The 57,671-nt window shown below is 60.3% G+C and carries 50 protein-coding genes, 1 tRNA gene and 2 pseudogenes (1 of these 53 running past the window's edge); 30 read left to right on the top strand and 23 right to left on the bottom strand.

Annotated features, from left to right (window positions below):
- From ruvB to AC07W4_RS06375, 11 genes are all read left to right on the top strand, one after another.
- Window positions 1-968, top strand: partial view of a Holliday junction branch migration DNA helicase RuvB gene (gene ruvB / locus AC07W4_RS06425; protein ID WP_008015800.1) — the 3' portion only. It extends 94 nt beyond the left edge of the window; 968 of the gene's 1,062 nt are visible here — the last part of the coding sequence; its start codon lies beyond the left edge, outside the window; the stop codon is at window positions 966-968.
- Between the two features lie 127 nt (window positions 969-1,095).
- Entirely contained in the window at window positions 1,096-1,563 is a 468-nt protein-coding gene (ybgC, locus tag AC07W4_RS06420) for a tol-pal system-associated acyl-CoA thioesterase (RefSeq protein WP_008052449.1), read from the top strand.
- Window positions 1,553-2,248, top strand: coding sequence for a protein TolQ (tolQ, locus tag AC07W4_RS06415; RefSeq protein ID WP_007977321.1), 696 nt, complete (start codon window positions 1,553-1,555; stop codon window positions 2,246-2,248). Before ybgC ends, tolQ begins: the two co-directional genes overlap by 11 nt.
- A gap of 23 nt (window positions 2,249-2,271) precedes the next feature.
- On the top strand, window positions 2,272-2,724 hold the full coding sequence (tolR, locus tag AC07W4_RS06410) for a protein TolR (protein ID WP_162130673.1): 453 nt from the start codon (window positions 2,272-2,274) through the stop codon (window positions 2,722-2,724).
- Complete coding sequence (tolA, locus tag AC07W4_RS06405; protein WP_495031880.1) at window positions 2,724-3,803, top strand: cell envelope integrity protein TolA; 1,080 nt, start codon at window positions 2,724-2,726, stop codon at window positions 3,801-3,803. Before tolR ends, tolA begins: the two co-directional genes overlap by 1 nt.
- Window positions 3,804-3,820: 17 nt before the next feature.
- The gene (tolB, locus tag AC07W4_RS06400) at window positions 3,821-5,101 is read left to right on the top strand and encodes a Tol-Pal system beta propeller repeat protein TolB (RefSeq protein ID WP_167362903.1); all 1,281 of its coding nucleotides are present in this window, start codon (window positions 3,821-3,823) and stop codon (window positions 5,099-5,101) included.
- Between the two features lie 52 nt (window positions 5,102-5,153).
- Entirely contained in the window at window positions 5,154-5,651 is a 498-nt protein-coding gene (gene pal, locus AC07W4_RS06395; RefSeq protein WP_003178634.1) for a peptidoglycan-associated lipoprotein Pal, read from the top strand.
- Window positions 5,652-5,657: 6 nt separating this feature from the next.
- Window positions 5,658-6,497: a tol-pal system protein YbgF gene (gene ybgF, locus AC07W4_RS06390; protein ID WP_495031879.1), complete on the top strand. Its 840-nt coding sequence runs from the start codon at window positions 5,658-5,660 to the stop codon at window positions 6,495-6,497.
- A gap of 166 nt (window positions 6,498-6,663) precedes the next feature.
- Complete coding sequence (queE, locus tag AC07W4_RS06385) at window positions 6,664-7,311, top strand: 7-carboxy-7-deazaguanine synthase QueE (protein ID WP_008047363.1); 648 nt, start codon at window positions 6,664-6,666, stop codon at window positions 7,309-7,311.
- A gap of 1 nt (window position 7,312) precedes the next feature.
- Window positions 7,313-8,005 carry a 7-cyano-7-deazaguanine synthase QueC gene (gene queC / locus AC07W4_RS06380; RefSeq protein ID WP_495031878.1) on the top strand — a complete coding sequence of 231 codons (693 nt, stop codon included), beginning with the start codon at window positions 7,313-7,315 and terminating at the stop codon, window positions 8,003-8,005.
- Between the two features lie 63 nt (window positions 8,006-8,068).
- A tRNA-Lys gene (locus AC07W4_RS06375) sits at window positions 8,069-8,144 on the top strand.
- 149 nt (window positions 8,145-8,293) lie between these two features.
- On the opposite strand, the gene idi is transcribed toward AC07W4_RS06375, so the two are convergent.
- The 3 genes from idi to AC07W4_RS06360 all read right to left on the bottom strand — a co-directional run bounded on the left by idi (window position 8,294) and on the right by AC07W4_RS06360 (window position 11,940).
- Window positions 8,294-8,836 (bottom strand): isopentenyl-diphosphate Delta-isomerase, encoded by a 543-nt coding sequence (gene idi / locus AC07W4_RS06370; protein ID WP_495031877.1) that lies wholly within the window; start codon window positions 8,834-8,836, stop codon window positions 8,294-8,296.
- A 75-nt stretch (window positions 8,837-8,911) separates the two neighbouring features.
- Window positions 8,912-9,718 (bottom strand): class I SAM-dependent methyltransferase, encoded by an 807-nt coding sequence (locus tag AC07W4_RS06365; protein ID WP_495031876.1) that lies wholly within the window; start codon window positions 9,716-9,718, stop codon window positions 8,912-8,914.
- Window positions 9,715-11,940: a cytochrome P450 gene (locus AC07W4_RS06360; RefSeq protein ID WP_495031875.1), complete on the bottom strand. Its 2,226-nt coding sequence runs from the start codon at window positions 11,938-11,940 to the stop codon at window positions 9,715-9,717. The genes AC07W4_RS06365 and AC07W4_RS06360 overlap by 4 nt, the downstream gene beginning before the upstream one ends.
- A 774-nt stretch (window positions 11,941-12,714) precedes the next feature.
- Between AC07W4_RS06360 and nadA the strand changes: the two genes are divergently transcribed.
- Entirely contained in the window at window positions 12,715-13,773 is a 1,059-nt protein-coding gene (gene nadA, locus AC07W4_RS06355; RefSeq protein WP_095942772.1) for a quinolinate synthase NadA, read from the top strand.
- Between the two features lie 150 nt (window positions 13,774-13,923).
- On the opposite strand, the gene AC07W4_RS06350 is transcribed toward nadA, so the two are convergent.
- The 7 genes from AC07W4_RS06350 to gcsR all read right to left on the bottom strand — a co-directional run bounded on the left by AC07W4_RS06350 (window position 13,924) and on the right by gcsR (window position 23,071).
- Window positions 13,924-14,412, bottom strand: coding sequence for an RDD family protein (locus AC07W4_RS06350; protein ID WP_008047369.1), 489 nt, complete (start codon window positions 14,410-14,412; stop codon window positions 13,924-13,926).
- Between the two features lie 94 nt (window positions 14,413-14,506).
- Window positions 14,507-14,719: a cold-shock protein gene (locus tag AC07W4_RS06345; RefSeq protein ID WP_007977299.1), complete on the bottom strand. Its 213-nt coding sequence runs from the start codon at window positions 14,717-14,719 to the stop codon at window positions 14,507-14,509.
- Window positions 14,720-15,122: 403 nt separating this feature from the next.
- Window positions 15,123-16,247, bottom strand: coding sequence for a glycine cleavage system aminomethyltransferase GcvT (gene gcvT, locus AC07W4_RS06340; RefSeq protein WP_495031874.1), 1,125 nt, complete (start codon window positions 16,245-16,247; stop codon window positions 15,123-15,125).
- Window positions 16,248-16,283: 36 nt separating this feature from the next.
- On the bottom strand, window positions 16,284-17,660 hold the full coding sequence (locus AC07W4_RS06335) for an L-serine ammonia-lyase (RefSeq protein ID WP_495031873.1): 1,377 nt from the start codon (window positions 17,658-17,660) through the stop codon (window positions 16,284-16,286).
- 206 nt (window positions 17,661-17,866) lie between these two features.
- Complete coding sequence (gene gcvP, locus AC07W4_RS06330; protein WP_495031872.1) at window positions 17,867-20,734, bottom strand: aminomethyl-transferring glycine dehydrogenase; 2,868 nt, start codon at window positions 20,732-20,734, stop codon at window positions 17,867-17,869.
- A gap of 11 nt (window positions 20,735-20,745) precedes the next feature.
- Window positions 20,746-21,129, bottom strand: a complete 384-nt coding sequence (gene gcvH, locus AC07W4_RS06325; RefSeq protein WP_007982298.1) for a glycine cleavage system protein GcvH — start codon at window positions 21,127-21,129, stop codon at window positions 20,746-20,748.
- Between the two features lie 433 nt (window positions 21,130-21,562).
- On the bottom strand, window positions 21,563-23,071 hold the full coding sequence (gcsR, locus tag AC07W4_RS06320; RefSeq protein WP_495031871.1) for a transcriptional regulator GcsR: 1,509 nt from the start codon (window positions 23,069-23,071) through the stop codon (window positions 21,563-21,565).
- A gap of 101 nt (window positions 23,072-23,172) precedes the next feature.
- Between gcsR and AC07W4_RS06315 the strand changes: the two are divergent.
- A pseudogene (locus AC07W4_RS06315) lies at window positions 23,173-23,262 on the top strand (metal ABC transporter ATP-binding protein); the annotation flags it as partial.
- A gap of 10 nt (window positions 23,263-23,272) precedes the next feature.
- On the opposite strand, the gene AC07W4_RS06310 reads toward AC07W4_RS06315, so the two are convergent.
- The 5 genes from AC07W4_RS06310 to arcD (AC07W4_RS06290) all read right to left on the bottom strand — a co-directional run bounded on the left by AC07W4_RS06310 (window position 23,273) and on the right by arcD (AC07W4_RS06290) (window position 28,577).
- Window positions 23,273-23,635, bottom strand: a complete 363-nt coding sequence (locus AC07W4_RS06310) for a DUF5064 family protein (RefSeq protein ID WP_495031870.1) — start codon at window positions 23,633-23,635, stop codon at window positions 23,273-23,275.
- A gap of 12 nt (window positions 23,636-23,647) precedes the next feature.
- A complete protein-coding gene (gene arcC, locus AC07W4_RS06305) occupies window positions 23,648-24,577 on the bottom strand; it encodes a carbamate kinase (RefSeq protein ID WP_495031869.1) in 930 nt (309 codons plus the stop codon).
- Between the two features lie 190 nt (window positions 24,578-24,767).
- Complete coding sequence (locus tag AC07W4_RS06300) at window positions 24,768-25,778, bottom strand: ornithine carbamoyltransferase (protein ID WP_007974406.1); 1,011 nt, start codon at window positions 25,776-25,778, stop codon at window positions 24,768-24,770.
- A gap of 81 nt (window positions 25,779-25,859) precedes the next feature.
- On the bottom strand, window positions 25,860-27,116 hold the full coding sequence (gene arcA / locus AC07W4_RS06295) for an arginine deiminase (protein ID WP_429365670.1): 1,257 nt from the start codon (window positions 27,114-27,116) through the stop codon (window positions 25,860-25,862).
- Window positions 27,117-27,149: 33 nt separating this feature from the next.
- Window positions 27,150-28,577, bottom strand: a complete 1,428-nt coding sequence (arcD, locus tag AC07W4_RS06290) for an arginine-ornithine antiporter (RefSeq protein WP_495031868.1) — start codon at window positions 28,575-28,577, stop codon at window positions 27,150-27,152.
- Between the two features lie 443 nt (window positions 28,578-29,020).
- Here arcD (AC07W4_RS06290) and arcD (AC07W4_RS06285) point away from each other — a divergent pair, with 443 nt between their 5' ends.
- Both arcD (AC07W4_RS06285) and AC07W4_RS06280 read left to right on the top strand, forming a co-directional pair.
- Window positions 29,021-30,448 carry an arginine-ornithine antiporter gene (gene arcD / locus AC07W4_RS06285; RefSeq protein ID WP_008047384.1) on the top strand — a complete coding sequence of 476 codons (1,428 nt, stop codon included), beginning with the start codon at window positions 29,021-29,023 and terminating at the stop codon, window positions 30,446-30,448.
- Window positions 30,445-31,308, top strand: a complete 864-nt coding sequence (locus AC07W4_RS06280) for a DNA-3-methyladenine glycosylase family protein (RefSeq protein WP_495031867.1) — start codon at window positions 30,445-30,447, stop codon at window positions 31,306-31,308. Before arcD (AC07W4_RS06285) ends, AC07W4_RS06280 begins: the two co-directional genes overlap by 4 nt.
- A 129-nt stretch (window positions 31,309-31,437) precedes the next feature.
- On the opposite strand, the gene AC07W4_RS06275 is transcribed toward AC07W4_RS06280, so the two are convergent.
- The 5 genes and pseudogenes from AC07W4_RS06275 to gap all read right to left on the bottom strand — a co-directional run bounded on the left by AC07W4_RS06275 (window position 31,438) and on the right by gap (window position 37,042).
- A complete protein-coding gene (locus AC07W4_RS06275) occupies window positions 31,438-32,787 on the bottom strand; it encodes a CoA transferase (protein ID WP_495031866.1) in 1,350 nt (449 codons plus the stop codon).
- 171 nt (window positions 32,788-32,958) lie between these two features.
- Window positions 32,959-33,714, bottom strand: coding sequence for a methyl-accepting chemotaxis protein (locus AC07W4_RS06270; RefSeq protein WP_495031958.1), 756 nt, complete (start codon window positions 33,712-33,714; stop codon window positions 32,959-32,961).
- 102 nt (window positions 33,715-33,816) lie between these two features.
- Window positions 33,817-34,833 (bottom strand): annotated as a pseudogene (locus AC07W4_RS06265) (methyl-accepting chemotaxis protein); the annotation flags it as partial.
- 601 nt (window positions 34,834-35,434) lie between these two features.
- The gene (locus AC07W4_RS06260; protein WP_008047403.1) at window positions 35,435-35,899 is read right to left on the bottom strand and encodes a methylglyoxal synthase; all 465 of its coding nucleotides are present in this window, start codon (window positions 35,897-35,899) and stop codon (window positions 35,435-35,437) included.
- Window positions 35,900-36,040: 141 nt separating this feature from the next.
- Window positions 36,041-37,042 carry a type I glyceraldehyde-3-phosphate dehydrogenase gene (gap, locus tag AC07W4_RS06255; RefSeq protein WP_007974423.1) on the bottom strand — a complete coding sequence of 334 codons (1,002 nt, stop codon included), beginning with the start codon at window positions 37,040-37,042 and terminating at the stop codon, window positions 36,041-36,043.
- 220 nt (window positions 37,043-37,262) lie between these two features.
- Here gap and edd point away from each other — a divergent pair, with 220 nt between their 5' ends.
- From edd to AC07W4_RS06200, 11 genes are all read left to right on the top strand, one after another.
- Entirely contained in the window at window positions 37,263-39,089 is a 1,827-nt protein-coding gene (gene edd / locus AC07W4_RS06250; protein ID WP_495031865.1) for a phosphogluconate dehydratase, read from the top strand.
- Complete coding sequence (locus AC07W4_RS06245) at window positions 39,086-40,045, top strand: glucokinase (RefSeq protein WP_495031864.1); 960 nt, start codon at window positions 39,086-39,088, stop codon at window positions 40,043-40,045. The genes edd and AC07W4_RS06245 overlap by 4 nt, the downstream gene beginning before the upstream one ends.
- 176 nt (window positions 40,046-40,221) lie before the next feature.
- A complete protein-coding gene (locus AC07W4_RS06240) occupies window positions 40,222-40,953 on the top strand; it encodes a response regulator (protein ID WP_495031863.1) in 732 nt (243 codons plus the stop codon).
- A gap of 31 nt (window positions 40,954-40,984) precedes the next feature.
- Complete coding sequence (locus tag AC07W4_RS06235; RefSeq protein WP_198530255.1) at window positions 40,985-42,412, top strand: ATP-binding protein; 1,428 nt, start codon at window positions 40,985-40,987, stop codon at window positions 42,410-42,412.
- A 236-nt stretch (window positions 42,413-42,648) separates the two neighbouring features.
- Window positions 42,649-43,908: a D-mannose isomerase gene (locus AC07W4_RS06230; protein WP_495031862.1), complete on the top strand. Its 1,260-nt coding sequence runs from the start codon at window positions 42,649-42,651 to the stop codon at window positions 43,906-43,908.
- 117 nt (window positions 43,909-44,025) lie between these two features.
- Window positions 44,026-45,324 (top strand): ABC transporter substrate-binding protein, encoded by a 1,299-nt coding sequence (locus AC07W4_RS06225; RefSeq protein WP_495031861.1) that lies wholly within the window; start codon window positions 44,026-44,028, stop codon window positions 45,322-45,324.
- Window positions 45,325-45,455: 131 nt separating this feature from the next.
- Entirely contained in the window at window positions 45,456-46,364 is a 909-nt protein-coding gene (locus AC07W4_RS06220; RefSeq protein ID WP_007974433.1) for a carbohydrate ABC transporter permease, read from the top strand.
- Window positions 46,357-47,202, top strand: coding sequence for a carbohydrate ABC transporter permease (locus AC07W4_RS06215; protein WP_218427135.1), 846 nt, complete (start codon window positions 46,357-46,359; stop codon window positions 47,200-47,202). Before AC07W4_RS06220 ends, AC07W4_RS06215 begins: the two co-directional genes overlap by 8 nt.
- 4 nt (window positions 47,203-47,206) lie before the next feature.
- Window positions 47,207-48,367, top strand: a complete 1,161-nt coding sequence (locus tag AC07W4_RS06210; RefSeq protein ID WP_495031860.1) for an ABC transporter ATP-binding protein — start codon at window positions 47,207-47,209, stop codon at window positions 48,365-48,367.
- Between the two features lie 191 nt (window positions 48,368-48,558).
- Window positions 48,559-49,905 carry a carbohydrate porin gene (locus tag AC07W4_RS06205; protein ID WP_495031859.1) on the top strand — a complete coding sequence of 449 codons (1,347 nt, stop codon included), beginning with the start codon at window positions 48,559-48,561 and terminating at the stop codon, window positions 49,903-49,905.
- Between the two features lie 113 nt (window positions 49,906-50,018).
- Window positions 50,019-50,873, top strand: a complete 855-nt coding sequence (locus tag AC07W4_RS06200; protein WP_495031858.1) for a D-hexose-6-phosphate mutarotase — start codon at window positions 50,019-50,021, stop codon at window positions 50,871-50,873.
- Window positions 50,874-51,021: 148 nt separating this feature from the next.
- Here AC07W4_RS06200 and AC07W4_RS06195 read toward each other — a convergent pair whose 3' ends face one another.
- On the bottom strand, window positions 51,022-51,882 hold the full coding sequence (locus AC07W4_RS06195) for a MurR/RpiR family transcriptional regulator (protein WP_170948639.1): 861 nt from the start codon (window positions 51,880-51,882) through the stop codon (window positions 51,022-51,024).
- A 228-nt stretch (window positions 51,883-52,110) separates the two neighbouring features.
- Here AC07W4_RS06195 and zwf point away from each other — a divergent pair, with 228 nt between their 5' ends.
- The 4 genes from zwf (at window position 52,111) to AC07W4_RS06175 (ending at window position 55,991) form a co-directional block, all read left to right on the top strand.
- Window positions 52,111-53,580: a glucose-6-phosphate dehydrogenase gene (gene zwf, locus AC07W4_RS06190; RefSeq protein WP_495031857.1), complete on the top strand. Its 1,470-nt coding sequence runs from the start codon at window positions 52,111-52,113 to the stop codon at window positions 53,578-53,580.
- Window positions 53,567-54,280, top strand: coding sequence for a 6-phosphogluconolactonase (gene pgl / locus AC07W4_RS06185; protein WP_495031856.1), 714 nt, complete (start codon window positions 53,567-53,569; stop codon window positions 54,278-54,280). The genes zwf and pgl overlap by 14 nt, the downstream gene beginning before the upstream one ends.
- Window positions 54,281-54,297: 17 nt before the next feature.
- Window positions 54,298-54,963, top strand: a complete 666-nt coding sequence (locus AC07W4_RS06180; protein ID WP_008050561.1) for a bifunctional 4-hydroxy-2-oxoglutarate aldolase/2-dehydro-3-deoxy-phosphogluconate aldolase — start codon at window positions 54,298-54,300, stop codon at window positions 54,961-54,963.
- 302 nt (window positions 54,964-55,265) lie between these two features.
- Window positions 55,266-55,991, top strand: a complete 726-nt coding sequence (locus tag AC07W4_RS06175; RefSeq protein WP_495031855.1) for an intradiol ring-cleavage dioxygenase — start codon at window positions 55,266-55,268, stop codon at window positions 55,989-55,991.
- A gap of 2 nt (window positions 55,992-55,993) precedes the next feature.
- Here the strand turns inward: AC07W4_RS06175 and AC07W4_RS06170 are convergent, their stop codons facing one another.
- On the bottom strand, window positions 55,994-57,175 hold the full coding sequence (locus tag AC07W4_RS06170; RefSeq protein ID WP_495031854.1) for an aminotransferase class V-fold PLP-dependent enzyme: 1,182 nt from the start codon (window positions 57,173-57,175) through the stop codon (window positions 55,994-55,996).
- A 19-nt stretch (window positions 57,176-57,194) separates the two neighbouring features.
- Window positions 57,195-57,431 carry a DUF3820 family protein gene (locus AC07W4_RS06165; RefSeq protein WP_003227425.1) on the bottom strand — a complete coding sequence of 79 codons (237 nt, stop codon included), beginning with the start codon at window positions 57,429-57,431 and terminating at the stop codon, window positions 57,195-57,197.
- Between the last annotated feature and the right edge of the window lie 240 nt (window positions 57,432-57,671).

Below are 57,671 nucleotides of genomic sequence, written 5' to 3'. Positions count from 1 at the left end.
AATACATTGGCCAGCCGACCGTTCGCGAACAGATGGAGTTGTTCATTCAGGCCGCTCGCGGTCGAAATGAATCCCTGGATCACACGCTGATCTTCGGGCCGCCAGGCTTGGGCAAGACCACTCTCGCCAACATCATCGCCCAGGAAATGGGCGTGTCGATAAAGAGCACCTCGGGGCCGGTGCTGGAGCGCCCAGGCGACCTGGCCGCGCTGTTGACCAACCTTGAGCCTCACGATGTGCTGTTTATCGACGAAATCCATCGCCTGTCGCCCATCGTTGAAGAGGTGCTGTACCCGGCCATGGAGGATTTCCAGCTCGATATCATGATCGGCGAAGGCCCGGCCGCACGTTCGATCAAGCTGGATCTGCCGCCGTTCACCCTGGTCGGCGCAACGACGCGGGCGGGGATGCTCACCAACCCGTTGCGTGACCGTTTCGGCATCGTTCAGCGTCTTGAGTTCTACAATAACGCCGACTTGTCGACGATCGTCAGTCGTTCGGCGAGCATCCTCGGTTTGCCGCTGGACCCGGAAGGCGCCTTCGAAATCGCCCGCCGTGCCCGTGGTACGCCGCGGATCGCCAACAGGCTGCTGCGCCGGGTGCGCGACTTTGCCGAAGTTCGCGCCAAGGGGCATATCACCAAGCCGATTGCCGACCTGGCGTTGAACCTGCTGGATGTCGATGAGCGTGGCTTCGATCACCAGGACCGGCGTCTGTTGTTGACCATGATCGAGAAGTTCGACGGCGGGCCGGTCGGGGTCGACAGTCTGGCCGCCGCCATCAGCGAAGAGCGTCACACCATCGAAGACGTGCTCGAGCCTTACCTGATCCAGCAGGGTTACATCATGCGCACGCCTCGGGGGCGGGTGGTGACGCGGCATGCCTACCTGCATTTCGGTTTAAACATTCCGTCACGATTGGGCGAAATGCCCGTGGTAGACGAGTTTCTCGATGCCGCTGACGATTAATTAACATTGCGTGCTGATTTTTTCGGGCAATGTAGGGTCCCAAGACCGTACTTTCACGTGAAAGCCGCAGAACAATGAAAAACAGTTGCCATGCCGGATTGGCAACCTGAGGAGTAAGCACTAGAGTATGCGCGCGCAAAACGGGCTTGAGCCTTTCGCACATCGCTGTCGCGTTTATTACGAGGACACCGATGCGGGGGGCATCGTGTATTACGTTAATTACCTCAAGTTTATGGAACGGGCTCGAACCGAGCGGCTACGAGATCTGGGCTTTGCCCAATCCACGCTTGCCGGTGAGGACCTGTTGTTCGTCGTGCATTCCAGCGAAGCGCGCTACCACGCGCCGGCGCGACTGGATGACGAACTGCTGGTAAGCGCCGAGGTAATCGAATTGAACCGTGCCAGCCTGCGCTTCAAACAGCAGGTCAGGCGGGCAACGGATAATGTGCTGCTCTGCGAAGGGCAGTTTCTGGTGGCCTGTGTGCGCACTGAAAGTTTGAAACCCCGGGCCATTCCCGAAGCTCTACGAGCGGCCTTTGCCGACGTGAGCGGCGCGGGTACACACTCAAAGCAGGAGATAAAGCGTGGAAGCTAACGTCGTCGACCATTCCTCCATGTGGAGCCTGGTCAGCAATGCCAGTATCGTGGTGCAACTGGTAATGCTGACCCTGGTAGCCGCATCGGTGACCTCGTGGATCATGATCTTTCAGCGCAGTAATCTGCTGCGCGCCGGTCGACGTGCCCTGGAGAGCTTTGAAGAGCGCTTCTGGTCGGGTATCGACCTGTCCAAGCTGTACCGTCAGGCCGGCAGCAACCCGGACCCTGATTCGGGCGTCGAGCAAATCTTCCGTGCCGGTTTCAAGGAGTTCTCCCGTCTGCGCCAGCAGTCAGGCGTTGATCCGGAAGCGGTGATGGAAGGCGTGGCCCGTGCCATGCGCGTCGCCATTTCCCGCGAAGAAGAAAAGCTCGAGCAGAGCCTGCCTTTCCTGGCCACCGTTGGTTCCGTCAGCCCGTACATCGGTCTGTTCGGTACCGTCTGGGGGATCATGAATTCCTTCCGTGGCCTGGCCACCGCCCAGCAAGCGACCCTGGCCACAGTGGCCCCGGGTATCGCCGAAGCACTGATCGCCACCGCGATCGGTCTGTTCGCTGCCATTCCAGCCGTTATCGCTTACAACCGTTTTGCTGCTCGCAGCGAAACCCTGCTGGGCCGCTACTACACCTTCGCCGACGAGTTCCAGGCGATCCTGCACCGCAAAGTGCACACCAGCGAAGAATAAGCAGGTAATTTCCAATGGCTTTAATCGCTCGAGCTCGCAAAAAGCGCAAGCCGGTCGCCGAGATGAACGTGGTGCCTTACATCGACGTGATGTTGGTGCTGCTGGTCATCTTCATGGTGACCGCGCCGATGCTCAATCAGGGCGTGAAAGTTGATCTGCCCAAGGTTTCCAGTGAAGCCTTGCCGCAGGACAACAACACCCAGGTCCTGACCATTTCCATCAAATCCGACAAGACCTACTACTGGAACCTTGGCAGCGAAGTCGACACAGACAAGCAGCAAGACCGGGCCATGACCCTGCCGCAGATGACTGACGCGGTGACCAAGATCATTCGCGTCGGCAACGAAGGCGGCAAGCGTACCCAGGTCTTCATTCGCGGCGACAAATCTGTCGATTACGGTTCCGTCATGGGGGCCATGGGCGGGTTGCAGAAAGCCGGGGTCGGTAATGTTGGCTTGATTACCGAGGCGCCCTGATGCAGCAACAGCGAGAGCCGTCCGCCTCGGAAAGCTACTTCTGGCCTAGTGTCTGGGCGATTGGCTTGCACGTGCTGGTGTTCGGCATGCTGTTCGTCAGTTTTGCCTTCACACCGGAATTGCCGCCGGCCAAGCCGATTGTCCAGGCGACCTTGTACCAGCTGAAATCGAAAAGTCGGGCGACCACCCAGACCAATCAGAAGATTGCCGGTGAAGCGCAGAAATCGGCTGCGCGTCAGACCGAAGTCGAGCAGATGGAACAGAAAAAGGTCGAGCAGGAAGCGGTGAAGGCTGCGGAACAAAAGAAAGAAGAGGCGGCTCAAAAGGCCGAAGAAGCCAAGAAGGCCGACGAGGCGAAGAAAGCGGACGAGGCGAAAAAGGCTGATGAAGCCAAGAAAGCCGACGAAGCGAAGAAAACCGCGGAAGCCAAGAAGGCAGAAGAGAAACAATTGGCTGATATAGCCAAGAAGAAAGCCGAAGAAGAAGCCAAGAAAGCCGCGGAAGAAGAGGCCAAGAAAGCGGCCGCTGAAGAAGCCAGGAAAAAGATCGTCGAAGACGCGAAGAAGAAAGCCGCGGAAGACGCCAAGAAGAAAGCTGAAGCTGAAGAGGCGAAGAAGAAAGTCGCCGAGGAAGCGAAGAAGAAAGCTGCCGCCGATGCTGCGAAGAAGAAATCGCAGGATGCGGCGCGTAAATCCGCCGAAGACAAAAAGGCCCAGGCCCTGGCAGATTTGCTTTCCGACACGCCGCAGCGTCAGCAGGCCTTGGCCGATGAGCAGGGCGACGAAGTTGCCGGCAGTTTCGATGACCTGATTCGTGCGCGTGCAGCGGAAGGCTGGGCTCGTCCACCTTCGGCACGCAAAGGCATGACGGTCGTGTTGCAAATCGGCATGTTGCCGGACGGTACGGTGACTTCGGTCAGCGTGTCCAGGTCCAGTGGCGACGGTCCGTTTGACGCATCGGCTGTTGCAGCGGTGAAGAATATTGGACGTTTGACAGAAATGCAGGGAATGAAGCCGAGTGATTTCGCTCCGTATCGTTCATTCAAGATGACATTCACACCTGAGGATCTAGCCTTGTGAGAAACCTTCTACGAGGAATGCTGGTCGTTATCTGCTGCATGGCAGGGATGGCGATGGCAGATGAGAAAAACATTCTGGTTACCAGCGGCAGCGATCGGGCGACCCCGATCGCCGTCGTACCGTTCGGCTTCCAGGGCGGTAGCGTGCTGCCGGACGACATGGCGGAAATCATTGGTAATGACCTGCGCAACTCGGGTTACTACTCGCCGCTTCCAAAGCAGAACATGATCAGCCAGCCGAGCCAGGCCAGCGAAATCATCTTCCGTGACTTCAAGGCGCTGGGTGCCCAGTACGTCATGGTCGGCAGCATCGTGCCGGCGGGCGGTCGCCTGCAGGTGCAATACGCACTGTTCAACGTGGCAACCGAGCAGCAAGTGCTGACCGGCAGCGTGTCGGGCGGCGTCGATCAGTTGCGCGACATGGCGCACTACATCTCCGACCAGTCGTTCGAAAAACTCACGGGTATCAAGGGTGCCTTCTCGACTCGCCTGCTGTACGTAACGGCCGAGCGTTTCTCCGAGAACAACACTCGCTACACCCTGCAACGTTCGGACTACGACGGTGCTCGCGCCGTGACCCTGCTGCAGTCGCGCGAGCCGATCCTGTCGCCGCGTTTCGCACCGGATGGCAAGCGTATCGCTTATGTCTCCTTCGAGCAGAAGCGTCCACGCATCTTCATGCAGAACATCGACACCGGTCGCCGTGAGCAGATCACCAACTTCGAAGGCCTGAACGGTGCGCCAGCCTGGTCGCCGGATGGCAATCGCCTGGCGTTCGTACTGTCCAAAGACGGCAACCCGGACATCTATGTGATGAACCTGGGTTCGCGTCAGATCAGCCGCGTCACCAACGGTCCTGGCATCAACACCGAACCGTTCTGGGGCAAGGATGGCTCGACCATCTACTTCACGTCCGACCGTGGCGGCAAACCGCAGATCTACAAGACCAGTGCCGGTGGTGGCGGTGCCGAACGCGTGACTTTCGTCGGTAACTACAACGCCAACCCTAAACTGTCGGCTGATGAAAAGACGCTTGTCATGATTCACCGTCAGGATGGCTTCACCAATTTCAAGGTGGCGGCCCAGGATTTGCAGCGCGGTAGTGTAAAAATCCTCACTGATAGCACTCTGGACGAGTCGCCTACTGTCGCGCCCAACGGCACCATGGTAATCTACGCCACCCGCCAGCAGGGCCGGGGAGTCTTGATGCTCGTGTCCATCAATGGACGCGTAAGGCTCCCGCTTCCTACCGCACAAGGCGAAGTCAGAGAACCTTCCTGGTCCCCTTACCTGAACTGACGCGGCGCTATACGTTTTACTTAACACACTGGGGTTCATTAGGAGTTTCACGATGGAAATGCTGAAGTTTGGTAAATTTGCTGCGCTGGCACTGGCCATGGCTGTAGCTGTAGGTTGCTCGTCCAAAGGCGGCGACAATGCCGGTGAAGGCGCGGTAGATCCAAACGCTGGTTACGGCGCAAACACTGGTGCAGTTGACGGCTCCCTGAGCGAAGAAGCTGCACTGCGCGCTATCACCACTTTCTACTTCGAATACGACAGCTCGGACCTGAAGCCAGAAGCCATGCGCGCTCTGGACGTTCACGCCAAAGACCTGAAAGCAAACGGCGCTCGCGTTGTTCTGGAAGGCAACACCGACGAACGTGGTACTCGTGAGTACAACATGGCACTGGGCGAGCGTCGTGCGAAAGCCGTTCAGCGCTACCTGGTACTGCAAGGTGTTTCCCCAGCTCAGCTGGAACTGGTTTCCTACGGCGAAGAGCGTCCAGTTGCTACCGGCAACGACGAGCAGTCCTGGGCTCAAAACCGTCGCGTCGAACTGCGTAAGTAATTCGTCATGCGAACGTGCCGTCGTGCTGTAACTGTCCTGGCTCTCAGCCTCGCGCCGCTTGCGGTGTGGGCTGCGGTTCCTGTGGTCGACAACGACTCCGGCTATAACAATAGCGGGAGCAGTTATCCGCCTGCAGGTTACGGTACGAACGGCGCCTATGCCGGGGGAGGGGTTTCGGCCCCTGTCTCGGCACAGGGCGAGCTGTTCAACCAACTGCAATCAATGCAGCAACAGATCGAGCGCCAGCAAGGTGCGATTGAAGTTCTGCAAAATGATGTAGCGCGCATGAAGCAGGAAAACCTGGAGCGATACCAGGATCTTGATCGGCGCATTGGAACCGGCGTTGCACCAGCCGCAACTCCTGAAAATTCTTCCACCGGTGGTGATTCGAGTGCCGCTGGTGCAGCCGCAGGTGCGGCAGCTGGCGCAGCCGCCGCTCAAGCACCTGCCGCGGGTAGCGAGCCGGCGGATCCGGCGAAGGAAAAGCTCTATTACGATGCTGCCTTCGACCTGATCAAGGCCAAGGATTTCGACAAGGCCAGCCAGGCTTTTGCCGCTTTCCTGCGCAAGTACCCGAACAGCCAGTACGCGGGCAACGCCCAATACTGGTTGGGCGAAGTGAACCTGGCCAAAGGCGATCTGCAAGGCGCGGGTCAGGCCTTTGCCAAGGTTTCGCAGCTGTATCCCAAGCACGCCAAAGTGCCGGACTCGCTGTACAAGCTCGCTGATGTAGAGCGTCGCCTGGGTCATACCGACCGGGTCAAAGGCATTCTGCAGCAGGTGGTTTCCCAATATCCGGGCACTTCCGCCGCTCAGTTGGCCCAGCGCGATCTGCAAAAGATGTAAGCCTGCTTGAACCGTTTCAAAGAAACCCGCGCTTGTCGCGGGTTTTTTCGTTAGAATTCACACCCTTTTTATGAAACACGCTTTTAGGGGCCTGCGCTTTGCCGAGGTTCCTTCAAGTGCCTGACGGAGGCGGACAGCCTGTTTAGCTGTTACGCCCGTGGCGACTATGCAAGACACATTGAGAATCACCGAAGTTTTCTACTCGTTGCAGGGTGAAACGCGGACTGCCGGCCTGCCCACTGTTTTTGTGCGCCTGACCGGTTGCCCTCTGCGTTGCCAATACTGCGACAGCGCCTACGCGTTTACTGGCGGAACCATTCGCACCCTCGACGACATCCTCGAGCAGGTTGCAGGGTTTCGCCCGCGTTATGTCTGTGTCACGGGCGGCGAGCCCCTGGCCCAGCCCAACGCCATTCCCTTGCTCAAGCGCTTGTGTGATGCCGGTTACGAAGTGTCACTGGAAACCAGTGGCTCCATCGATATCTCGGCAGTCGATTCCCGGGTCAGTCGCGTTGTCGACCTGAAAACCCCGGGTTCGAAGGAAGCGCACCGCAATCGCTACGAAAACATTGAGCTGCTCACGCCCAACGACCAGGTGAAGTTTGTCATCTGCTCGCGGGAGGACTATGACTGGTCCGTTTCCAAGTTGATCCAGTACGGTCTTGACCTGCGTGCCGGTGAAGTCCTGTTCTCGCCAAGTCACCATGATCTCAATGCCCGGGACCTGGCGGACTGGGTGGTGGCGGACAACCTGCCAGTGCGTTTGCAATTGCAGCTGCATAAATATCTATGGAATGACGAGCCGGGGCGCTGAAATGACTGAACAACTCAACACTGCTGAAAAACGTGCGGTCATCCTGCTGTCCGGTGGCCTGGACTCGGCGACCGTCGTGGCCATGGCGCGTGCCGAAGGCTACAGCTGCTACACCATGAGCTTTGACTACGGTCAGCGCTCTCACGCCGAACTGTACGCCGCCGAGCGTGTGGCGCGGGACCTGGGTGTGGTCGAGCACAAGGTGATCGGTCTGAACCTGAACGGCATGGGCGGCTCGGCCCTGACCGACAGCAGCATCGATATTCCAGAGGAGCCGGGTGAGGGCATTCCGGTAACTTACGTGCCTGCGCGTAACACGGTGTTCCTGTCCCTGGCCTTGGGCTGGGCAGAAGTACTCGGCGCACGGGACATCTTTATCGGCGTCAACGCGGTGGATTACTCCGGTTACCCAGACTGCCGTCCCGAGTTCATCGAGTCGTTCGAGCGCATGGCCAACCTGGCAACCAAAGCCGGCGTGGAAGGCAATGGCTTCCGCATCCAGGCACCGCTGCAAAACCTCAGCAAGGCGCAGATCGTCCAGGCGGGCGTGAAGCTTGGCGTGAACTACGGGCTGACCGTTTCCTGCTATCAGGCCGACGATGAAGGCCGTGCGTGCGGCAAGTGCGACAGCTGCCGACTGCGTGCAGAAGGCTTTGCGACGGCCGGAATCAGCGATCCAACCCCTTATTTTTGAATTATTTCAAAATAGGTGTTGAATAGTCCTTAAAAATCAGTATTATACGCGCCACCACACAGCGGGTCGTTAGCTCAGTTGGTAGAGCAGTTGGCTTTTAACCAATTGGTCGTAGGTTCGAATCCCACACGACCCACCATTTTTGGCGGTTTAGAAAATCCGGAAGGCCCACGCAAGTGAGGATTTCCGGGTTTTTTTTTGCCCGCGATTCAGTGGCGACGGGGCTGGTGGGCGGGAAGAGTATCTTCACCGGACATGACACTCTCCAGGAAAACCTTAGTGGTTCATTTATTCCTGCAATATTGGTGTATCGAACGAAGGGTGCTCCGCTAATAGGCGACGCCACTCCATTCGAAACCAGGGAGTGAATTGCGCTTGCGATTCTGAAAGTTGGGCTGATATTTCGGCGCGGGTCAGCCATGTGATCTCGCTGACTTCCGCAGTAGCTGGACAGACCACAGCGTCAGATTGAGCAACCAATACGTGACATAGTTCGTGTTCCGCACCGATGGAACCAAATCTAGCATGGTACTCAAAACTATATAGAAGTCGGCAGGAGGCAGAGATCCCTAATTCTTCGCGCAGACGACGAGACGCGGCATCGATAATAGTTTCACCAGGTGACGGATGGCTGCAGCAAGCATTCGACCAGAAGCCCGGCCAAAGCATTTTCCCTGCAGCACGACGTTGAAGTAGATGACGCCCGTCGCTGTCGATCAGATGCACCGAAAATGCACGATGCAACTGGCCCGCTCCCAGGTGTGCGACGCGTTTGTCACAAACGCCGATCTGTACATCTTGTGAATCAACTAACACTACATCATTGGTCATTCTGTATTCCCTTCGGTGCAATTACACGCCCGCCCGCACAATGTTTTCGGTGTGGGATGACAGCGCTACGTCTTTCTACCCAGGTTCGGAGACTTGTCCCCAGGCGCTGACTAATGTCAAAGCTGCGTCGGTGAACTCTGGATCGGCACGCAGGTTGGCCATGGCATCGAGGTCGTTCTGGGTGAGTAGCCCGAGTTTGAGCAGCGCTGGCCCAGCCTGTGCGGTGGTTGCAGACCAGAAGGTATCGGCTGGGCTGTTGTCGCCGATTCGACCTTCAAGGGTGCGATGCCCGACTCTGGAAAGTCCCCGATCACGTAACCGGCCGGGGAGAGTGTCGGCCCAGAGCATGTCGGAACCAATGGACTGCTCCAGGAGGGCGACTCCGGCTTGGGCGACCTTTCGGAACAACGGGTTCGAAGTTCTCAAGCTTGGTTGCAGACTCACGTCCTCTATCACCAACCAGCCGCCCGGACGGACCCAGGTGACGGCTCGAGACAATATGTCTTCGCGTTCGGTGAGGTGACACAGCAGCGCCCGAGCGTGCACCACATCAAAGGAGGCCGCAGGAAAATCATCGGTCGTGGCATTGTGGGTAATCACCCGAATGCCAGGTATATCGGTAAGGAAGCGGGTGTCGATGTCGGTGGCGGTGACAATCGCGTCGGGATATCGCTGGGCCAGCCAGCCGGCAAATGATCCGGCACCGGCACCCAGATCGAGGATGGTAGGCTGCCCCGGGAGATCGAGCTGATCAAAAACGGCTTTGCTCAACGGGTCAAAGGCACATTCCAGGGTGCGCAGCCGTGCCAATTGGCCAGTGTGCTGATCAGCGAGATAGCTGCTGGTGTAGCCGGGTTCATCGGTGGGGTCAGTAGTGGTCACAGTAAGACCTCCAGTCGATCAGGGCAGCGGTTGAGGAATCCGTGTTCGGTGGGCTGGAACCCCGGAGCCCAGCGCACGTTTGGAAAGGTCTGTAGCAGCATGCGAGCGCTGATCGTGATCTCCATCCGTGCCAGCATGGATCCCAGGCAGAAGTGACGCCCCGCGCCGAAGGCAAAATGACTTGTCGCCTGATGGGTGCGAGACATATTGAAGGTGTCCGGGTCGGTGAATTCGTCCGGATCACGGTTGGCCGAACCGATAAGACAGGCTAGGGTCGCGCCAGAAGGAATCGTTCCCGACGGCAGTTCCAGCGATTCACGGGCCTCCCGGAGTATGAGTTGCAGAGGAGGGTTGCGTCGCAGGGTTTCGGCGAGCGCATTGTCCATCAAGTCTGGATCAGCCATCACCGCATCTTTGACGCCGGGCTCGTTCAACAAGTTGACAATGAGATTCGCCAAGGCGCCGTGACTGGTCTCGCTACCCGCCGTCATCAGGATCGCACAGTACGCCCGGACGTACGTTTCGGACAACGGCTGACCGTCAACCTGTGCCGCCAGGAGCTGCGAGATCAGATCGACTTTTGGTTCAGCACGGCGGGCGTCGATATGTGGTTGGATAAAGTCGTAGAAACTGTCTCGGTTGGATAACCCGCCGGTCAACAGTGCCGGATCCTGTCGATAGTTGCCCATGTAAGCGAAGCCGATGGAACACCAGCTCTTTAACTGCGCCACTTCCTCGCAGGTTCCAGCCGGGAGACCCAGCGCATGAGCCATCACCCGTACCGGCAGAGCTGCGGTGAAGTCGGCAATGAGGTCCACCTGGGGGCGGCCGCGCATGTGCGCCAGCAGGTCTGTGGTCACCGAGATGATGGACGCTTTTAGCGCTACGAGGGCCTTGCTGCGGAACGATGGGCTAAGCAATGCTCGGTGCTGAGCGTGTTCACAGCCGTCCATAGCGACAATAGTGTGTCCCAGCAGCGGGCCAATCTGCCAGGCGTAGTTGTTGTTGCTCGCCCCAGGATGGGTCAATGCGGCTTTGACATCCACATGCCGACTGACGAGCCACACATCTGTGGGCTCGTCGTAAGCGATTGGTAGAGTGGTACGTAAACGCTCATACAAAGGGTAGGGGTCGATTTCGAACTGCCGGGATTTCAGGGTCGGAGGGGTAAGTTTCAGGTCCACTTGCCGGTTGGCCTGCGCTGTAGAATCGGCGGCATGCAGGCGATAACGAGAAACGGTCTGGTGCCAGTCGCCTGCAGCCCGGACAACCTGGCGCAGCCGGTCCGGGTCGGTCGCGACGCCCGGCCGGTGACTTGCATGTTGAGCGGCGACCGCAGTGAACTGCGCGACTACCGTGTTCACCATCTGGTGGGCGGCTTCGATCGCGGCAGGCCAGTCGATGCCAGCGGTGTCCGCTATTATCGACACCAGGTTGAAGCGCTCACCACACACCACATCTTTGGCAATCGAATGGATATCGTTCGTCCAGGCAATGATATCGGCACCGTGTTCACGCAGCGTGTTCCACCATTCGATGTCCGCTGAATGCTCGTACGGGTCGAGAGTTTCAGCCGCATCGATGAGATCAAAGAAGAACAGTGCGCCGAACGAATCCCGGCGTAACGGCAGATACTCGGCCAACGTGAGTGCCGTGTCGGTTTCCCGCATTCGTACCAGCGTCGCCTGCGCACGCAGATGTTGGATCAAATGCCGCATGAGCCGGTGCCGCCAACGCTCGCCCCCCCAGCACTTGGTCTGCGGCCACAGATCATCGACCAGAGCAACGAGCATCGGGTCATCGAATCGGCTGACTTTACCCGACGGATCCGCACAGCCGCTCTCGGTCAAATCCTGCACCGCGGTGATGAAGCGGTCCAATTCACCGCTTTCCGCCCATGGACCATCATCGATGCGGTCATCGAGAGTGAGTGCCCACAGATACCAGCACACCAGAATCTCGGCTCGGTCGGTGGGAGCTCGCCCGCACAACGCCATCCCCAGATCGAGCAGCGCAGTGGTGCTCAGTCGATACGCACCGCGGCGGCCGATCAAGCCGTATCGCTGCGCCCAAGCGAGAGCATGCTTGCGCAACCGATCACTGTCGGTACGTGCTGGTGGACCAGCGAAAGGAAGCCGAATCTCGGGAATGATCAGCGGAGTCGGTGGTAAATGACAGTCGTGGCTGGTGCCGGGATCACCTTCGCGGTGTACCGGTGGCATGATGCTCTCCTGTTGAATCAACTTTCTTCTCCTTGATATCGATTTTTGAAGGCATAACGTGGTAAGCCATGCTCGGTGGCCCAGGCATGCCATTACAGAGGGTGTTCAAGTTCGTCGCCCCAGCCTTCGGCTCTGGCACGCGATGTCTGGTGAAGAGAGAGGGTACGGCTGCTAGGCACTACGCCATCACTGACGGTTTCGTGTCACATCCTTGTCCGATAACAATGGTGCATGCGAGTGCAATTGAAATTCTTGTTGTGCAAGCAGAGGCTATCCGCTCCTAATTTGTGCGTCACCACTGTTTTTGTGGGAAATTGATGTTTGTTTTGTAGGGATGTTCCTAAAAAATGACAGTAGGCACATTGAGTAGAGGATCATTCCTGCGTCGGCTGTCAGGGCGAGACTCGATCAGTGCAGCGGGCAAAGTGATCTTGAAGACCGGCATCGTGTTGTCCAGGTACAACCGTTCGTCAATGGCTCGCAGGAGCAGATTGTTCAATTGGTTTTCAATCTGTTCCAAAAAACCGCAAGGCCCACGCAAGTGAGGATTTCCGGGTTTTTTTTTGCCCGCGATTCAAGTTCGCCGCGCTGCGGGCTGCTGCGCATGACGCAGGTCAGAATCACCTTTTGCATCCGTCGGATATTCTGTAGCCTTGCGCAGCTTCAACGCTGTCCGTGCCTGATGAATACTCACTTTCCCGGCGGTACCCCGATGGGTCCGGAGCCGGGTGTATACTCGACTTTCGCGCGAATGCGCCTGCAGGTCTTGCGAACATGACGCAAATTTCCGAACGCCTTCTGGTTCAAGCCCACCTCGACGCCAAACAGCCCAAGCCGCTGACCGCCGATGAAGAGGCTTATTACCGTGCTGCCATCGCTGCCGAGCTCAAGGCTCAGGACGCGGTGCTGGTGGCCCACTTCTATTGTGACCCTGTGATTCAGGCGCTGGCCGAAGAGACGGGCGGCTGTGTCTCCGACTCGCTGGAGATGGCCCGTTTCGGCAATGCCCATCCGGCCAAGACCGTGGTCGTCGCCGGCGTGAAGTTCATGGGTGAGACCGCCAAGATCCTCAACCCGGAAAAACGCGTGCTGATGCCGACGCTCGAAGCGACCTGTTCGCTGGACCTGGGTTGCCCGGTGGACGAATTTTCCGCGTTCTGCGATCAACACCCGGAGCGCACGGTGGTGGTGTACGCCAACACTTCCGCTGCGGTAAAAGCCCGAGCGGATTGGGTGGTGACTTCAAGCTGTGCGCTGGAGATCGTCGAAAGCCTGATGGACAACGGCGAGACCATCATCTGGGGCCCGGACAAGCACCTGGGGACCTACATCCAGCGCCAGACCGGTGCCGACATGCTGCTGTGGGACGGTGCCTGCATCGTTCACGAAGAATTCAAGTCCAAGCAGCTTGAAGACATGAAGGCGCTGTACCCGGATGCTGCGATCCTGGTGCACCCGGAGTCACCGACCTCGGTGATCGAACTGGCGGACGCCGTGGGGTCGACGAGTCAGTTGATCGCGGCGGCCCAGAGCCTGCCGAACAAGACGTTGATCGTCGCGACCGACCGCGGCATCTTTTACAAGATGCAGCAGCTGTGCCCGGACAAGGTCTTTATCGAAGCCCCGACGGCGGGTAACGGCGCGGCGTGCCGCAGTTGTGCGCATTGCCCGTGGATGGCCATGAACACCCTTGAGCGCACGCTCAAGGCGTTGAAGGAAGGGTCGAACGAGATCTTTGTCGATCCGGCACTGATTCCGCAGGCGATCCGGCCGCTCAAGCGCATGCTCGACTTTACTCAGGCGGCGCGGATGAAGCTGGCGGGGAACGCCTGAGGTTTATCAGGCAGGTCGCAAAAAATTGTGGGAGCGGGCTTGCTCGCGAAGGCGTAGTGTCAGGCAGCATTGATGTCGGCTGACACACCGCCTTCGTCGGAACGCCGCCCGGAGCAAGCCCGCTCCCACAGTGGTTTATGCGTCGGGAAGCTATTTGGTCTTCTTCGGAATCCGCACAAGCCGGGTGTTGGAATACATGTCATGCCAGCTGCGTTTCTGCTTGTCGAACAGCGACCAGAAGAATCCCAGGCCAACGCAAAGCAGTGAGGCAATCGACACCACAAAGCGCAGCAGCGCCTGCCACAGGCTGATGGATGAGCCATCGGCATTCTGCACGCGGATGCACCAGACCTGCATGCCCAGTGTCTGACCAGACCAGGTCCAGAATTTGGCGAAGAAGCCGAACAATACGAACAGCAGGACCGTGGAGAGCAGGGGATCGCCGTCCAGCGCGCCCGCTTCGGTCAAGGTGCGCATCCTTTCTTCGCCGATGATCGCCATCTGGATCATCTTGTAGATGCCGCTGGTGACGATCAGCAGGGCGGTGCACAGCAGGAAATCATAGAACATGGCTGCCAGGCGACGACCCAGGCCAGCGGCAGGAAAGTCGCCCTGGGGGGTAAGCAGGTGTTTCGACATGGCAGGCTCTCGGCGAAAAAGAAGCCATTTTACGGATTTACGCGCACAAAAAAGCCCCTGATGTCAGCATCAGGGGCTTTTTCGTTACAGAAGATTAGGCTTCTGCTTGTACTTCGTCAGCCTGCATGCCTTTCTGGCCCTGCACGGCGATGAAAGTCACTTTCTGGCCTTCTTTCAGGCTCTTGAAGCCGTTGCCCTGGATGGCGCGGAAATGCACGAACAGATCCGGACCGCTTTCAGGAGTGATAAAACCAAAACCTTTCTCGTCGTTAAACCACTTGACGGTACCGCTCTGACGTTGGGACATTTCTTATTTCCTTTGACGCAAAAAATTAATGACAGTCTCCTTCTCATGAAAGAGTACTGGGGCTGGTTGCAGGAGAGTAAGAAGACGTCGAACGGGATGTAGCTAACTTGTAGGCTACTGCCCAGGTCACGATTCCAAGCGACCCATGCAAACACAGTGAACAAACTCTACGCCAACTACGGGAGAAAAAACAAGCCCCGTGAAGGCCCCGTATTTCCTCAGCTTGATGGCAAAGTCAGTCCACTAGTGGAGCCTTATTCTCTAACCTTGCTCAATTGTTTTCGATCGTTATAAGCAAAGTTCATAATCGAAGCTTACAGCCAAACAATGCACTATTTTATGGCGGTTGCGTTACACATTAGTGCACCGTTAACGCAACCGCGTTACTTATAGGAACATTCAATCAGCCGCGATAGTAGCGTTGTGGAACAAATGGCATTTTGCTTACAAGCAAAGGTACCTTTTTCCCACGAACGATCGCCCAGACCGGTGTGTCCAGTGCGATATAGGCGCTGTCGACATAACCCATGGCCAGCGGACCGCCCAGGGTCGGGCCGAAACCGCCGCTGCAGACGCTACCGATGATGTCGCCGGCTTCGTTGACGATCTCGGCGCCTTCACGCACGGGTGTACGTTCCTGTGGTAGCAGACCTACACGTTTGCGGTTCACGCCTGCCTGTTGCTGGGTGAATACGGTCTCGGCGCCAGGGAAACCGCCGGCCCGTGCGCCATCAGCGCGACGTGGCTTGGAGATCGCCCACAGCAGGCTTGCTTCGATCGGGGTGGTGTCGGTGTTCATGTCATGGCCGTACAGGCACAGGCCGGCTTCCAGGCGCAGGGAGTCGCGGGCACCAAGGCCGATGGCCTCGACTTCCTGTTCGGCGAGCAGGGCGCGAGCCAGGGCTTCGGCGTTGGCGGCCGGCACGGAGATTTCGAAGCCGTCTTCACCGGTGTATCCCGAACGGCTGACAAAGCAGTCCACGCCCAGCAGTTTCACTCGAGCGAACTGCATAAAGGTCATCTTGGCCACTTCAGGTGCCAAACGTGCCAGCACAGTGACCGCCGTCGGACCTTGCAGGGCGAGCAGGGCGCGCTCTTCGAACAATGGCTCGATCGTGCACTGGTCGCCAATGTGCTTGCGCAGGTGGGCCAGGTCCTGGTCCTTGCAGGCGGCGTTGACCACCAGGAACAGTTCGTCGTTGCCCAGGTTGGCGACCATCAGGTCGTCGAGAATGCCGCCGGTCTCGTTAGTGAACATGGCGTAACGCTGCATGCCCACCGGCAGTTCGATGATGTCCACTGGCACCAGGGTTTCCAGGGCCTTGGCGGCATTGGCGCCGGTCAGGCGGATCTGGCCCATGTGCGAGACGTCGAACAGCCCGGCCTGATCGCGGGTGTGTTGGTGTTCTTTCATCACGCCCAGCGGGTACTGCACGGGCATGTCGTAGCCGGCGAAGGGCACCATGCGCGCGCCGAGCTCGATGTGCAGTGCGTGCAACGGAGTTTTCAACAGTTGTTCGGTGGACATATTCAGCTCCTGAAGAAGGGTGCAGATGAGCGCGCATCAGCACTCGATAATGTTGACCGCCAAACCGCCACGGGCGGTTTCCTTGTATTTGCTTTTCATGTCGGCGCCGGTCTGGCGCATGGTGCGGATGACCTTGTCGAGGGAGACGAAATGTTGCCCGTCGCCGCGCATGGCCATGCGCACGGCATTGATGGCCTTGACCGAGCCCATGGCGTTGCGCTCGATGCAAGGCACTTGCACCAGCCCGCCAATCGGGTCGCAGGTCAGTCCGAGGTTGTGTTCCATGCCGATTTCCGCGGCGTTCTCCACTTGTTGCACGGTGCCGCCAAGGACTTCGCACAAGGCACCGGCAGCCATCGAGCAAGCGACGCCGACTTCGCCTTGACAACCGACTTCGGCGCCGGAGATCGAGGCGTTCTCCTTGTACAGAATGCCAATGGCCGCCGCAGTGAGCAGAAAACGCACCACGCCGTCATCATTCGCGCCGGGAATAAACCGCATGTAGTAATGCAGCACCGCCGGAATGATCCCGGCCGCACCATTGGTGGGCGCCGTGACCACGCGCCCGCCGTTGGCGTTTTCTTCGTTGACGGCCAGGGCGTACAGATTGACCCAGTCCAGCACCGACAGCGGATCGCGCAATGACGATTCCGGGTTCTTGCACAATTGCAGATGCAGCGCCGCGGCCCGGCGCTTGACCTTCAGCCCGCCGGGCAGGATGCCTTCATTGCGGCATCCTGCGGCGACGCAGTCCTGCATTGCTTGCCAGATTTTCAGCAGGCCGGCGCGGGTTTCCGCTTCCGGACGCCAGGCGCTTTCGTTGGTCAGCATCACCTGGCTGATCGACAGGCCGTATTTGGCGCAATGAGCGAGCAGGTCCTTGGCACTTTTGAAGGGGAAGGTCAGAGGCGTGGCGTCTTCGACGATGCGGTCGGCGCCTGCGGCGTCCTCATCGACCACAAAACCGCCGCCGACCGAGTAGTACTCGCGACTGCGGATCTGCAGGCCCGCTGCGTCGAAGGCGCGGAAAATCATGCCGTTGGGGTGATAGGGCAAGGGTTTGCGAATCATCGCCAGGTGTTCTTTCTCGTTGAACGCAATGCTGTGTTCGCCGAGCAGGTTCAAGCGACCGTTGCCGCGAATCTCTTGCAGGCGCGCAGCGACGGTTTCGGTGTCAACGGTGTCCGGGTGTTCGCCTTCCAGGCCCAGCAACACAGCCTTGTCACTGCCGTGGCCTTTGCCGGTGGCGCCGAGCGAACCGTACAGCTCGACTTTGACGCAGGTGGTGGCTTCAAGCAGGTTTTCGCGGCGCAAACCTTCGACGAAACGCGCAGCGGCGCGCATCGGACCGACGGTGTGTGAGCTGGAGGGGCCGATGCCAATCTTGAACAGGTCGAACACGCTTAACGACATGGTGGTTCTCCGGTTTCTTGTTATTAGATATCGACGCAGATCTTGTGGGGAGACTGGACCCTGTGGGAGCGGGCTTGCTCGCGAAGGCGGCGTAACAGGCAGCGCATCTGGTGCCTGACACACCGCCTTCGCGAGCAAGCCCGCTCCCACAAGGGGAATGCGGTGTTCTTGACAGTGGGGGCGAGTAAACCCACCCCCTCATTGGTTTAAGCGTAGCTTTCGATCGACGGGCAGGCGCAGACCAGGTTGCGATCGCCGAACACGTTGTCGACGCGACCGACCGGCGGCCAGTACTTGCCTTCGATCAGCGATGCAACCGGGTACACCGCTTGCTCACGGCTGTACGGGTGCGACCACTCGCCCACCAGCTCCTTGGCGGTGTGCGGCGCGTTTTTCAGCGGGTTGTCGTCCTTGTCCAGGGTGCCGTTTTCCACCGCGCGGATTTCTTCACGGATGCGGATCATGGCGTCGCAGAAGCGGTCCAGTTCTTCCTTGGATTCGCTTTCGGTCGGCTCGATCATCAGCGTGCCGGCCACCGGGAACGACATGGTCGGTGCGTGGAAGCCGAAGTCGATCAGGCGCTTGGCCACGTCATCGACGCTGATGCCGCTGCTGTCTTTCAGTGGGCGCAGGTCGAGGATGCACTCGTGCGCCACCAGGCCGTTGCTGCCGGTGTACAGAACCGGGTAGTGCTCTTCGAGGCGACGGGAGATGTAGTTGGCGTTGAGGATCGCCAGCTGCGAAGCACGCTTGAGGCCCGCGCCACCCATCATGCGAATGTACATCCAGGTGATCGGCAGAATGCTCGCGCTGCCGAAAGGTGCCGCGCAAACGGCGCCTTCCTTGCGCTCCATCTGGGCGTGGCCCGGCAGGAATGGCGCCAGGTGCGATTTCACGCCGATCGGGCCGACACCCGGGCCGCCACCGCCGTGGGGGATGCAGAAGGTCTTGTGCAGGTTCAGGTGCGAGACGTCGCCGCCGAACTTGCCCGGCGCGCAGAGGCCGACCATGGCGTTCATGTTGGCGCCGTCGATGTACACCTGGCCGCCGTTGTCATGAACGATGCCGCAGATTTCGCGGATGCCTTCTTCGAACACGCCGTGGGTCGACGGGTAGGTGATCATCAGCGCGGCGAGGTGTTCGCGGTGCTCGATGGCCTTGGCGCGCAGGTCTTCGATGTCGACGTTGCCACGGGCATCGCAGGCGGTCACGACCACGCGCATGCCGGCCATTTGTGCGGTGGCCGGGTTGGTGCCGTGGGCCGACGACGGGATCAGGCAGATGTCGCGACGGTCTTCGCCACGGCTCTGGTGGTAGGCACGGATCGCCAAGAGACCTGCGTATTCACCCTGGGAGCCGGCGTTAGGTTGCAAGGATACCGAGTCGTAGCCGGTCGCAGCGCACAGCATGGCTTCCAGTTCGTCGGTCAATTGCTGATAACCGGCGCTTTGCTCGGCCGGGGCGAACGGGTGCAGGGCGCCGAACTCGGCCCAGGTCACCGGGATCATTTCGCTGGCGGCGTTGAGTTTCATGGTGCACGAACCCAGCGGGATCATGGTGCGGTCCAGCGCCAGGTCCTTGTCCGCCAGTTTGCGCAGGTAGCGCATCAGCTCGGTTTCCGAGTGATAGCGGTTGAACACCGGGTGGCTGAGGATTGGCGACTGACGCACCAGCGTGGCCGGGATGGCGCTTTGCACCGACGCAGCGAGGACGGCGAAGTCCGGCAGGGCCTTGCCGTCGGACAGCAGGTTCCACAGGGTTTCAACGTCGGCCTGAGTGGTGGTTTCGTCCAGGGACAGGCCCAGGCGTTCGCCATCGACCACGCGCAGGTTGATGCGCTGGGCGTGTGCCTTGTCGTGCAGGGCGGCGGTGTGGGCGCCGGTCTTCACGGTCAGGGTGTCGAAGAAGCTCGCTTGCTCGACGTTCAGACCCAATGCGCCCAAGCCTTTGGCCAGGATCGCAGTCAGGTGGTGAACGCGATTGGCGATCTGTGTCAGGCCTTTTGGACCGTGGTACACGGCGTACATGCTGGCGATGTTGGCCAGCAACACTTGCGCGGTGCAGATGTTCGATGTGGCTTTCTCGCGACGGATGTGTTGCTCGCGGGTTTGCATGGCCAGGCGCAGGGCCGGGTTGCCGAAACGGTCTACGGAGACACCGACCAGACGGCCCGGCATGTCACGCTTGAACGCGTCCTTGGTGGAAAAGTACGCCGCGTGCGGGCCACCGAAGCCCAGCGGCACGCCGAAGCGCTGTGCGCTGCCGATGGCCACGTCGGCGCCGAATTCGCCCGGGGCGCTCAGCACGGTCAGGGCCAGCAGGTCGGCAGCCACGGCAACGAGGGCGTTGGCGGCGTGGAAGCGTTCGGTAAGCTCGCGGTAGTCGAACAGGTCACCGTTGCTTGCCGGGTATTGCAGCAGTGCGCCGAAGAATGGCGTCACGTCGGTCAGCTCGCGCTCGTCGCCAACCACCACGTCGATGCCCAAAGGCTCGGCACGGGTGCGCAGTACGTCGATGGTCTGCGGGTGGCAATGCACGGAGGCGAAGAAGGCGTGGCTGCCCTTGTTCTTGCTCAGGCGTTTGCAGAAGGTCATGGCTTCGGCAGCGGCGGTGGCTTCGTCCAGCAGCGAGGCGTTGGCGATCGGCAGGCCGGTGAGGTCGCTGATCAGGGTCTGGAAGTTCAGCAGCGCTTCGAGACGACCCTGGGAAATTTCTGGCTGATACGGGGTGTAGGCGGTGTACCAGGCCGGGTTTTCCAGCAGGTTGCGCAGGATTGGCGACGGCGTGTGGGTTCCGTAGTAACCCTGGCCGATGAAGGTCTTGAACAGCTGGTTTTTAGTCGCGATGGACTTGATCAAGGCCAGGGCATCGGCTTCGCTCAAGCCGTCTTCCAGGCCGAGGACGCTGGTGCCCTTGATGCTGTCGGGAATCACGCTGGCGCTCAGGGCTTCCAGGGAGTCGAAACCGAGGCTGTTGAGCATGGCTTGCTCGTCACCGGCGCGCGGGCCGATGTGACGGGCGATGAATTCGTTGGCAGTACTTACATTTACAACAGCAGGATTCACATGGGTCATGTCAGTGCTCCTCAGGCTTCGGCTTGCGCTTTGATCAGGCGGTCGTAGGCGTCCTGATCCAGCAGTTGGCCGACAGCGGTGGCGTCGCTTGGTTTGAAACGGAAGAACCAGCCTTCACCCAGCGGATCTTCGTTGACCAGTTCAGGGCTGCTGTCGAGCGCCGGGTTCACTTCCAGCACTTCGCCGTCCAGTGGCATGTACACGCCGCTGGCAGCCTTTACCGATTCCACGGTGGCGGCTTCGGCGCCTTTGTCGTAGGACTGCAGCTCAGGCAGTTGAACGAAAACCACGTCGCCCAGGGCGTTCTGTGCGAAAGCGGTGATGCCGACCGTGACGCTGCCGTCAGCTTCGGTGCGCAGCCATTCGTGATCTTCAGTAAAACGCAACTCGCTCATGGAAACTCCTAAGGGGCCAGACTCGTCTGGTGGACGCGATTGAATGCTTGGGCGATGCCCGGGTTATGGGGGGAGTACATAGCAAGAACGCGGCCAACGTTGCTTTTATGGTTATTGATCAATGATTTAGGTGGTTTCGACAAAGGCTGAAAATCAATCGTTGTAGCGAAATCGATACGGCACATGTCAATGATAAAAGCCGAGGTGGATCAAAGCCTTGCACAGCCGTGATCGGAGAGGGGTGTAGCGATATCGTTCCACTGTAGCGCTTTCAGTACAGGTGGAGGTCGTTTTTGGCGCGGTTTTCAGACTGGAGGTGAACCTGTGGGAGCGGGCTTGCTCGCGAAGGCGTAGTGTCAGACAGCATTGATATCGACTGATACACCGCCTTCGCGAGCAAGCCCGCTCCCACAGGTTTGTTCGGTGTCAGGCCTCAGGTCTTGCCGGGTATCCCGTACTTGCGCAACCGATGGGCAATCGCCGTGTGGGAGGTTTGCAGGCGGGTCGCCAGTTGCCGGGTCGAGGGATAGCTGGCGTAGAGTTTTTCCAGCAGGGTTTTCTCGAACTCGTCCATGGCCTGTTCCAGGCTGTCGACGTCATGGTCGCTCTGGCGCGCCACCGAGGTACCGGCGATGTCGAGGTCGCCGATATCCACCAGGCTACTTTCACAAATCGCCGCGGCGCGGAAGATCACGTTCTGCAATTGCCGCACGTTGCCCGGCCAGCGGTTGCCCAGCAGCGCCGGGTAAGTGCCCGGCGCCAGGCGACAGATCGGGCGCTGGATCTGCGCACAGGCTTGCTGCATGAAGTAGCGGGCCAGCAGCAGGATGTCCTGGCCGCGCTCGCGCAGGGGCGGCACTTCGACGTTGAGGACGTTGAGGCGATAGAACAGGTCTTCGCGGAACAGGCCTTCGCTGACCATTTTTTCCAGGTCGCGGTGGGTCGCGCTGAGGATCCGTACGTTGACCTTGACCTCACGGTCACCGCCGACCCGGCGAAAACTGCCGTCGTTGAGGAAACGCAGCAATTTGGCCTGCAAATAGGGCGACATCTCGCCGATCTCATCGAGAAACACCGTGCCCTGGTTGGCCAATTCCATCAGCCCCGGTTTACCACCCCGTTGTGCGCCGGTGAAGGCGCCAGGGGCATAGCCGAACAGTTCACTTTCGGCGAGGTTCTCCGGCAATGCCGCGCAGTTCAACGCCAGAAAGGGTGAGCTGTGCCGGGCGCTGATGGCGTGGCAGGCGCGGGCCACCAGTTCCTTGCCGGTGCCGGTTTCACCCTGGATCAACAGCGGTGCATCGAGGGCCGCCACCCGCTGGGCGCGCGCCTTGAGGGTGCGGATAACCGGGGACTCGCCGAGCAGGGCATCGAAACCTTCGGCGTGGTCATGGTGCAGCGCGGAAAGGCGTTCGCCGATGCGGTTCGGTTGGTACAGGGTCAGCAGAGCGCCGGCGTCGGTGATCGGTGTGGCGTCAAGCAACAGGGTCTGGCCGTTGACGGTGATTTCCCGCAGCGGCAGGCGAAAGCCGTGTTCGAGCAGGGCGTCGAGCAAGGCCGGGTCGGCAAACAGGTCGCCCACGCTTTCACCGTCCGGCTCGCGGCCGTACAGGGCGATCAGGGCCGGATTGGCCAGTAGTACCTTGCCGTTGCTGTCCAGTGCCAGCACCGGGTCGGTCATGGCGGCCAGCAAGGCGTCGAGCTGCAAGTGCCGGCGCTGGCCGGGCAGGATGTCGACCACCGTCACCGCTTGCACGCCACGCACGCTGAACAGGGCATCGCGCAGTTCCTCGAGCACTTGCGGGCTCAGGGTCGGGGCGTCGATATACACATTGGGCGGGACCATTTCCACCGCATCCAGGTTCAGATTGCGCCCGCCGAGCAGGGCCAGGACTTCCTGGGTGATACCGACGCGGTCGATGAAGCTGACGTGGATACGCATGGGGCGGTCTTGGGTTCTGCAGTGCGAAGGGTGGCAAGTATGCCTTGGGGCGGGCTAATGGTGAAATTTTGCGCGGACTTCAATAGAGCGAGGATCCCCCTGTGGGAGCGGGCTTGCTCGCGAAAGCGTCGTGTCAGGCACCATCGTTGGCGACTGATACACCGCATTCGCGAGCAAGCCCGCTCCCACAGGGAATGTGGGCTACTCGAAGTTCTCGAGATCTATCGGGTCGCCGGATTTCATATTCAGTTGCTTGCGGATGTCTTCGAACATCAGGTCGTAATGTTCGTGTGACGAACCAATGGCGATTTTTTCTTTGGGAATGCCATATTTTCCGGCGATTTTCGTCACATTGCTGGCGAAGTTGTAGGCTTCCTCCTTGGGCAGGAAGAAGGGCTCCTTCAGGTCCTTGCCCTGAATGCTGCCATGCATGGTGAACTGAATGCCTTTTTCTCCTTTGGGGTTCTTGCTGACTTCATAGTCGAGGTGAATGTTGTAGCTCACATCATCCTTGGTCAGCGCGTGACGCTCGATGTGCAAGTGGCCTGGCTCAAACATTGCCATGGACGTCTCTCCTTACAAGTAAATAATGCCCGGTGTCGCCGTGCTGATGCGCGTACCGGCCTTGCCCTGGACGATGGCTTCGATGTCCGCGAGCGAGCCAATCACCGCCACTTTTCCAGTATGGCGCGCGAATTCGCAGGCTGCCTGCACCTTCGGTCCCATGGAGCCGGCGGCGAAGCCGAGTTTTTCCATTTCGTCGGGGTGGGCCTGGGCGATGGCTTTCTGCGTGGGTTTGCCAAAGTCGATGAAGGCGGCGTTGACGTCGGTGGCGATCACCAGCAGATCGGCTTCAAGCTGTTCGGCCAGCAGCGCCGAGCACAGGTCTTTGTCGATGACCGCTTCGACGCCCTCGAGTTTACCGGGCGAGGTATACATGGTCGGAATGCCGCCGCCACCGGCGCAGATCACGATGCTGCTTTTTTCCAGCAGCCATTTGATCGGACGGATTTCGAAAATGCGCTTGGGTTTCGGGCTGGCGACCACGCGGCGGTATTTGTCGCCGTCCGGGGCGATGGCCCAGCCTTTCTCGGCGGCGAGTTTCTCCGCCTCGGCCTTGCTGTAGACCGGGCCGATGGGTTTGGTCGGGTTCTTGAAGGCCGGGTCGTTGGCATCGACTTCGACCTGGGTCAGCAGGGTCGCGAAGGGCACTTCGAAGTCCAGCAGGTTACCCAGTTCCTGTTCGATGATGTAGCCGATCATGCCTTCGGTTTCGGCACCGAGCACGTCCAGTGGATAGGGCGAAACCGAGGTGTAGGCCGCCGCCTGCAATGACAGCAGGCCGACCTGAGGGCCATTGCCGTGGGCGATGACCAGTTGGTTGCCGGGATGGATCTTGGCGATCTGTTCGGTGGCGATCCGGATGTTGGCGCGCTGGTTGTCAGCGGTCATGGGTTCGCCCCGGCGGAGCAGGGCATTACCGCCCAGAGCAACGACGATACGCATGGTGCTAGTCCTTCTAAACAAAGAGGTTGCAAGCAACGCGGTCCTTCTGTGGAACCCGGACCAGTGTGGGAGCGGGCTTGCTCGCGAAAGCGCAGTGTCAGTCGACATCATTGTTGCCTGATACACCGCTTTCGCGAGCAAGCCAGCTCCCACATTGACCCTTTTCCGTCAGTGGGAGCCGAGTCAGCCGTTACAGGTCAGCCAAGGTCGATACCAGAATCGCCTTGATGGTGTGCATGCGGTTTTCCGCTTGCTCGAAGGCGATGCAGGCCGGCGACTCGAACACGTCATCGGTCACTTCGATGCCGTTGCTCAGGTGCGGGTACTGCTCGGCAATCTGTTTGCCGACTTTGGTATCACAGTTGTGGAACGCCGGCAGGCAGTGCATGAACTTGGTGCGCGGGTTGCCGGTGGCTTTCATCAGTTCGGCGTTGACCTGATACGGCAGCAGTTGCTGGATGCGTTCGGCCCAGGCTTCAACCGGTTCGCCCATCGACACCCAGACGTCGGTGTGGATGAAGTCGACGCCCTTGACCGCCGCTTTCGGGTCTTCGGTGAGGGTGATGCGCGCACCGCTTTCTTCACCGTACTGTTTGCAGCGAGCCACCAGGTCGTCCGCCGGCCACAGGGCTTTTGGCGCGCAGATGCGCACGTCCATGCCGAGTTTGGCGCCGATCAGCAGCAACGAGTTGCCCATGTTGTTACGCGCGTCGCCCAGATAGGCGTAGCTGATTTCATGGATCGGCTTGTCGGCGTGCTCACGCATGGTCAGCACGTCGGCGATCATTTGTGTCGGGTGATACTCGTCGGTCAGGCCGTTGAACACCGGTACGCCGGCGAACTTGGCCAGCTCCTCGACGATTTCCTGCTTGAAGCCACGGTATTCGATAGCGTCGTACATGCGCCCGAGCACGCGGGCGGTGTCCTTCATGCTTTCCTTGTGACCGATCTGCGAGGAGTTCGGGTCGATGTAGGTGACGTTGGCGCCCTGGTCATAGGCTGCAACTTCGAATGCGCAGCGGGTGCGGGTCGAGGTCTTTTCGAAGATCAGCGCGATGTTGTTGCCCTTGAGATGTTGCTGTTCGGTGCCGGTGTACTTGGCACGCTTGAGGTCGCGGGACAGGTCGAGCAGGTAGCGCAATTCGCGAGGGGTGTGGTGTTCCAGGCTCAGCAGATTGCGGTTATGGATGTTGAACGCCATTTTGGATCTCCTAAGGTGTCGGTTATCCCCTTGGTCCGGGCGTGCCCTTGGGTAGAGGGCAGCGCGGGCCAAGGTAATAGGTTAGTAGTCAATCGGGTCGCGGATGATCGGGCAGGTCATGCAATGGCCGCCGCCCCGTCCCCGGCCGAGTTCGCCGGCGCTGATGGTGATGACCTCCACCCCGGCCTTGCGCAGCAGGGTGTTGGTGTAGGTATTGCGGTCGTAGCCGATGACCACGCCTGGCTCAACGGCCACCACGTTGTTGCCGTCGTCCCATTGCTCGCGTTCGGCGGCGAAGCTGTTGCCGCCGGTTTCCACCACGCGCAGGGCCTTGAGGTTGAGGGCCTGGGCCACAGTGTCGAGGAAGTTGGTTTCTTCGCGGCGGATGTCGATGCCACCCGCTTTGCTTTCATCGGGACGCAGGGTGAAGGCGACAATCTGGTTCACCACTTCCGGGAAGATCGTGACGAGGTCGCGATCGCAGAAGCTGAACACCGTGTCCAGGTGCATCGCCGCGCGGGATTTCGGCAGGCCGGCGACGATCACTTTCTCCACGGCTTTGTTCTTGAACAGGTTCACCGCCAGTTGGGCAATGGCCTGGCGCGACGAGCGTTCGCCCATGCCGATCAACACCACGCCGTTGCCGATCGGCATCACGTCACCGCCCTCAAGGGTGGAGTTGCCGTGGTCCTTGTCCGGGTCGCCGTACCAGATCTGGAAATCGGCGTTGGTGAACTCGGGGTGGAACTTGTAGATGGCGGTGGTCAGCAGGGTTTCCTGTCGGCGCGCCGGCCAGTACATCGGGTTGAGGGTGACGCCACCGTAGATCCAGCAGGTGGTATCGCGGGTGAACTGGGTGTTGGGCAGCGGCGGCAGGATGAAGCTGGAGTTGCCCAGGAAGTCGCGGAACATCTCGATGGCCTTGCCGCCGAAACTGGTGGGCAAGTCGTCACCCGAGACACCGCCGATCAGGAACTCGGCGATCTTGCGTGGCTCCAGGCTGCGCAGCCACGACGAGGTTTCATTGATAAGGCCCAGCCCCACCGAGTTGGCGGTGATCTTGCGTTCCAGAATCCAGTCCAGGGCTTCGGGAATGGCGACGATGTCCGTCAGCAGGTTGTGCATTTCCAGCACATCGATGTTGCGTTCGCGCATCTTGGTGACGAAGTCGAAGTGGTCGCGTTTGGCCTGGGCCACCCACAGCACATCATCGAACAGCAGTTCATCGCAGTTGTTCGGGGTCAGCCGCTGATGGGCAAGCCCTGGGGAGCAAACCATGACTTTGCGCAGTTTGCCGGCTTCGGAATGGACGCCGTACTTAACTTTTTCCTTGGTCATTACAGTGATCCTCCAGATGACAAAACAGGGTAGTTACAGAGTCAAGAAGCCGTCATAGAGGCCGTAGGCCGCCACCACGGCGCCGACGACCACCGCCGCGAAAATCAGCTTCTCGACGTTGGTGAAAACCGGTTTGTTTACTTCAAGCTTAGCCTTGGCAAACAGGATCACGCCGGGGGCATAGAGCAGGGCGGACAGCAGCAGGTACTTGATGCCGCCTGCGTACAGCAGCCAGATCGCGTAGATCAGGGCCACGGCACCGATGACGAGATCCTTCTGCCGCTCGCCCGCCGCGCCTTCGTAGCTTTCGCCACGCACCGCCAGCAGCAACGCGTAGGCTGCCGACCACAGGTACGGCACCAGAATCATTGAGGTGGCGAGGTAGATCAGCGACAGGTAAGTGCTGGCCGAGAACAGCGTGATGATCAGGAATACCTGCACCATGGCGTTGGTCAGCCACAGGGCGTTGACCGGGACATGGTTGGCGTTTTCCTTGCGCAAAAACGCCGGCATGGTGTGGTCCTTGGCGGCGGCGAACATGATCTCCGCGCACAGCAGCACCCACGACAGCAATGCCCCCAGCAACGAGATGATCAAACCTACGCTGATCAGCACCGCGCCCCAGTGACCCACTACGTGCTCCAGCACGGCGGCCATCGACGGGTTTTGCAGTTTGGCCAGCTCCGGCTGGGTCATGATCCCCAGCGACAGCACATTCACCAGGACCAAAAACAGCAGCACGGTGACGAAACCGATCACGGTGGCCTTACCCACGTCGCTGCGTTTTTCCGCCCGGGCCGAAAAGATGCTCGCGCCTTCGATGCCAATGAACACCCACACGGTGACCAGCATCATTTTGCGCACCTGGTCCATCACGCTGCCCAGGTCAGGGTTCTTGAGGCCCCAGATGTCGGCGGTGAAGATCTCCAGTTTGAAGGCGAACAACGCGATCAACATGAACAGCACCAGCGGCACAATCTTGGCGATGGTGGTTACCAGGTTGATGAACGCTGCTTCCTTTATTCCTCGCAGTACGAGGAAATGTACGGCCCAGAGCAGCACCGAGGCACCGATCACGGCAGCAGGGGTATTCCCCTCCCCAAATAGCGGAAAGAAGTAGCCGAGGGTGCTGAACAGCAAAACGAAGTAGCCAACGTTGCCCAGCCAGGCACTGATCCAGTACCCCCAGGCGGACGAGAAGCCCATGTAGTCGCCGAAACCGGCCTTGGCGTAGGCGTATACCCCGCCATCAAGATCGGGTTTGCGGTTGGCCAGGGTCTGGAATACGAACGCCAGGGTGAGCATGCCGACGGCAGTGATTGCCCAACCAATCAGAATGGCGCCGACATCCGCGCTGGCGGCCATGTTTTGCGGCAAGGAAAAGATCCCGCCACCAATCATCGAGCCGACGACTAATGCAACCAGTGCGCCGAGTTTGAGTTTTCCGGGGGCTTCAGACATTGCATGACTCCAATGCAGGAGAAGAGAGGCAACAGACTAATTCCGTTGGCTATCCAATCAGCTGACTTGGATCATTAAATGAGAGCGTCCCGAGTTTGTTGGCGGAGTGCCATCATTTGCAAGGCGGCTGCTTGTAATGCTTGTTCTAGAGCCTTTTTGTAGATTGTTTCAGTTATTTTGTGTTTTGTTTCGAATTATGACGCTAGTTGGTTTTTCAGAATTCGCCAATCTTCCCCGTGGGTTTTTTGTACAAAATGGATGTATTGGAAAAGCGTATACAACAAATGATTATATCGGCGCCTCTAATAGCCGTTTTGTGCAAGTAAAAAGACATGGGTTGGCGTTATCCAATAAACGTTATTACGCTTCAACAGTTTAGTTGACGTCCGATATGTGACGATCTCGCGGCAGTTGTCGCCCCCCGGAAAAATGGAGATGCAACGATGTCGCAATCACCGAGCAAGCTTCGCCTGAGCGCATTGATCGCGTTGGTGGTGGGGTCGATGATTGGCGGCGGGATATTTTCCCTGCCGCAAAACATGGCGGCCAGGGCCGATGCCGGGGCGATCCTGATCGGTTGGGCAATCACTGCCGTCGGCATGCTGACCCTGGCGTTTGTGTTCCAGACCCTGGCCAATCGCAAGCCGGAGCTGGACTCCGGGGTGTACGCCTATGCCAAGGCCGGGTTCGGCGACTACATGGGCTTTTCTTCGGCCTGGGGGTATTGGATCAGCGCCTGGCTGGGCAACGTCGGTTACTTCGTACTGCTGTTCAGCACCCTCGGTTATTTCTTTCCGGTCTTTGGCGAAGGCAACACGCCGATCGCCATTGTCTGCGCTTCGGTGCTGCTCTGGACCGTGCATTTTGTGGTGATGCGGGGGATCAAGGAGGCGGCGTTCATCAACCAGGTGACCACCGTGGCCAAAATCGTGCCGCTGATCATGTTCATCGTGATCGCCGCCGTGGCGTTCAAGGCGGACATCTTTACCCTCGATATCTGGGGGCGCAACAACCCGGAGTTCGGCAGCGTGATGGATCAGGTTCGGCACATGATGCTGGTCACCGTGTTCGTGTTCATCGGTATCGAGGGCGCCAGTGTCTATTCGGCCCGGGCGGAGAAACGTTCCGACGTGGGCCGGGCGACGGTGATCGGGTTCATTGGGGTGTTGGCGCTGCTGGTGCTGGTAAATGTGCTGTCGCTGGGGATCATGACCCAGCCGCAACTGGCGAAACTGCAGAACCCCTCGCTGGCGGCGGTGCTTGAACATATCGTCGGCCCCTGGGGCGCGTTGCTGATCAGTGTCGGCCTGGCGATTTCGCTGTTGGGGGCGTTGTTATCCTGGGCGCTGCTGTGCGCCGAAATCCTGTTCGCCACGGCGAAAGACAAGACCATGCCGGCATTCCTGACCAAGGAAAACGCCAACCGTGTGCCGGTCAACGCGATGTGGCTGACCAACTCGATGATCCAGCTGTTCTTGCTGATCACCCTGTTTTCCGCCGGCACCTACACGAGTCTGATTTATCTGGCGTCTTCGATGATTCTGGTGCCGTACCTGTGGTCGGCGGCCTATGCGGTGTTGTTGTGCGCGCGGGGTGAAACCTACCAACAGGCTCCCGCCGAACGGATCAAGGACTTGCTGATCGGTGGCATCGCCCTGGGCTACGCGGTGTGGTTGCTGTATGCCGGCGGCCTGAAGTATTTGCTGCTGTCGGCCTTGCTGTATGCACCGGGTGTGATCCTGTTTGCCAAGGCTCGTAATGAGCAGGGCAAGCCGTTGTTCACGGTCGTCGAGAAAGGCATTTTTACCTGTGTCATCGGTGGTGCGGGGCTGGCGGCTTATGGGTTGTACAGCGGGGTGCTCAGTCTGTGAGGTTGTTGCTGGCGTACCAGCCACCCCTGGACTGGCCTGCTTTGCTGGGGTTCTTGTCGGCGCGAGCGATTGCTGGCCTGGAAACGGTGGTCGAGGGTGTTTACTCGCGCAGCATCGACTTGCATGGCGTTCACGGTACGTTTTCGATCCAGCCTGCTGCATCCGATGCACTTGAGCTGAGCCTGGACTTTCCAGAGGCTGCTGCCGTGCCCGAGATCGTCGCGCGAGTGCGGCGGATGTTCGACCTGGATGCCGACCTGTCCACGATTCACCGGCACCTGGCGGTCGATCCGCTGATGGCTCGGTTGATTGCCAAACGCCCGGGCCTGCGCGTACCGGGGGCGTGGGATGGGCTGGAATTGGCGATCCGTGCGGTGCTGGGGCAGCAGATTACGGTGGTGGCGGCGATCCGGTTGGCGGGGAAGTTGGTGGCGCAATACGGTGTGCCATTAAGTTCACCGCAGCCGGGATTGAGCCATGTGTTTCCTACGGCTGAGGTGCTGGCGGGGGCGGATCTGGCGACGCTGGGCATGCCGAAAAGCCGAGGCCGGACGTTGTCGGGATTGGCTCAGGCATTACTCGATGATCCGCGACTGTTCGAGTCCGGGCGGGAGGGGGGCGTAGCGCGGTTGCTGGCCTTGCACGGGGTTGGTGACTGGACGGCGCAGTACATTGCCTTGCGTCAGTTGCGGGAGATGGATGGGTTTCCCAATGGTGATGTTGGGCTGATCAATGCGTTGGCGGCGCTGGAAGGGGGGCCGGTGACAGCCAGGCAGCTGTTGCAGCGGGCTGAAGGGTGGCGGCCTTATCGAGGGTATGCGGCGCAGGTGCTGTGGACTTCATTGAGTCGGGTGGACTGAGTTGATCCGGAATTTGTACTGACAGTCCTGACGCCTTCGCGGGCAGGCCCGCTCCCACATTTGATCGCGATAGTCAGGAAAAACGCAGTCCCTGTGGGAGCGGGCTTGCCCGCGAAGGCGATCTGAAAGTCACCACCACTGCGCGGGATGTGAACCCAGTTCCGTTGCCGGCAGCACCCATTGCAACGGTGTCGCCGTGATCTTCAGCGGCACAAGCAACCGATGCGCCGGCCCCCACAGTGTCTGCTCCACGATTATCCCCTGATCCCGCACATCTTCTGCGCGCAACGGCTCATCCGGGCCGGCACCTTGCTCGATCAACAACTTCGCCGTACGCGCCAGCGACAATCGCGCCGAGCCGCCTGTACCGTCGCTCAACCGTTGTGCCAACAGCCTGATCGCACTGGCCGCCATCAAATACCCAGTGGCGTGATCGAGGGCTTGCACCGGTAATGGCGTCGGCTTGTCCGCCTGCTTCCAGCGCATGCCGGCTTCGGCGACGCCGCTGCTCATCTGCACCAGGCTGTCGAAGCCCCGTCGGTTTTGCCAGGGGCCGCTCCAGCCATAGGCATTGAGGCAAACATCAATCAGCCCCGGGTTCAGTTGCCGGCGCTCATGCATGCCGAAGCCAAGCCGCTCCAGTGCATCGGCACGATAACCGTGGAGCAGAATGTCGGCTTCCCTGAGCAGGTATTCGAATACGCCGCGGTCGGATTTGTCGTTCAGATCAAGACGCGCGCAGCGTTTTCCCAAAGTGACTTCCGGCACCACCCCTGGCTCGTTCCAGGTTGGCGGATCGATGCGCAAGACATCGGCGCCGAGGCCGGCCAGAAAACGGCTGGCAATAGGGCCGGCAAGCACCCGGGTCAAATCCAGCACCTTGATACCTGCCAGTGGTCGGGCCACTGACCCCATCCAAGGTTTGCGGCGCTGGCTTGGGTGGTTGGCGAACAGAATCAAGGGTTCGGCATTCACTGCCTGGCCTTGAGGATGGGTCTGCCATTGTTCCCGGGTGCGCATTTCGGCGGCACAGCCACCGGCATCGACCACCGCCTGCTCCAGTTCGCTGTTCGTCCATCGAGCCACTTTGCCGGCCATCGTTGCGCGGTCGGCACAGGCACCGAGCACGCGTTCGGCAGCAGCACGGTGATGGGGCGCGTTGGTGTGCAGGCGAATCCAGCCATCGCGGGTGGCGTAGTCACCGGCCACCGGGTCCCACAGCGGCGGAACGCTCCAGCCAAGCGGGCGAATGGAGGTCGCGAACCAGAATGATGCGAGGCGTCGGTCAACTTCAAGGTCGGGCAGGAGCCCGGTTTGCTGGTGCAGCAGTTCGCTGGTGGCCTGGCCTGCGGCAGCGATGCTGGCGCAGGCCAGATCCGTGACGGCAAACGCCGAGGGCAAGGCGCCGCTGGACGTGAATGGAATCGGGGTGTGAGGCAAACCGAGTGCGGCTTGAATGGACGTGAGCAGATCAGTCATCGAAGGGCTCTCCGGAGCGAGAGCCAGATCTTAGATCAAATCAGGTGACAAGCCAGATGAAACCTGTGGGAGCGGGCTTGCTCGCGAATGCGGTGTATCAGTCACCAACATCGTTGAATGATGGATCGTATTCGCGAGCAAGCCCGCTCCCACAGTTTCCGGTGGTGCTGCTTACACCCGGAACTGATCCATCAACTTCATCTGGTGGGTGGTCAGGGCGTTGAGCTGGCTGCTGATCTGCGCCGATTCGGTGGCCTGGCCGGTCAGGGTTTCGGTGACGGTACGGATCGCCGAGACGTTGCGGTTGACCTCTTCGGCGACGGCGCTTTGCTGCTCGGCGGCGCTGGCGATTTGCAGGTTCATGTCGCTGATCACAGTGACCGCGTCGCTGATCTTGCCCAAGGCCTGGACCGCCTGCTGGATCTGCACGGCATTGCTGTGGGCCTGGGTCTGGCTTGAGTGCATGGTGGCGACCACACCGCGGGTGCCGCTCTGGATGCGTTCGATCACCAGGCGAATTTCTTCCACCGAATCCTGGGTACGCTTGGCCAGGTTGCGCACTTCATCGGCGACCACCGCAAAGCCACGACCGCTTTCACCGGCACGGGCGGCTTCGATGGCGGCGTTGAGCGCCAGCAGGTTGGTTTGTTCAGCGATGCTGCGAATCACCTCCAGCACCGAACCGATCTGCTCGCTGTTGACTGCGAGAGCTTCGACTTCGGTCACGGCCTTGCTGACTTCTTCGGCCAGTTGATTGATGTCGCGGGTGCTGCGCTCGATGATCGACATGCCGTCGCGGGCCGACTGGTCGGCACCTTTCGCCGCGCTGGCCGCGTTCGAGGCACTGTTGGCGACATCGTGGGCGGTGGCGCTCATTTCGTTGGACGCGGTGGCGACCTGGTCGATTTCGCGGAACTGCACCTGCATGCCTTCACTGGTCTGGCGGGCGATTTCCGAAGACTGGTCGGCGGTGCCGCGGGCATCGGTGATGCTTTGCTTGATCTGAGCGATGGTCGGTTGCAACTTGTCGAGGAAGCGGTTGAACCAGCTCACCAGTTCGCCCAGTTCGTCCTTCTTGCTGTAGTGCAGGCGCTGGGTCAGGTCGCCGTCGCCACTGGCAATTGCCTTGAGCATGTCGGCCACGCTGTTGATCGGGCGGGTCACTCCGGATGCGGTGAGCCACATCAGCAACAGCCCGAGCAGGCCGGCAATCACCGCCACCGACAGCGCCTTGATCGTGCCGCTTTGCTGGGCATCGTCGAGTACCGCTTGCAGCTTCACCGAGTCGGCCAGCAGCACTTGTTTCGGCAGGTCGATCACCACGGCCCAGGCCTTGGCATCGCTGATCGGGCTGACCGGGTACACCGCGCGAATCAGGTCGCCTTGCTGGAGAATCTTCGGCGCGCCACTGGCGAGCAATTGCAGGATGTCCTTGCCATCGCCGCCCAGGGTGTCGCCGATGTTCTTGCCGACTTTGCCGGCATCGACACTGTAGGCGGCCAGCACGCCGGTGCCGGAAACGATGAGCATGTGCCCGGCACTGTTGAACAGGTCGCGCTGGGAGTCGACCGCCGCCGCTTGCAGGGCATCGAGGGCGATGTCGATACCGACCACGCCGATGGACTTGCCATCCACCAGCAGCGGCACGGAAATGGTGGTCATCAACATTTCCTTGTTGCCGACCGTATCGGCATAGGGGTCGAGCAGGCAGATGCGCTTGCTGTCCCGAGGGCAGGTGTACCAGACGTTGTACGGCGTGCCGCTGAGGTTCAGGGTGGTTTTGGTCATGTCCTCCTCGACCATGATCGTGTTCAGCGTTTCGCCACCGGCACGGCTGAAGTAGGTGGCGAAACGACCGATCTCGTTGGACTGGCGCGCCGCGTCATCGACGAACTCGCTGTCCTTGCCGTCCAGGCCGTTGGGTTCGAACGCCAGCCAGATCCCCAGCACCTTGCTGTTGCGCTCGAAGGCGGTTTTCAGGCTCTGGTTCAACTCTTCACGCAGGGCGCCGGGTTCGAGCGAACGCTTGGCGGCAAGGTTACGCATGTCCTGGATCTGGTCCGCCAGGGCAGTCACCACCGTCAGGGTTTCACCGAAGGTCTTCTGCACCCGCACCGCCTGCTCGGCGGCCTTGGCCTGCAGCAGGTCCTGCACACTGGCGGTGAGCATTCTGCTGCTGGAATCGCTGACCAGATCATCGTTCTGGTTGGTCTGGTAGATGTTCATGCCCACTATCAGGGCGACTACCCCCAGCAGGCACAGACCGGACAGCAGGACGATTTTCAGGCGGATGGACAGTGAGTCGAACATAGGGCGAACTCGCGAATGGATGAAGTGTTGGCTGTGGGCCGTTGCGGCTCACTCGCTAAATCCATTTAGCGCCGATCAATGCACATCGGCGTGAAGGCCTGGTTACGTGAATGGGGTGCCGACGAACGGTAGTGGTTGAACGTTTGCGCAGAAAAATGTGCCGAAAATGGGGGTAAAAAGAGGAAAAAACTTGGGGGGGGGATTCAGGTGGATTGAGGATGCGACTCCGGCCATGACCAGATCCACAGGTTGCCCGGCCCCATCCCGGAAATTGCCAGCTAGATCGGCCAGCCGTGCTCGAGCGTCAGCAGCATCAGACTGGCACATAACAGAAGCTTTACGCGCGACCCTGCAAATAGCTCACGTAATCGGGAATCCGATGGGTATGCGCCTGATCCATCAACGGGCTGCTGAGCAGGTAGTCGGCGCTGCATTCGTTGCACGCCACCGGGATGTTCCACACGGCCGCGACCCGCAGCAATGCCTTGATATCCGGGTCGTGGGGTTGTGGCTCGAACGGGTCCCAGAAGAACACCAGCATGTCGACCCGTTGCTCGGCGATTTGCGCACCGAGCTGCTGGTCGCCACCCAGCGGACCACTGATCATGCTCTCCACGGGCAGGTCGAGGCGTTGTTGCAACAACAATCCCGTGGTGCCGGTGGCGACCAGATCATGCCGGGCCAGCCTGTCTTTCTGTCGTTCGGCCCAGTCCAGCAGGAACACCTTGCAGTGGTCATGGGCGACCAGGGCGATACGCTTGCGCGCCGCCAGGGTCTTTTGCGTAAAAGTAATGCCGATCATTGATGCTGCTCCAGACGCCTGTGAGGTGTTGCAAATGCCTGTGTAGGAGCTGCCGCAGGCTGCGATCTTTTGATCTTGTTTTTCAGCGAAGATCAAAAGATCGCAGCCTGCGGCAGCTCCTACAGGTGGATAGGCAGCGCTTTACTCGGCGTTACACAGCGCCAGGCAGTTATCGAGCATGCGGTTGGAGAAGCCCCACTCGTTGTCATACCAGGCCAGCACCTTGAGCAGCTTGCCGCTGGACTTGGTGTGGTTGGCGTCGAAGATCGACGACAGCGGGTTGTGATTGAAGTCGCTGGAGACCAGCGGCAGGGTGTTGTAGCCAAGGATCTTCGAGTGCTGGCTGGCTTCTTTCATCAGCGCATTGACCTCATCGGCCGACGCTTCGCGCTTGAGCTGCACCGTCAGGTCCACCAGCGACACGTTGATCACCGGTACGCGCACCGACATGCCGGTCAATTTGCCCGCCAGTTCCGGCAGCACCAGGCCCACCGCTTCAGCAGCACCGGTCTTGCTCGGGATCATGTTCTGGGTGGCCGAACGGGCGCGGTACGGATCGACGTGATAGACGTCGGTCAGGTGCTGATCGTTGGTGTAGGCGTGGATGGTGGTCATCAGGCCGCTTTCGATGCCCAGCTCGCGATGCAGTACCTGGGCCACCGGGGCCAGGCAGTTGGTGGTGCACGAGGCGTTGGAAATAATCTGGTGCGACTGGCGCAGAATGTCGTGGTTTACCCCGTAAACCACGGTAGCGTCGGCGCCTTTGGCCGGGGCCGAGATGATGACTTTGCGCGCGCCGGCCGTAATATGCGCGGCGGCCTTGGCCCGGTCGGTGAACAGACCGGTGCATTCGAACACTACATCAATCTTTTCCGCGGCCCAGGGCAGGTCGGCCGGGTTGCGGATGGCACTGACCGAAATGCGGTCGCCGTTGACCGTCAGGCTCTCCTGGTCGTGCTGGACATCGGCATCGAACGTGCCGTGAACGGTGTCGTACTTGAGCAGATGAGCATTGATCGCGCTGTCGCCAAGGTCGTTGATGGCAACGATCTGCAGATCCTGACGGTAGCCCTGGGTATAGAGTGCGCGCAGGACATTACGGCCGATGCGGCCAAAACCATTGATTGCGATTCGAAGAGTCATAGTGCGGCGCTACCGTCGTTTTGTTGTTGGAATTACAAGATTATTCGTAAAAAAATAGAAAACAAGCCTTTTTGATGGCAATATTTTGTTCGATCTACAACGAGTGGCCTGAATCAACTGGTCCGAATGGTCAAATAAACCGTCTGTCATCCCATCGACACCGGCCTTTGATCAGCATAGACAATCAGGTCGCCACATCCGTTAGCCTGGAGTTCTACACATGCATCCCCGCGTCCTTGAGGTCACTGAACGGCTTATCGCCCGCAGCCGCGCCACGCGCGAGGCCTACCTTGCATTGATCCGCGGTGCGGCCAGCGACGGTCCGATGCGCGGCAAGCTGCAATGCGCCAACTTCGCCCATGGCGTGGCCGGTTGCGGCAGCGATGACAAGCACAGCCTGCGGATGATGAACTCCGCCAACATCGCGATAGTTTCGTCATATAACGACATGCTCTCGGCGCACCAGCCGTACGAAGTCTTCCCCGAACTGATCAAGAAAGCCCTGCGTGAGATCGGCTCCGTCGGCCAGTTCGCCGGTGGCACGCCAGCCATGTGCGATGGCGTGACCCAGGGCGAGCCAGGCATGGAACTGAGCCTGCCGAGCCGTGAAGTGATCGCGTTGTCCACGGCCGTGGCGCTGTCCCACAACATGTTCGACGGTGCGCTGATGCTCGGCATCTGCGACAAGATCGTGCCGGGCCTGATGATGGGCGCGCTGCGCTTCGGCCATCTGCCGATGATCTTCGTGCCGGGCGGGCCGATGGTGTCGGGCATTTCCAACAAGCAGAAAGCCGACGTGCGCCAGAAGTACGCCGAAGGCAAGGCGACCCGCGAAGAGCTGCTGGAATCGGAAATGAAGTCCTACCACAGCCCTGGCACCTGCACCTTCTACGGCACCGCCAACACCAACCAGTTGCTGATGGAAGTCATGGGCCTGCACCTGCCGGGCGCGTCCTTCGTCAACCCGAACACGCCGTTGCGCGACGCCTTGACCCGCGAAGCCGCGCACCAGGTCACGCGCCTGACCAAGCAGAACGGTGACTTCATGCCGATCGGCGAAATCGTCGACGAGCGTTCCCTGGTCAACTCGATTGTCGCGCTGCACGCCACCGGCGGCTCGACCAACCACACCCTGCACATGCCGGCCATCGCCATGGCGGCGGGCATTCAGTTGACCTGGCAGGACATGGCCGACCTCTCCGAAGTCGTGCCGACCCTGAGCCACGTCTACCCGAACGGCAAGGCCGACATCAACCACTTCCAGGCCGCGGGCGGCATGTCGTTCCTGATCCGTGAACTGCTGGAAGCCGGGCTGCTCCACGAAAACGTCAACACCGTGATGGGCCACGGCCTGAGCCGCTACACCCAGGAGCCGTTCCTCGACAATGGTCAGTTGGTCTGGCGTGAAGGCGTGACCGACAGCCTCGATGAAAGCATCCTGCGTCCGGTCGCCCGTGCGTTCTCGCCAGAGGGCGGCCTGCGGGTGATGGAAGGCAACCTCGGTCGCGGTGTGATGAAAGTCTCCGCCGTAGCCGTGGAAAACCAGATCGTCGAAGCGCCGGCCATGGTGTTCCAGGATCAGCAGGACCTGGCCGATGCGTTCAAGGCCGGTTTGCTGGAGAAGGATTTTGTCGCGGTGATGCGCTTCCAGGGTCCGCGCTCCAATGGCATGCCGGAGCTGCACAAGATGACGCCGTTCCTCGGCGTGCTGCAGGATCGCGGCTTCAAAGTCGCGCTGGTGACCGACGGGCGCATGTCCGGCGCGTCGGGGAAAATTCCGGCGGCCATTCATGTCAGCCCCGAAGCTTATGTCGGTGGCGCTTTGGCGCGGGTGCAAGAGGGCGATATCATCCGCGTCGATGGCGTCAAAGGCACCCTGGAACTCAAGGTGGACGCCGAAGAATTCGCAGCGCGCACTCCGGCCAAGGGCCTGTTGGGTAACAACATCGGCACCGGTCGCGAGCTGTTCGGTTTCATGCGCATGGCCTTCAGCTCGGCGGAGCAGGGCGCCAGCGCCTTCACTTCTGCCCTGGAGACGCTTAATTGAAACTGGCTTTGGTCGGTGACATCGGTGGGACCAACGCACGTTTCGCGTTGTGGAAAAACCAGCAGCTGGAGTCGGTCCAGGTGCTGGCGACGGCAGACTTCCCCAGCCCGGAAGAGGCGATCAGCCTCTACCTCAATGGCCTGGGGCTGGCGCCGGGTTCGATCGGTTCTGTGTGCCTGTCGGTGGCCGGTCCCGTGAGCGGCGACGAATTCAAGTTCACCAACAATCACTGGCGCCTGAGCCGCAAGGGTTTCTGCCAGACCTTGCAGGTGGATCAACTTTTGCTGGTCAACGACTTCTCGGCCATGGCCCTGGGCATGACCCGTTTGCAGCCCGGCGAATTCCGCGTGGTCTGTGAAGGCACGCCGGAGCCGTTGCGCCCGGCGGTGGTGATTGGTCCGGGCACGGGCCTGGGCGTCGGCACCTTGCTCGATCTGGGCGAGGGTCGTTTTGCCGCATTGCCGGGGGAGGGTGGCCATGTCGATCTGCCATTGAGCAGTCCGCGTGAAACCCAGCTCTGGCAGCACATCTTCAACGAAATTGGCCATGTCAGTGCTGAAACAGCCCTGAGCGGCGGCGGCTTGCCGCGTGTCTATCGGGCGATCTGCGCGGTGGACGGGCACACGCCTGTGCTCGACACGCCGGAAGCGATTACCGCTGCCGGACTGGCGGGCGACCCGATTGCCGTGGAAGTGCTTGAGCAGTTCTGCTGCTGGCTCGGTCGCGTGGCGGGCAACAACGTACTGACCACCGGTGGGCGCGGTGGCGTGTACATCGTGGGCGGGGTGATTCCGCGGTTTGCCGATTTCTTCCTCGAAAGCGGTTTCGCCCGCTGCTTCGCCGACAAGGGTTGCATGAGCGATTACTTCAAGGGGATTCCAGTGTGGCTGGTGACGGCGCCGTATTCGGGCTTGATGGGTGCGGGTGTGGCCTTGGAACAATCTCTCCCAGCCTGAAATGCGATCAAAATGTGGGAGCGGGCTTGCTCGCGAAAGCGGTGTGTCAGTCAACGAATGTGTTGAATCCAAACCCGCCTTCGCGAGCAAGCCCGCTCCCACATTGTTTCTGTGGTGTTTGCAGTTTCGGTGCTTAAGGCATAATCCGCCCAATTCCAATATCAAGGACGCCGCCCGTGAGCTCAGTCAACAAGTCGATTTTGTTGGTCGATGACGATCAAGAGATACGCGAGTTGCTGGACACCTACCTGACCCGCGCCGGTTTCCAGGTACGTACCACGCCCGACGGTGCCGGCTTTCGCCAGGCGCTGAACGAGGCGCCGAGTGATCTGGTGATCCTTGACGTGATGCTGCCCGACGAAGACGGCTTCAGCCTGTGCCGCTGGATTCGCCAGCACCCGCGCCAGGCGCAGGTGCCGATCATCATGCTCACCGCCAGTTCCGACGAAGCCGATCGCGTCATCGGCCTGGAGCTGGGTGCCGACGATTACCTCGGCAAGCCCTTCAGCCCACGGGAATTGCAGGCACGGATCAAGGCGTTGCTGCGCCGCGCGCAGTTCGGTCAGGAGCGCAGTGGCGGTGAGGTGCTGGCCTTCGATGACTGGCGTCTGGACATGGTCAGCCATCGGCTGTTTCACATCGACGGCGAAGAGGTGATTCTCTCGGGCGCCGATTTTGCGCTGTTGAAGCTGTTCCTCGATCACCCACAGGAAATCCTCGACCGCGACACCATCGGCAACGCCACCCGTGGCCGTGAACTGATGCCCCTTGATCGCATCGTCGACATGGCGGTCAGCCGGTTGCGCCAGCGTTTGCGTGATACCGAGAAACCGCCACGGCTGATCCGCACCGTGCGTGGCAGTGGCTACCAGCTGGCAGCCAGCGTGGTTGCCAGCAATGGTCACTGAGACTTTGCGCAAGCTTGCCGCCAAAGTGCCGATGCCGCGTTCGCTGCTCGGGCGAATGTTGCTGTTGACCCTGCTGGCGGTGTTGTTCGCCCAGGCGTTGTCGAGCGTGATCTGGGTGTCGCAACTGCGTGCCACACAGCTCGAGGGTCTGGTCACCAGCGCACGCAGCCTGGCCCATTCAATGACCGCCAGCGTCAGTTATTTCCGTTCGTTACCGGTGGCGTTTCGACCCTTGGTGCTCGACCAGTTGCGCAGCATGGGCGGCACCCGGTTCGTGGTGACGCTCAACGACAAACCCCTGGGCATGGAGGTGCTGCCTATCACCCCGCGCAAAGAGGCGGTGCTCAAGGCGGTGGATGAGGTGTTGCGCCAGTCCCTCGGCCAGGACACGGACATCTCGGTGACCTTCGTCAGCCCGGAAGACCTGCGCATCTTCAATGGCGGCCTGAAGCTCGATGAGTTGCCACGCTCCTGGGCGCACTACGCGCTGACCCTGGAGCCGGTGAATCCGCCGGTGCTGGTCACGCAGATCCAGATGGCGCCGGGCGAATGGCTGTACATCGCCTCGTTGTTGCCCGAGCCCTACACCAGTCTTGAAGAGCAGGGCCTGCCGGCGCAGCAGGTGTGGTTCATCGTCCTGACCAGCAGCTTTTTGCTGTTGTTCATCGGCCTGCTGGTGCACTGGCAGAGTCGTCCGCTCAAGCGCCTGGCGCGGGCGGCGCGGGACCTGTCGTTGGGGGCCGACGTGGAGCCGGTGGCCGAGGGCGGTGGCAGCGAAGTGGTCGAGGTCGGGCGCGCCTTCAACACCATGCGCGAGCGCATCAGCCGTTACCTGACCGAGCGCAGCCAGTTGTTCAGCGCCATTTCCCACGACCTGCGCACGCCGATCACCCGCCTGCGCCTGCGGGTCGAGTTGCTCGAGGACGAAACGCTGCAAGCCAAGTTCGGGCGCGATCTGGATGAGCTCGAATTGCTGGTCAAGGGCGCGCTGCAATGCGTGAAAGACACCGACATCCACGAGAACATCGAGCCGGTGGACCTCAACCATGTGCTCGACTGTCTGGTAGAACCCTATCTCGCGCCGAACGGCAACGGCCGCGTAACCCAGCAGGGGCGGGCGCTGGCAGCCTATCCCGGCAAACCGCTGGCGCTCAAGCGCTGCATCGGCAACCTGATCGACAATGCACTGAAGTACGGGCAGAACGCGCACCTGCACATCGATGACGACGAAAGCGCGTTCATCCTGCATGTCGATGATGAAGGGCCGGGCGTGCCGGAGCAGCGGCTGGAGCAGGTGTTCGAACCGCACTTCCGCCTGGCCGGGCAGCAGCAGGGGTATGGGTTGGGGCTGGGGATTGCCCGCAACATTGCCCATAGTCATGGCGGTGAGGTCAGCTTGCAGAATTTGCGTGAGGGCGGGTTGCGGGTGACCCTGCAGTTGCCGCGCAGTGTCGACTAGTCAGACCGCATTATCGTTCTTCGCGAGCAAGCCCGCTCCCACATTTGATCGAGTTCATCCAGATGGAATGCGATCAAGTGTGGGAGCGGGCTTGCTCGCGAAGGCATTAGAAGATTCAACACATCCCTCAAGATAAATGTCACGGTCTGGTGACATAACCCGCCCCCTTCGTTACAAGCCCGCCGCTGCCCGTTGTTTAGACTGCCCCACAGTCATAACAACAAAAAAGGTACGCCATGGACACCTTCCAACCGGCCTTCAGCAGTTGGCTGAACGCACCTGCCCATCAGCAATGGCTCGCCACCGAAGGCTTGCGCCTGCTGGCTTTCGCCAAGGCCTCGAAGCTGCCTGAAGGCTTCGGTAACCTCGATGAAAAAGGCCGCCTCGCACCTGATGCGCAAGCCCAGACCATGAACACCGCGCGCATGACCCACAGCTTCGCCATGGCCCACATTCAGGGGTTGCCGGGTTTTGCCGAACTGGTGGATCACGGCGTAGCCGCCCTGCGCGGGCCGTTATGCGACGCGCTGCATGGCGGCTGGTTCGCGGCTGCCGAACATCGCGACGGCAATACCGGCAAGAATGCCTACCTGCATGCTTTCGTCGCGCTGGCCGCCAGTTCTGCGGTGGTCGCGCAGCGCCCCGGTGCGCAAGCCTTGCTCGATGATGCGATCGATATCATCGACGCTTATTTCTGGAGCGAAGAAGAAGGCGCGATGCGCGAGTCCTTCAATCGCGACTGGAGCGAAGAGGAGGCGTACCGGGGTGCCAACAGCAACATGCACGCCACCGAAGCCTTCCTCGCCCTGGCCGATGTCACCGATGACAACCGCTGGCTGAGCCGTGCCCAACGGATTGTCGAGCGAGTGATCCACGGTCACGCCACCGCCAACGACTACCTGGTGATCGAGCATTTCGACCGCGCCTGGCAACCGCTGCGGGACTACAACCGCGACAATCCGGCCGACGGCTTCCGCCCCTACGGCACCACCCCGGGCCATGGTTTCGAGTGGGCGCGGCTGTTGTTGCACCTCGAAGCTTCGCGGGTGAAGGCCGGGATGCTCACACCGGGCTGGCTGGTCACCGACGCGCAAAAACTGTTCGAGCACAATTGCCTCCACGGCTGGGACGTCGATGGCGCGCCGGGCATTGTCTACACCCTGGACTGGGACAACAAAGCGGTGGTCCGCCATCGCCTGCACTGGACCCATTGCGAAGCCAGCGCCGCCGCCAGTGCCTTGCTCAAGCGCACCGGCGATGAACAATACGAACACTGGTATCGACTGTTCTGGGAATTCTGTGACAGTCATTTCATCGACCGCGAAGGCGGCAGCTGGCATCACGAACTCGACCCGCTGAACCGCCCGGGTGCCGATATCTGGCCCGGCAAGCCTGACCTTTACCACGCCTGGCAAGCCGTGCTGATTCCGCGCCTGGCGCTGGCGCCGAGCATGGCCACGGCGCTGGCGCAGTTGTCCCAGAGCGGTTCTATGTAACCATGCGGTGACATTCGCGCATCCCTTCGTTACCTGCGAGGGGATATCCCCTGTTTAGAATCCTATGCAGCGCAAGCAACAGACTTGCATGCATAACAACAAGAAAGGTGCTCCTAGATGAATGCGATTTCTCGCCTCGCTACTGTCATTTCTCTCGCTTCCCTGTCTGCACTCCCCCTCAGTGTCCTGGCCGCCGAATCCAAAGGTTCCGTTGAAGTCGTTCACTGGTGGACTTCCGGTGGTGAAAAAGCAGCGGTCGATGTCCTGAAGGCTCAAGTCGAAAAAGACGGCTTCACCTGGAAGGATGGCGCGGTCGCCGGCGGTGGCGGTTCCACGGCCATGACCGTACTCAAGAGTCGCGCCGTAGCCGGCAACCCGCCGGGCGTTGCACAGATCAAGGGGCCGGACATCCAGGAGTGGGGCAGCACCGGCCTGCTCAGCACCGACGCGTTGAAAGACGTTTCCAAGGCGGAAAACTGGGATGGCCTGCTGTCGAAGAAAGTCTCCGACACCGTGAAGTACGAAGGTGACTACGTCGCCGTGCCGGTGAACATCCACCGCGTCAACTGGCTGTGGATCAACCCGCAAGTGTTCAAGAAAGCCGGGATCGAAAAAGCCCCGACCACCCTCGAAGAATTCTATGCCGCCGGCGACAAGCTCAAGGCGGCCGGCTTCATTGCGCTCGCCCACGGCGGTCAGCCTTGGCAGGACAGCACCGTGTTCGAAGACGTGGTGCTCTCGGTCATGGGCGCTGACGGTTACAAGAAAGCCCTGGTCGACCTGGACCAGAAAACCCTGTCCGGCCCGCAGATGACCCAGTCGTTCGCCGAGCTGAAAAAGATCACCGGCTACATGGACCCGAACCGCGCCGGTCGTGACTGGAACATCGCCGCCGCCGAAGTCATCAATGGCAAGGCCGGCATGCAGATGATGGGCGACTGGGCGAAAAGCGAGTGGACGGCGGCCGGGAAAGTCGCGGGCAAGGACTACCAGTGCGTAGCGTTCCCGGGCACTGAAAAGGCCTTCACCTACAACATCGACTCCCTGGCGGTGTTCAAGCTCAAGGCCGATCGCAAGGGCGACATCGCTGCCCAGCAAGACCTGGCCAAGGTCGCCTTGGGTACCGACTTCCAGAAAGTCTTCAGCATGAACAAGGGTTCGATCCCGGTGCGTAACGACATGCTGGGCGAAATGGACAAGCTCGGCTTCGACGAGTGCGCCCAGAAGTCGGCGAAGGACTTCATCGCGGACGACAAGACCGGCGGCCTGCAACCGAGCATGGCGCACAACATGGCCACCTCCCTGGCAGTGCAAGGCGCGATCTTCGACGTGGTCACCAACTTCATGAACGACAAGGATGCTGACCCGGCCAAGGCCAGCGCCCAACTGGCCTCGGCTGTCAAAGCGGCCCAGTAATCCCTTGGCACCCCCCTGTAGGAGCTGCCGCAGGCTGCGATCTTTTGATTTTGTTTTTTAGAATCAAGATCAAAAGATCGCAGCCTGCGGCAGCTCCTACAGATCCCAATATCTAAACCTGGATAATCCCGATGAGCTCTGTGGCGGTTTTCAGCAAAGCCTCACCGTTCGATGCCCTGCAACGCTGGCTACCCAAGTTGGTACTCGCGCCGAGCATGCTGATCGTGTTGGTTGGTTTCTACGGTTACATCATCTGGACGTTCATTCTGTCCTTCACCAATTCCAGCTTCATGCCGAGCTACAAGTGGGTTGGCCTGCAGCAATACATGCGCCTGATGGACAACGACCGCTGGTGGGTCGCGAGCAAGAACCTCGCGGTGTTCGGCGGCATGTTCATCGGCATCAGCCTGGTGCTGGGCGTGTTCCTCGCCGTGCTGCTGGACCAGCGCATTCGCAAGGAAGGCTTCATCCGCACCGTCTACCTGTACCCGATGGCGCTGTCGATGATCGTCACCGGTACCGCGTGGAAATGGCTGCTCAACCCTGGCCTGGGCCTGGACAAGATGCTGCGTGACTGGGGCTGGGAAGGCTTCCGTCTCGACTGGCTGGTGGATCAGGATCGCGTCGTCTACTGCCTGGTGATCGCCGCCGTGTGGCAAGCCTCCGGGTTTGTCATGGCGATGTTCCTCGCCGGCCTGCGCGGTGTCGATCAATCGATCATCCGTGCCGCGCAAGTCGACGGGGCGAGCCTGCCGACCATCTACCTGAAGATCGTCCTGCCGAGCCTGCGCCCGGTGTTCTTCAGTGCCTTCATGATCCTGGCGCACATCGCGATCAAGAGCTTCGACCTGGTCGCGGCGATGACCGCGGGCGGCCCGGGTTACTCCTCCGACCTGCCGGCGATGTTCATGTATTCCTTCACCTTCAGCCGTGGCCAGATGGGCATCGGTTCGGCCAGCGCCATGCTGATGCTCGGCGCCGTGCTGACCATCCTCGTGCCGTACCTGTACTCCGAGCTGCGAGGCAAACGCCATGACTAATCAACTCGGCAAACCATCGCTCAGCTTCAGCCGCATCGCGATCTACGCCACCTTGTTGCTGGCCGCTGCGATCTACCTGATCCCGTTGGTGGTGATGCTGCTGACCAGTTTCAAATCCCCGGAAGACATCCGTACCGGCAACCTGTTGAGCTGGCCGACCGTGATCGACGGCATCGGCTGGATCAAGGCCTGGGACGTGGTCGGCGGCTACTTCTGGAACTCGGTGAAAATCACCGTGCCGGCGGTATTGATCTCGACCTTCATCGGCGCGATGAACGGCTACGTGCTGTCGATGTGGCGCTTCCGTGGCTCGCAGTTGTTCTTCGGCCTGTTGCTGTTCGGCTGCTTCCTGCCGTTCCAGACCGTGCTGCTGCCGGCCTCGTTCACCCTCGGCAAGTTCGGCCTGGCCAACACCACCACCGGCCTGGTGCTGGTGCACGTGGTCTACGGCCTGGCGTTCACCACGCTGTTCTTCCGCAACTACTACGTGAGCATTCCGGATGCGCTGGTCAAGGCCGCAAGGCTCGATGGCGCGGGCTTCTTCACGATCTTCCTGAAAATCCTGCTGCCGATGTCGATCCCGATCGTGATGGTCTGCCTGATCTGGCAGTTCACCCAGATCTGGAACGACTTCCTGTTCGGCGTGGTGTTCGCCAGTGGCGACGCCCAGCCAATAACCGTGGCCCTGAACAACCTGGTCAACACCAGCACCGGGGCCAAGGAATACAACGTTGATATGGCCGCCGCGATGATCGCCGGGCTGCCGACACTGCTGGTCTACATATTCGCTGGCAAGTATTTCCTGCGTGGGCTGACGTCCGGCGCGGTCAAGGGGTAGAAACATGGCAACTCTCGAATTACGCAACGTCAACAAGACCTACGGCCCCGGCTTGCCGGACACCCTGAAAAACATCGAACTGAAGATCGATGACGGTGAGTTCCTGATCCTGGTCGGCCCGTCGGGCTGCGGTAAATCCACGCTGATGAACTGCATCGCCGGCCTGGAAACCATCAGCGGCGGCGCGATCCTGGTGGACGACGCCGACATTAGCGGCATGAGCCCCAAGGATCGCGACATCGCCATGGTGTTCCAGTCCTACGCGCTGTACCCGACCATGAGCGTGCGCGACAACATCGCCTTCGGCCTGAAGATCCGCAAAATGCCGACCGCGGAAATCGACGAAGAAGTCGCTCGTGTTTCCAAGTTGTTGCAGATCGAACACCTGCTCAGCCGCAAGCCCGGCCAGCTCTCCGGTGGCCAGCAACAGCGCGTGGCAATGGGCCGTGCCCTGGCGCGGCGGCCGAAGATTTATCTGTTCGACGAACCGCTGTCCAACCTCGACGCCAAGCTGCGGGTCGAGATGCGCACCGAAATGAAACTGATGCACCAGCGCCTGAAAACCACCACGGTCTACGTGACCCACGACCAGATCGAAGCCATGACCCTGGGCGACAAAGTGGCGGTGATGAAGGACGGGATCATCCAGCAGTTCGGTACGCCGAAGGACATCTACAACAACCCGGCCAACCTGTTCGTGGCGAGCTTCATCGGTTCGCCGCCGATGAACTTCATCCCGCTGCGCCTGCAGCGCAAGGACGGTCGCCTGCTGGCGCTGCTCGACAGCGGCCAGGCCCGTTGCGAACTGCCGCTGGGCATGCAGGACGCCGGTCTCGAAGACCGCGAAGTGATTCTCGGCATGCGCCCTGAGCAGATCATCCTGGCCAATGGCGATGCGAACGGTTTGCCGACCATTCGTGCCGAAGTCCAGGTCACCGAGCCGACCGGGCCCGACACCCTGGTCTTCGTCAACCTCAACGACACCAAGGTCTGCTGCCGCCTGGCACCGGACGTGGCACCGGCGGTGGGCGAGACCCTGACCCTGCAATTCGACCCGGCGAAAGTGCTGCTGTTCGATGCCAGGACAGGGGAGCGCTTGGGCGTTGCCGGCGTGCCGAAAGCCGAGGTGCATAGCGCCAACGTCGCCCAATTCAAAGGCCGCTGAAGAACAAATGTGGGAGCGAGCTTGCTCGCGAATGCATTAGGTCAGTCGACATCGATGCTGAATGTCAGAACGTCTTCGCGAGCAAGCCCGCTCCCACAGGGGGGGATATGCGTTGGGTGGAGACATCCCTCGCAACTGATGTAACCGCGTTAAAAAAGAAAAGTTAATAACAATAAAACGAGGAAGTAGGGATGAAGATGAAGAACAAGGCCCGGTTGATCTGCCAGGTTTCAGCAGCGGCAGCACTGGTTCTGGCCGGCAATGCGATGGCCGATGAAGCGTTCAGCTCCGACTCCAGGTGGATGACGGGCGACTGGGGTGGCGAGCGTACCAAGCTGATCGAGCAAGGCATCGACATCAAGATGGACTACGTCGGTGAAGTCGGCGGCAACCTGCATGGCGGCTTCAACGATGACAAGACCGCGCGCTACGCCGACCAGTTTGGCCTGGGCGCGGCGCTGGACCTGGAAAAACTGTTCGGCTGGGATAACACCCAGGCAAAGATCCAGCTCACCAACCGTAACGGCGAGAACATTTCCAACGACCGTATCGGCGACCCGCGTGCCGGCACCTTGAGCTCCTCCCAGGAAGTCTACGGTCGTGGCCACATGGTCCGTCTGACCCAGTTGTGGATTCAGCACCAGTTCTTCGACAACAAGCTGGACGTCAAGGCCGGCTACTTCGGTGAAGGTGAAGACTTCAACACCTTCCCGTGCGAATTCCAGAACCTGGCGTTCTGCGGATCCCAGGTGGGTAACTGGGCCACCAACATCTGGTACAACTGGCCGGTCAGCCAGGCGGCGATCCGCGTGAAGTACAACATCAATGACGAGCTCTACGCCCAGATCGGCGCGTACAACCAGAACACGTCGCAACTGGAGCACGGTAACGGCTTCAAGCTCAGCGGCAGTGGCACCAATGGCACCGTCCTGCCGGTGGAGCTGGTCTGGTCGCCGAAGGTCAACAACCTGCCGGGTGAATACCGTGTCGGTTACTACAAAAGTACCTCTGATGCCGACGACGTTCTCAAGGACGACAACGGCCAGAACGCAGCGACCACCGGCAACCCTTATCGCGTCCACGATAGCAAGCACGGCTACTGGTTCGTCGCTCAGCAGCAACTGACCAGCCACAATGGCGATGCTTCCCGTGGCCTGAACATCGCGGCCAACGCCACCTTCCACGACAAGGACACCAACTTCATCGACAACTACCAGTCGCTGATGTTCGTGTACAAGGGCCCGTTCGACGCGCGTCCGAAGGATGACGTGGGCATCGGTTTCGCCCGTATCCATGTCAACGATGACGTAAAGAAAAACGCCGAGCTGACCAACGTGGCCAACGGTGTTTCGGAATACGACAATCCGCTGTTCTCGCCCATTCGTGAAACCGAATACAACTACGAGATCAACTACGGCTTCCACGTGACCAACTGGCTGACCGTACGTCCCAACCTGCAATACGTCACGCACCCGGGTGGTGTGGATGAAGTCGACAACGCGCTGGTGGCCGGCCTGAAAATTCAGTCGGTGTTCTAACGCGTCTGCGATAAGCTTCTCTCCATGTGCGCATATTTGCGGACAGCCATGGCTGTCCGCTTTTTTTTGCGGGCCGCGCACCCCGGTGACAGTTGATTTCAGGACCGTGGCACATGCTTGAGCATCCGCTACAACGCTTCTTCAAATCCTTGCGCGAACGTCCGGTGTTTGCGTGGGAGCGCTATCAGACGCGCGATGTGCTGGTGATCGATCATCCGCTGTGTCAGGCGGTGTTCAGCCGTCAGGGCGCGCAACTGTTGCACTTCCAGCCCATGGGCCAGAAACCCTGGCTGTGGTGCGCGGCAAAGTGGCCGCAGGTCGGCGCCATTCGCGGCGGCGTGCCGGTGTGTTGGCCCTGGTATGGCCGGCATCCGAGCGAAAACGCCTGGCCGTCCCATGGCTGGGCGCGCTTGCTCGACTGGAAGCTGCTTGACAGCACCAGTGAAGACGATGGCGTGAGATTGCACTGGCAACTGAAGTTGTGCGACTGGCAGGTGGACCTGCACGCGCACCTGGGTGAACGCATGGAGCTGCGCTTGAGCACCGAGCATCAGGACGACATGCCGTGCCAGTTGAGCCAGGCTTTGCACGCCTACTGGCGTATTGGCGATGTCAGTGAGGTAGCGCTGTCTGGGCTCGAAGGCGCGCAGGGTTATGACCAGTTGAGCCGGCAGTCTTGTCAGCAGGAAGGCGAATTACGCGTGGACGGCGGATGCCAGCGGGTGTTCCAGCATGACGGCGAATTGCAGCTCAATGACCATGCCTGGCAGCGGGCGTTGTGCATTGATACCGGGGATACGGCCGACACGGTGGTGTGGCATCCCGGCTCGCGGCCATTGCTTGGCGTGACCTGGAACGAGATATCCGAATTCGTTTGCGTAGAGGCAGCAAGCGGCGGCACCGACAGCCTGTGCCTCCAACCGGGGGAGCGGGCGCATTTGAGATTGCAGGCGCGGGTGGGGGGTTAGTTCAAGATATTGCGGTGTCTTGACTGGCCCCTTCGCGGGCAAGCCCGCTCCCACAGGTGACCCGGTTCCGCCAGAACGAACGCGGTCAAATGTGGGAGCGGGCTTGCCCGCGAAGGGGCCGGATCATTCAACACAGAAGCATCTGGCCTCAGTTGAACTCATCACCCACCGGATACCGGCTGGCATTCAAGCTCTCCTTGATCTTGCGCAAGTGCGGCTGGAAATCCACACCCCGGCGCAAGGTCATGCCAGTGGCGAGCACGTCCAGCACGGTCAGCTGGATGATCCGCGACGTCATCGGCATGTAGATGTCGGTGTCTTCCGGCAGCGGAATGTTCAGGCTCAGGGTGCTGGCCTTGGCCAGTGGCGAGTTCTCGGCAGTCAGGCCAAGTACCGAGGCGCCGTTTTCCCGGGCGATGCGCGCCACTTCCACCAGTTCGCGGGTGCGGCCAGTGTAGGAAATGATCACGAACAACTCGCCGGTATGGGCTACCGAGGCGATCATGCGCTGCATCAGCACATCGGCGTGGGCCGTGACGGCGAGGTTGAAGCGGAAGAACTTGTGCTGCGCATCCAGTGCCACCGGGGCCGAGGCGCCGAGGCCGAAGAAGTGGATTTGCCGCGCCTGGATCAGCAGGTCGACGGCGCGGCTGATCAGGTTCGGGTCCAGTGCCTGGCAGGCGCTGTCCAGCGAGGCGATGGCGCTGCCGAAGATCTTCTGGGTGTAGGCCTCCGGATTGTCATCGGCTTCCACCGCACGGCTCACATAAGCGGCACCACTGGCCAGGCTCTGGGCCAGTTGCAGCTTGAGCTCGGGGTAGCCGCTGACGCCGAACGAACGGCAGAAACGGTTGACCGTCGGTTCGCTGACCGAAGCGGCCTGGGCGAGGGCGGCGATGCTGAAGCGGGTGGCCTGCTGCGGGTTGAGCAGGATCACCTCGGCGACTTTGCGTTCGGCCTTGTTCAGCTCTTCAAGGCGATTCTGGATTTGCTCCAGTAAATTTCGCACGCGGTCCATATAAGTATCCTTGATTCACCGGCACCGATAAGCGCGCGGCTAATGCAAAAAGGGCCTTTGGTGAGGCCCGTAACGGTGGCCTATCCTACTGATGGCTCCGACCGACCACCACTCGGAATCTGTATTTTGCGAAAATGTTGTGGTTATTACTACATTTTCCCTTGAGTGATGCCTTGAAAAAAGGTATTTGTAGCTTAACTTGATAAAAGAACAAACATCATGCTCTCGATTACGGTTGAACCGTGCACCTTTGCCTTGTTCGGCGCCCTTGGCGATCTGGCCTTGCGCAAGCTGTTTCCTGCCCTTTATCAACTCGACGGCGCCGGCCTGTTGCACGAGGACACGCGGATCATCGCGCTGGCCCGTGAGCCGGGCAGCGAGCAGGAACACCTGGCGTTCATCACCTGCGAGTTGCGCCGCTATGTGGGTGCCAAAGAGCTGGATGAAGCCGTGGTCGAGCGTTTTCTGGCGCGCCTGAGCTACCTGCACGTCGACTTCCTCAACCCCGAAGATTATGTGGCCCTGGCCGAATCCGCCGGCAGTTCGCAGCGGGTCATCGCCTACTTTGCGACCCCGGCCGCCGTGTATGGCGCGATTTGCGAGAACCTGGCCAAGGTCGGCCTGGCGCAAAACACCCGTGTGGTACTGGAAAAGCCCATCGGTTCGGACCTGGAGTCCTCGCGCAAGGTCAACGACGCCGTGGCGCAGTTCTTCCCGGAGAACCGCACCTACCGCATCGACCACTATCTGGGTAAAGAGACCGTCCAGAACCTGATCGCCCTGCGTTTCGCCAACAGCCTGTTCGAAACCCAGTGGAACCAGAATTACATTTCCCACGTGGAAATCACCGTGGCCGAGAAGGTCGGTATCGAAGGCCGCTGGGGTTACTTCGACAAGGCCGGCCAGCTGCGGGACATGATCCAGAATCACCTGCTGCAACTGCTCTGCCTGATCGCCATGGACCCGCCGGCCGACCTGTCCGCCGACAGCATCCGCGACGAGAAGGTCAAAGTGCTCAAGGCCCTGGCGCCGATCAGCCCGGAAGGCCTGACCACCCAGGTGGTGCGCGGCCAGTACATCGCCGGCTACAGCGAAGGCAAAGCGGTACCCGGGTACCTGGAAGAACCCAATTCCAACACCCAGAGCGACACCGAAACCTTTGTCGCCCTGCGTGCCGACATCCGCAACTGGCGCTGGGCCGGCGTGCCGTTTTACCTGCGTACCGGCAAGCGCATGCCGCAGAAGCTGTCGCAGATCGTCATCCACTTCAAGGAACCGTCGCACTACATCTTCGCTCCCGAGCAGCGCCTGCAAATCAGCAACAAGCTGATTATCCGCCTGCAACCGGACGAAGGCATTTCCTTGCGTGTCATGACCAAAGATCAAGGCCTGGACAAGGGCATGCAGCTGCGCAGCGGTCCGTTGCAGCTGAATTTTTCCGACACCTGGAGCAGCGCACGGATTCCCGATGCCTACGAGCGGTTGTTGCTGGAAGTGATGCGCGGCAATCAGAACCTGTTTGTCCGTAAAGATGAAATTGAAGCCGCGTGGAAGTGGTGTGACCAGTTGATCGCCGGGTGGAAAAAGTCCGGTGATGCTCCCAAGCCGTACGCGGCCGGGTCCTGGGGGCCGATGAGCTCCATTGCACTGATCACGCGGGACGGGAGGTCGTGGTATGGCGATATCTGATTTGAAACTGCCCCAGGGCGTCAGCGCTCATGGGTTCAAGAGCCCGGTGCTGCTGGCTGAAAGCCTGGCACTGAACGTGGCGAAACAACTGAGCGACGCGATCGACGCCCAGGGCACTGCGACCCTGGTGGTTTCCGGTGGCCGCAGCCCGGTGGCGTTTTTCCAGCACCTGGCCAAGCAGGCGCTGGACTGGTCGAACGTGGTGGTCAGCCTGGCCGACGAGCGCTGGGTGCCGGTCGAACACGCCGACAGCAACGCCGGCCTGATCAAGCGCTACCTGCTGCAAGGTCAGGCGGCCAAGGCGCAGTTCCTGAGCCTGTACAGCGCCAGTGCCAACCTGGAACAGGCGGCCGAGCAGGCCGACCGCTTGCTGTCGGAGTTGCCGGTGATCGACGTGCTGATCCTCGGCATGGGCGACGACGGCCACACCGCGTCGCTGTTCCCCAACAGCCCGAACCTTGCAGAGGCCTTGCAGGCCGATGGCGTTCGTCGCTGCTGGCCAATGCTGGCGCCGACCGTGCCGCATCAGCGCCTGACCATGAGCCGCGCGCTGCTGGCCTCGGCCAAGCATAAGGCTCTATCGATTTCCGGTCAGTCCAAGCTGACCACCCTGAGTACCGCACTGGCCGGCGACGATGTCGCCGCAATGCCGATTCGCGCGTTTCTGCAACCCACGTTAGAGATTTACTGGTGCCCATGAGCCAAGGAACAGCCGCTATGACAAACCCATCCCCGACCGTTTCCATGGCGGACAAAGTTGCGCTGATCGACAGCATCTGCGCGAAAGCACGGATCCTGCCGGTGATCACCATCGCCCGCGAGCAGGACGTTCTGCCACTGGCCGACGCCCTCGCGGCCGGTGGCCTGACAGCCCTGGAAGTGACCCTGCGTTCGCAATTCGGCCTCAAGGCCATCCAGATTCTGCGCGAGCAGCGTCCGGAACTGGTGACCGGTGCCGGCACGGTGCTCGATCGCCACATGCTGGCGGCGGCCGAAGCGGCCGGCTCGCAATTCATCGTCACGCCGGGTATCACCCGCGACCTGCTGGAAGCCAGCGTCGCCAGCCCGATTCCACTGTTGCCAGGCATCAGCAATGCCTCGGGCATCATGGAAGGCTACGGCCTGGGTTATCGCCGCTTCAAGCTGTTCCCGGCCGAAGTCAGCGGCGGCGTCGCGGCCATCAAGGCTTTGGGCGGTCCGTTCGGCGAAGTGAAATTTTGCCCGACCGGCGGCGTGGGACCTGCCAACATCAAGAGCTACATGGCATTGAAAAACGTCATGTGCGTGGGCGGTAGCTGGATGCTTGATCCGGAGTGGATCAAGAACGGCGACTGGGCCCGCATTCAGGAGTGCACCGCCGAGGCTTTGGCGCTGCTGGACTGATCGCTTCACCCTACACCTCGTTGTGTGTTCTACGGCTTTACGGTGCGCTTGGTCGGCGCACCGTTTTTTTTTGCCTGAAGAAAGTTGCCTGGATCGACTCATCCCCCCCTGTGGGAGCGGGCTTGCTCGCGAAGAGGGAGTGTCAGTCGACATCAACGTTACCTGACACGCCGCATTCGTCGGAACGCCGCCCGGAGCAAGCCCGCTCCCACACAAAAAAAGACATCATGCGATACATAGTTACCGCATAACGAAAATCGACCAGTGCTAGCCTGCGTTCATCTTATGGAAGAGAGAACGTCATGGACGCTACCACCTCAGTTGTACCCCCTGCACCGGTTTGCCTGCTGTCACCCGAACAGATTGCCGGCCCGTATTTCCGCAACCCCAAACTGATCCGCAGAAACATCAGCGAAGGCGCCGAAGGCGTTCCGTTGGTGTTGCGGCTGACCATTGTCGACGCCATGACCGGAGAGCCGGTCCCCGATGCGCTGGTGGACATCTGGCACTGCAATGCCCGCGGTGCCTATTCGGGCTGGAGCAAGATCAACCCGGACGTCGAGGTCGATACCGGAGACATCGGCGCCGTCCCGCGTACCGATGACGATACCTACCTGCGCGGCGGGCAGTTCACCGACAAGTCCGGCATCGTGCGCTTCACCACGATCTACCCGGGTTTTTACGCCGGCCGCGCCTTGCACATTCACGTCGCCGTGCGCATCACGTCCGGCAACAACTATCTGCAAGAACGGCATGTCGCCTGGGTCGGGCAGCTTTACCTGCCAGAGGTGGCCTCGCGCTCGGTACTCGGCAGCCGAGCCTACGGCGGCCGAACCGTGCCGGTCCTGACTAACGACCAGGACTTTTTCTATACAACCATGGGTGGTGAAGAATCGACCTTGAGCGTGCACACCCTGGGGCGGGATTCGGCTGAAGACGGCTACTTCGGGAAGATGACCATCGGCATCGACACGTTCGCCGTGTCGACGCAGATCAGGCCCGAGGACTTTGACAAGTACACCGTCTGACGTCAGCCCAGCTCGGTCAGTGCCCTGGCCAGCATATCCATGTCGGCTGCGGTGGTGGTAAGCCCCGGTGTAATGCGGATGCACGGACCGCATGCGGCGCCACTGCGGGTCACGGTGAACAGGTTGTACTCATCGAGCAGGCGCTCAACCATCGATTGCTGGTCGGCGTGCCGGGTAAAGCGCAACGAGGTGATGCCGCAATACAGGCGCGGGTCATCCGGAGTCAGGACTTCAACGCCGGGTAACTGCCGCGCCGCACCGACCCAGCGGTTGCGCAGATAATTGAGCCGCGCGCCCTTGGCCGCGGCACCCCCCATCGCCCAATGTTCTTCGAGTACCAGCGGCAGAGTCAGCAGCGCCGGGATGTTGGGGGTGCTGTACGAGGTGCGGGCGCGAATGTCAGTGGGCGGAAAATGCATCTCGCCCATGTCCGGGTCGATGTCGGCCAGGCGTTCGGGCGCTATGTAGATAAAGCCGAGGGTCAGCGGTGCGCCGATCCACTTGTGCAGATTGAAACCGGCGAAGTCGATACCGAGCTCGGTCAGGTCGAATTCAATCTGGCCGAGGGCATGGGCGCCGTCGAGGATGACGTCAATGCCATGCTCCTTCGCAGCCGCTGCAATCGCCTGCACCGGCATCACCAGGCCCGTGCGATGGGTGACGTGGGTCAGGGCCATCAGCTTCAACCGTGGATACCGCGCGAAGGCTTCCCGATAGGTATTGAGCAAGCTGTCGAAGGTTGCGGGGTGTGCATGTTCGATCTCGATCACTTCGACACCACGATTACGGGCCAGCCAGCGCATGGCGCCTTTGACCGTGTCGTATTCCAGATCGCAAACCAGTACCTGATCGCCGGGCTGCAATCGGTTGTAGTTGCGGATCAGCGATTGCAAACCTTCCGAGGCGTTGCGGGTCAAGGCGATGCTGTCGGCGGGTACGCCAATCATCCTGGCCAGTTGCGCGCGGATCTTCAGGCTGTCGGCCTGTTCGAAACGCTGACGCACGTACACCGAATTGCTGCGGTTGATCAGCTCGATGTTGCGCTGGTACTCCTCGACCACCGTGCGCGACATGCGCCCGAAGTAACCGTTCTCCAGGTTGAGCGGGCCGGGTTCGACATCGTAACGGTCGGCAAAGGTTTGCCAGAAGGCTTCATCACGGGCGCGGCGGGTGTTGTCGGGCATGGGGTACTCGGTAGGTGATTCAGTGGCGCGGGGCAGGTTTGCCGTGTTTGGCGCGCAGCGGTTCGAGCAAGTCCGACAAACCGTTGTGATCGATCTCCTGCATCAGGGCCAGCAAGCCGCCCAACTCGCCATGGGGGAAACCTTCCCGGGCGAACCAGTTCAGGTAAGGGCCGGGCAGGTCGGCAATGATTCGACCCTTGTATTTGCCAAAGGGCATTTCGCGGGTGATCAGCAGTTCGAGCTTTTCAGGATTCATCGATCGGTCGTCTTGATTCAGTCAGTCTGGAAAATACAGGCCTTCTGCATGCAGGCCAAATAACCGACATAAATAATGCCAACTAGCCTAATGCCGATCAGTTAGGCGAACCCAGACGCTACACCTTCCTTGTAGCAGCTGGCGTAGCCTGCGTCCGGCTGCACAGCAGTCGTAAATCCGGCTTGCACGATCTCTCTGACGTACCGCGAACTCTGATTTTACGACTGCTGCGCAGCCGGA

The sequence above is a fragment of the Pseudomonas sp. GW821-FHT02A08 genome (assembly GCF_059422045.1).
The sequence above is the reverse complement of the archived record's forward strand: the minus strand, read 5'-3'. Positions and strand labels throughout refer to the sequence as shown.

Coding starts and splice junctions, on each gene's coding strand:
- ybgC (WP_008052449.1), top strand. CDS start 1,096: ATGCGCGCGCAAAACGGGCTTGAGCCTTTCGCACATCGCTGTCGCGTT.
- tolA (WP_495031880.1), top strand. CDS start 2,724: ATGCAGCAACAGCGAGAGCCGTCCGCCTCGGAAAGCTACTTCTGGCCT.
- tolB (WP_167362903.1), top strand. CDS start 3,821: ATGCTGGTCGTTATCTGCTGCATGGCAGGGATGGCGATGGCAGATGAG.
- pal (WP_003178634.1), top strand. CDS start 5,154: ATGGAAATGCTGAAGTTTGGTAAATTTGCTGCGCTGGCACTGGCCATG.
- ybgF (WP_495031879.1), top strand. CDS start 5,658: ATGCGAACGTGCCGTCGTGCTGTAACTGTCCTGGCTCTCAGCCTCGCG.
- queE (WP_008047363.1), top strand. CDS start 6,664: ATGCAAGACACATTGAGAATCACCGAAGTTTTCTACTCGTTGCAGGGT.
- queC (WP_495031878.1), top strand. CDS start 7,313: ATGACTGAACAACTCAACACTGCTGAAAAACGTGCGGTCATCCTGCTG.
- idi (WP_495031877.1), bottom strand. CDS start 8,836: ATGACCAATGATGTAGTGTTAGTTGATTCACAAGATGTACAGATCGGC.
- AC07W4_RS06360 (WP_495031875.1), bottom strand. CDS start 11,940: ATGCCACCGGTACACCGCGAAGGTGATCCCGGCACCAGCCACGACTGT.
- nadA (WP_095942772.1), top strand. CDS start 12,715: ATGACGCAAATTTCCGAACGCCTTCTGGTTCAAGCCCACCTCGACGCC.
- AC07W4_RS06350 (WP_008047369.1), bottom strand. CDS start 14,412: ATGTCGAAACACCTGCTTACCCCCCAGGGCGACTTTCCTGCCGCTGGC.
- AC07W4_RS06345 (WP_007977299.1), bottom strand. CDS start 14,719: ATGTCCCAACGTCAGAGCGGTACCGTCAAGTGGTTTAACGACGAGAAA.
- gcvT (WP_495031874.1), bottom strand. CDS start 16,247: ATGTCCACCGAACAACTGTTGAAAACTCCGTTGCACGCACTGCACATC.
- AC07W4_RS06335 (WP_495031873.1), bottom strand. CDS start 17,660: ATGTCGTTAAGCGTGTTCGACCTGTTCAAGATTGGCATCGGCCCCTCC.
- gcvP (WP_495031872.1), bottom strand. CDS start 20,734: ATGACCCATGTGAATCCTGCTGTTGTAAATGTAAGTACTGCCAACGAA.
- gcvH (WP_007982298.1), bottom strand. CDS start 21,129: ATGAGCGAGTTGCGTTTTACTGAAGATCACGAATGGCTGCGCACCGAA.
- gcsR (WP_495031871.1), bottom strand. CDS start 23,071: ATGCGTATCCACGTCAGCTTCATCGACCGCGTCGGTATCACCCAGGAA.
- AC07W4_RS06310 (WP_495031870.1), bottom strand. CDS start 23,635: ATGGCAATGTTTGAGCCAGGCCACTTGCACATCGAGCGTCACGCGCTG.
- arcC (WP_495031869.1), bottom strand. CDS start 24,577: ATGCGTATCGTCGTTGCTCTGGGCGGTAATGCCCTGCTCCGCCGGGGC.
- AC07W4_RS06300 (WP_007974406.1), bottom strand. CDS start 25,778: ATGGCGTTCAACATCCATAACCGCAATCTGCTGAGCCTGGAACACCAC.
- arcA (WP_429365670.1), bottom strand. CDS start 27,116: ATGACCAAGGAAAAAGTTAAGTACGGCGTCCATTCCGAAGCCGGCAAA.
- arcD (WP_495031868.1), bottom strand. CDS start 28,577: ATGTCTGAAGCCCCCGGAAAACTCAAACTCGGCGCACTGGTTGCATTA.
- arcD (WP_008047384.1), top strand. CDS start 29,021: ATGTCGCAATCACCGAGCAAGCTTCGCCTGAGCGCATTGATCGCGTTG.
- AC07W4_RS06275 (WP_495031866.1), bottom strand. CDS start 32,787: ATGACTGATCTGCTCACGTCCATTCAAGCCGCACTCGGTTTGCCTCAC.
- AC07W4_RS06270 (WP_495031958.1), bottom strand. CDS start 33,714: ATGCAGGTGCAGTTCCGCGAAATCGACCAGGTCGCCACCGCGTCCAAC.
- AC07W4_RS06260 (WP_008047403.1), bottom strand. CDS start 35,899: ATGATCGGCATTACTTTTACGCAAAAGACCCTGGCGGCGCGCAAGCGT.
- gap (WP_007974423.1), bottom strand. CDS start 37,042: ATGACTCTTCGAATCGCAATCAATGGTTTTGGCCGCATCGGCCGTAAT.
- edd (WP_495031865.1), top strand. CDS start 37,263: ATGCATCCCCGCGTCCTTGAGGTCACTGAACGGCTTATCGCCCGCAGC.
- AC07W4_RS06235 (WP_198530255.1), top strand. CDS start 40,985: ATGCCGCGTTCGCTGCTCGGGCGAATGTTGCTGTTGACCCTGCTGGCG.
- AC07W4_RS06230 (WP_495031862.1), top strand. CDS start 42,649: ATGGACACCTTCCAACCGGCCTTCAGCAGTTGGCTGAACGCACCTGCC.
- AC07W4_RS06225 (WP_495031861.1), top strand. CDS start 44,026: ATGAATGCGATTTCTCGCCTCGCTACTGTCATTTCTCTCGCTTCCCTG.
- AC07W4_RS06220 (WP_007974433.1), top strand. CDS start 45,456: ATGAGCTCTGTGGCGGTTTTCAGCAAAGCCTCACCGTTCGATGCCCTG.
- AC07W4_RS06215 (WP_218427135.1), top strand. CDS start 46,357: ATGACTAATCAACTCGGCAAACCATCGCTCAGCTTCAGCCGCATCGCG.
- AC07W4_RS06210 (WP_495031860.1), top strand. CDS start 47,207: ATGGCAACTCTCGAATTACGCAACGTCAACAAGACCTACGGCCCCGGC.
- AC07W4_RS06205 (WP_495031859.1), top strand. CDS start 48,559: ATGAAGATGAAGAACAAGGCCCGGTTGATCTGCCAGGTTTCAGCAGCG.
- AC07W4_RS06200 (WP_495031858.1), top strand. CDS start 50,019: ATGCTTGAGCATCCGCTACAACGCTTCTTCAAATCCTTGCGCGAACGT.
- zwf (WP_495031857.1), top strand. CDS start 52,111: ATGCTCTCGATTACGGTTGAACCGTGCACCTTTGCCTTGTTCGGCGCC.
- pgl (WP_495031856.1), top strand. CDS start 53,567: ATGGCGATATCTGATTTGAAACTGCCCCAGGGCGTCAGCGCTCATGGG.
- AC07W4_RS06180 (WP_008050561.1), top strand. CDS start 54,298: ATGACAAACCCATCCCCGACCGTTTCCATGGCGGACAAAGTTGCGCTG.
- AC07W4_RS06175 (WP_495031855.1), top strand. CDS start 55,266: ATGGACGCTACCACCTCAGTTGTACCCCCTGCACCGGTTTGCCTGCTG.
- AC07W4_RS06170 (WP_495031854.1), bottom strand. CDS start 57,175: ATGCCCGACAACACCCGCCGCGCCCGTGATGAAGCCTTCTGGCAAACC.
- AC07W4_RS06165 (WP_003227425.1), bottom strand. CDS start 57,431: ATGAATCCTGAAAAGCTCGAACTGCTGATCACCCGCGAAATGCCCTTT.